General features: G+C 66.4%; 54 protein-coding genes and 3 pseudogenes (1 of these 57 running past the window's edge). 31 read left to right on the forward strand and 26 right to left on the reverse strand.

Annotation, left to right across the window (positions count from 1 at the left end; translation table 11 throughout):
• Positions 1-152: 152 nt before the first annotated feature.
• From Rhe02_RS32885 to Rhe02_RS32905, 5 genes are read right to left on the reverse strand one after another with little or no spacing between them, the layout of a single operon-like run.
• Complete coding sequence (locus Rhe02_RS32885) at positions 153-2,387, reverse strand: Tex family protein (RefSeq protein WP_203912332.1); 2,235 nt, start codon at positions 2,385-2,387, stop codon at positions 153-155.
• Positions 2,384-3,592 (reverse strand): glycosyltransferase 87 family protein, encoded by a 1,209-nt coding sequence (locus tag Rhe02_RS32890; RefSeq protein ID WP_203912333.1) that lies wholly within the window; start codon positions 3,590-3,592, stop codon positions 2,384-2,386. Before Rhe02_RS32890 ends, Rhe02_RS32885 begins: the two co-directional genes overlap by 4 nt.
• Positions 3,580-5,058 carry a polyprenol phosphomannose-dependent alpha 1,6 mannosyltransferase MptB gene (gene mptB, locus Rhe02_RS32895; RefSeq protein ID WP_203912334.1) on the reverse strand — a complete coding sequence of 493 codons (1,479 nt, stop codon included), beginning with the start codon at positions 5,056-5,058 and terminating at the stop codon, positions 3,580-3,582. The genes Rhe02_RS32890 and mptB overlap by 13 nt, the downstream gene beginning before the upstream one ends.
• Entirely contained in the window at positions 5,042-6,121 is a 1,080-nt protein-coding gene (locus tag Rhe02_RS32900; RefSeq protein ID WP_203912335.1) for a glycosyltransferase, read from the reverse strand. Before Rhe02_RS32900 ends, mptB begins: the two co-directional genes overlap by 17 nt.
• A complete protein-coding gene (locus Rhe02_RS32905; protein ID WP_203912336.1) occupies positions 6,118-7,224 on the reverse strand; it encodes a glycosyltransferase family 4 protein in 1,107 nt (368 codons plus the stop codon). Before Rhe02_RS32905 ends, Rhe02_RS32900 begins: the two co-directional genes overlap by 4 nt.
• A gap of 117 nt (positions 7,225-7,341) precedes the next feature.
• On the opposite strand from Rhe02_RS32905, the gene Rhe02_RS32910 reads away from it, so the two are divergent.
• The 8 genes from Rhe02_RS32910 (at position 7,342) to Rhe02_RS32945 (ending at position 14,854) form a co-directional block, all read left to right on the forward strand.
• The gene (locus tag Rhe02_RS32910) at positions 7,342-7,503 is read left to right on the forward strand and encodes a hypothetical protein (RefSeq protein ID WP_203912396.1); all 162 of its coding nucleotides are present in this window, start codon (positions 7,342-7,344) and stop codon (positions 7,501-7,503) included.
• Positions 7,500-7,880, forward strand: coding sequence for a hypothetical protein (locus Rhe02_RS32915; RefSeq protein WP_203912337.1), 381 nt, complete (start codon positions 7,500-7,502; stop codon positions 7,878-7,880). Before Rhe02_RS32910 ends, Rhe02_RS32915 begins: the two co-directional genes overlap by 4 nt.
• Positions 7,881-8,185: 305 nt before the next feature.
• Entirely contained in the window at positions 8,186-8,959 is a 774-nt protein-coding gene (locus tag Rhe02_RS32920; RefSeq protein ID WP_275412662.1) for an ABC transporter ATP-binding protein, read from the forward strand.
• Entirely contained in the window at positions 8,956-9,723 is a 768-nt protein-coding gene (locus Rhe02_RS32925; protein ID WP_239124213.1) for an ABC transporter ATP-binding protein, read from the forward strand. Before Rhe02_RS32920 ends, Rhe02_RS32925 begins: the two co-directional genes overlap by 4 nt.
• A complete protein-coding gene (locus tag Rhe02_RS32930; RefSeq protein ID WP_203912339.1) occupies positions 9,723-11,585 on the forward strand; it encodes an AMP-dependent synthetase/ligase in 1,863 nt (620 codons plus the stop codon). Before Rhe02_RS32925 ends, Rhe02_RS32930 begins: the two co-directional genes overlap by 1 nt.
• Positions 11,578-12,468, forward strand: a complete 891-nt coding sequence (locus Rhe02_RS32935) for a branched-chain amino acid ABC transporter permease (protein WP_203912340.1) — start codon at positions 11,578-11,580, stop codon at positions 12,466-12,468. The genes Rhe02_RS32930 and Rhe02_RS32935 overlap by 8 nt, the downstream gene beginning before the upstream one ends.
• Positions 12,465-13,565 carry a branched-chain amino acid ABC transporter permease gene (locus Rhe02_RS32940; RefSeq protein ID WP_203912341.1) on the forward strand — a complete coding sequence of 367 codons (1,101 nt, stop codon included), beginning with the start codon at positions 12,465-12,467 and terminating at the stop codon, positions 13,563-13,565. The genes Rhe02_RS32935 and Rhe02_RS32940 overlap by 4 nt, the downstream gene beginning before the upstream one ends.
• 11 nt (positions 13,566-13,576) lie before the next feature.
• Positions 13,577-14,854, forward strand: coding sequence for an ABC transporter substrate-binding protein (locus Rhe02_RS32945; protein ID WP_203912342.1), 1,278 nt, complete (start codon positions 13,577-13,579; stop codon positions 14,852-14,854).
• A gap of 144 nt (positions 14,855-14,998) precedes the next feature.
• Here Rhe02_RS32945 and Rhe02_RS32950 read toward each other — a convergent pair whose 3' ends face one another.
• The gene (locus Rhe02_RS32950; protein WP_203912343.1) at positions 14,999-16,207 is read right to left on the reverse strand and encodes a DUF349 domain-containing protein; all 1,209 of its coding nucleotides are present in this window, start codon (positions 16,205-16,207) and stop codon (positions 14,999-15,001) included.
• A 186-nt stretch (positions 16,208-16,393) separates the two neighbouring features.
• Between Rhe02_RS32950 and miaA the strand changes: the two genes are divergently transcribed.
• Both miaA and dapF read left to right on the forward strand, forming a co-directional pair.
• Positions 16,394-17,305 carry a tRNA (adenosine(37)-N6)-dimethylallyltransferase MiaA gene (miaA, locus tag Rhe02_RS32955; protein WP_203912344.1) on the forward strand — a complete coding sequence of 304 codons (912 nt, stop codon included), beginning with the start codon at positions 16,394-16,396 and terminating at the stop codon, positions 17,303-17,305.
• Positions 17,302-18,108, forward strand: a complete 807-nt coding sequence (gene dapF / locus Rhe02_RS32960; RefSeq protein ID WP_203912345.1) for a diaminopimelate epimerase — start codon at positions 17,302-17,304, stop codon at positions 18,106-18,108. The genes miaA and dapF overlap by 4 nt, the downstream gene beginning before the upstream one ends.
• On the opposite strand, the gene Rhe02_RS32965 is transcribed toward dapF, so the two are convergent.
• Positions 18,035-19,468 (reverse strand): NAD-dependent malic enzyme, encoded by a 1,434-nt coding sequence (locus tag Rhe02_RS32965; protein ID WP_203912346.1) that lies wholly within the window; start codon positions 19,466-19,468, stop codon positions 18,035-18,037. The genes dapF and Rhe02_RS32965 overlap by 74 nt on opposite strands.
• Before the next feature lie 158 nt (positions 19,469-19,626).
• Here Rhe02_RS32965 and hflX point away from each other — a divergent pair, with 158 nt between their 5' ends.
• Positions 19,627-20,991: a GTPase HflX gene (gene hflX / locus Rhe02_RS32970; RefSeq protein WP_203912391.1), complete on the forward strand. Its 1,365-nt coding sequence runs from the start codon at positions 19,627-19,629 to the stop codon at positions 20,989-20,991.
• A 34-nt stretch (positions 20,992-21,025) separates the two neighbouring features.
• Entirely contained in the window at positions 21,026-22,582 is a 1,557-nt protein-coding gene (locus tag Rhe02_RS32975; protein WP_203912347.1) for a YncE family protein, read from the forward strand.
• Positions 22,583-22,589: 7 nt separating this feature from the next.
• Here the strand turns inward: Rhe02_RS32975 and lexA are convergent, their stop codons facing one another.
• Entirely contained in the window at positions 22,590-23,357 is a 768-nt protein-coding gene (gene lexA / locus Rhe02_RS32980) for a transcriptional repressor LexA (RefSeq protein WP_373320742.1), read from the reverse strand.
• 235 nt (positions 23,358-23,592) lie between these two features.
• Here lexA and nrdR point away from each other — a divergent pair, with 235 nt between their 5' ends.
• The 8 genes and pseudogenes from nrdR to Rhe02_RS33020 all read left to right on the forward strand — a co-directional run bounded on the left by nrdR (position 23,593) and on the right by Rhe02_RS33020 (position 31,104).
• Positions 23,593-24,066, forward strand: a complete 474-nt coding sequence (nrdR, locus tag Rhe02_RS32985) for a transcriptional regulator NrdR (RefSeq protein ID WP_203912349.1) — start codon at positions 23,593-23,595, stop codon at positions 24,064-24,066.
• Positions 24,063-25,712, forward strand: a pseudogene (locus Rhe02_RS50800) (vitamin B12-dependent ribonucleotide reductase); the annotation flags it as partial. The gene nrdR and the pseudogene Rhe02_RS50800, both read left to right, overlap by 4 nt.
• 429 nt (positions 25,713-26,141) lie before the next feature.
• Positions 26,142-26,642, forward strand: a pseudogene (locus tag Rhe02_RS51035) (LAGLIDADG family homing endonuclease); the annotation flags it as partial.
• Positions 26,643-26,666: 24 nt separating this feature from the next.
• Positions 26,667-28,151, forward strand: a pseudogene (locus Rhe02_RS50810) (ribonucleotide reductase barrel domain-containing protein); the annotation flags it as partial.
• Positions 28,152-28,254: 103 nt separating this feature from the next.
• Positions 28,255-28,890, forward strand: a complete 636-nt coding sequence (locus Rhe02_RS33005; protein ID WP_203912350.1) for a PadR family transcriptional regulator — start codon at positions 28,255-28,257, stop codon at positions 28,888-28,890.
• A gap of 81 nt (positions 28,891-28,971) precedes the next feature.
• Positions 28,972-29,694, forward strand: a complete 723-nt coding sequence (locus tag Rhe02_RS33010) for an ABC transporter ATP-binding protein (RefSeq protein ID WP_203912351.1) — start codon at positions 28,972-28,974, stop codon at positions 29,692-29,694.
• Positions 29,691-30,431 carry an ABC transporter permease gene (locus Rhe02_RS33015; RefSeq protein WP_203912352.1) on the forward strand — a complete coding sequence of 247 codons (741 nt, stop codon included), beginning with the start codon at positions 29,691-29,693 and terminating at the stop codon, positions 30,429-30,431. The genes Rhe02_RS33010 and Rhe02_RS33015 overlap by 4 nt, the downstream gene beginning before the upstream one ends.
• Positions 30,432-30,435: 4 nt before the next feature.
• Positions 30,436-31,104 (forward strand): class I SAM-dependent methyltransferase, encoded by a 669-nt coding sequence (locus Rhe02_RS33020; protein WP_203912353.1) that lies wholly within the window; start codon positions 30,436-30,438, stop codon positions 31,102-31,104.
• Positions 31,105-31,167: 63 nt separating this feature from the next.
• Here Rhe02_RS33020 and Rhe02_RS33025 read toward each other — a convergent pair whose 3' ends face one another.
• Together Rhe02_RS33025 and Rhe02_RS33030 are read right to left on the reverse strand one after the other, a co-directional pair.
• On the reverse strand, positions 31,168-31,857 hold the full coding sequence (locus tag Rhe02_RS33025) for an iron-dependent transcriptional repressor DtxR (RefSeq protein WP_203912354.1): 690 nt from the start codon (positions 31,855-31,857) through the stop codon (positions 31,168-31,170).
• A gap of 77 nt (positions 31,858-31,934) precedes the next feature.
• Positions 31,935-32,507, reverse strand: a complete 573-nt coding sequence (locus tag Rhe02_RS33030) for a TetR/AcrR family transcriptional regulator (RefSeq protein WP_203912355.1) — start codon at positions 32,505-32,507, stop codon at positions 31,935-31,937.
• Positions 32,508-32,585: 78 nt separating this feature from the next.
• Here Rhe02_RS33030 and Rhe02_RS33035 point away from each other — a divergent pair, with 78 nt between their 5' ends.
• Together Rhe02_RS33035 and Rhe02_RS33040 are read left to right on the forward strand one after the other, a co-directional pair.
• The gene (locus Rhe02_RS33035; protein WP_203912356.1) at positions 32,586-33,008 is read left to right on the forward strand and encodes an organic hydroperoxide resistance protein; all 423 of its coding nucleotides are present in this window, start codon (positions 32,586-32,588) and stop codon (positions 33,006-33,008) included.
• A 75-nt stretch (positions 33,009-33,083) separates the two neighbouring features.
• Positions 33,084-33,647, forward strand: coding sequence for a YceI family protein (locus Rhe02_RS33040; RefSeq protein ID WP_203912357.1), 564 nt, complete (start codon positions 33,084-33,086; stop codon positions 33,645-33,647).
• 27 nt (positions 33,648-33,674) lie between these two features.
• On the opposite strand, the gene Rhe02_RS33045 is transcribed toward Rhe02_RS33040, so the two are convergent.
• Positions 33,675-33,905, reverse strand: coding sequence for a transcriptional regulator (locus Rhe02_RS33045; protein WP_203912358.1), 231 nt, complete (start codon positions 33,903-33,905; stop codon positions 33,675-33,677).
• A 33-nt stretch (positions 33,906-33,938) separates the two neighbouring features.
• On the opposite strand from Rhe02_RS33045, the gene Rhe02_RS33050 reads away from it, so the two are divergent.
• A complete protein-coding gene (locus Rhe02_RS33050; protein WP_203912359.1) occupies positions 33,939-34,565 on the forward strand; it encodes a hypothetical protein in 627 nt (208 codons plus the stop codon).
• A 2-nt stretch (positions 34,566-34,567) separates the two neighbouring features.
• Here Rhe02_RS33050 and Rhe02_RS33055 read toward each other — a convergent pair whose 3' ends face one another.
• The 8 genes from Rhe02_RS33055 to Rhe02_RS33090 all read right to left on the reverse strand — a co-directional run bounded on the left by Rhe02_RS33055 (position 34,568) and on the right by Rhe02_RS33090 (position 41,190).
• The gene (locus tag Rhe02_RS33055; RefSeq protein WP_203912360.1) at positions 34,568-35,329 is read right to left on the reverse strand and encodes a hypothetical protein; all 762 of its coding nucleotides are present in this window, start codon (positions 35,327-35,329) and stop codon (positions 34,568-34,570) included.
• Between the two features lie 28 nt (positions 35,330-35,357).
• The gene (locus Rhe02_RS33060; protein ID WP_203912361.1) at positions 35,358-35,681 is read right to left on the reverse strand and encodes a hypothetical protein; all 324 of its coding nucleotides are present in this window, start codon (positions 35,679-35,681) and stop codon (positions 35,358-35,360) included.
• A 4-nt stretch (positions 35,682-35,685) separates the two neighbouring features.
• Positions 35,686-36,345: a hypothetical protein gene (locus tag Rhe02_RS33065; RefSeq protein WP_203912362.1), complete on the reverse strand. Its 660-nt coding sequence runs from the start codon at positions 36,343-36,345 to the stop codon at positions 35,686-35,688.
• Between the two features lie 93 nt (positions 36,346-36,438).
• Positions 36,439-36,855, reverse strand: a complete 417-nt coding sequence (locus Rhe02_RS33070) for an ATP-binding protein (RefSeq protein ID WP_203912363.1) — start codon at positions 36,853-36,855, stop codon at positions 36,439-36,441.
• Between the two features lie 62 nt (positions 36,856-36,917).
• On the reverse strand, positions 36,918-38,084 hold the full coding sequence (locus Rhe02_RS33075) for an ROK family transcriptional regulator (protein WP_203912392.1): 1,167 nt from the start codon (positions 38,082-38,084) through the stop codon (positions 36,918-36,920).
• Between the two features lie 20 nt (positions 38,085-38,104).
• Positions 38,105-39,289, reverse strand: coding sequence for a sugar ABC transporter permease (locus Rhe02_RS33080; RefSeq protein WP_203912364.1), 1,185 nt, complete (start codon positions 39,287-39,289; stop codon positions 38,105-38,107).
• Positions 39,286-40,035 carry an ATP-binding cassette domain-containing protein gene (locus Rhe02_RS33085; RefSeq protein ID WP_373320744.1) on the reverse strand — a complete coding sequence of 250 codons (750 nt, stop codon included), beginning with the start codon at positions 40,033-40,035 and terminating at the stop codon, positions 39,286-39,288. The genes Rhe02_RS33080 and Rhe02_RS33085 overlap by 4 nt, the downstream gene beginning before the upstream one ends.
• Before the next feature lie 66 nt (positions 40,036-40,101).
• Positions 40,102-41,190, reverse strand: a complete 1,089-nt coding sequence (locus tag Rhe02_RS33090; RefSeq protein WP_203912366.1) for a sugar ABC transporter substrate-binding protein — start codon at positions 41,188-41,190, stop codon at positions 40,102-40,104.
• Positions 41,191-41,383: 193 nt separating this feature from the next.
• On the opposite strand from Rhe02_RS33090, the gene Rhe02_RS33095 reads away from it, so the two are divergent.
• A complete protein-coding gene (locus Rhe02_RS33095; protein WP_203912367.1) occupies positions 41,384-41,806 on the forward strand; it encodes a DUF5709 domain-containing protein in 423 nt (140 codons plus the stop codon).
• 25 nt (positions 41,807-41,831) lie between these two features.
• On the opposite strand, the gene Rhe02_RS33100 is transcribed toward Rhe02_RS33095, so the two are convergent.
• Together Rhe02_RS33100 and Rhe02_RS33105 are read right to left on the reverse strand one after the other, a co-directional pair.
• Entirely contained in the window at positions 41,832-42,488 is a 657-nt protein-coding gene (locus Rhe02_RS33100; protein WP_203912368.1) for a hypothetical protein, read from the reverse strand.
• A gap of 43 nt (positions 42,489-42,531) precedes the next feature.
• The gene (locus Rhe02_RS33105; protein ID WP_203912369.1) at positions 42,532-43,497 is read right to left on the reverse strand and encodes a glycoside hydrolase family protein; all 966 of its coding nucleotides are present in this window, start codon (positions 43,495-43,497) and stop codon (positions 42,532-42,534) included.
• Between the two features lie 199 nt (positions 43,498-43,696).
• On the opposite strand from Rhe02_RS33105, the gene Rhe02_RS33110 reads away from it, so the two are divergent.
• Genes Rhe02_RS33110 through Rhe02_RS33135 form a run of 6 tightly spaced genes read left to right on the forward strand, consistent with a single transcriptional unit; the run spans position 43,697 to position 50,232 of the window.
• Positions 43,697-44,725 carry a LacI family DNA-binding transcriptional regulator gene (locus tag Rhe02_RS33110; protein WP_239124215.1) on the forward strand — a complete coding sequence of 343 codons (1,029 nt, stop codon included), beginning with the start codon at positions 43,697-43,699 and terminating at the stop codon, positions 44,723-44,725.
• A gap of 2 nt (positions 44,726-44,727) precedes the next feature.
• Positions 44,728-46,302: an FAD-dependent oxidoreductase gene (locus Rhe02_RS33115; protein WP_203912370.1), complete on the forward strand. Its 1,575-nt coding sequence runs from the start codon at positions 44,728-44,730 to the stop codon at positions 46,300-46,302.
• A gap of 12 nt (positions 46,303-46,314) precedes the next feature.
• Positions 46,315-47,568 carry an ABC transporter substrate-binding protein gene (locus Rhe02_RS33120; RefSeq protein WP_203912371.1) on the forward strand — a complete coding sequence of 418 codons (1,254 nt, stop codon included), beginning with the start codon at positions 46,315-46,317 and terminating at the stop codon, positions 47,566-47,568.
• Complete coding sequence (locus tag Rhe02_RS33125; RefSeq protein ID WP_203912372.1) at positions 47,565-48,461, forward strand: carbohydrate ABC transporter permease; 897 nt, start codon at positions 47,565-47,567, stop codon at positions 48,459-48,461. The genes Rhe02_RS33120 and Rhe02_RS33125 overlap by 4 nt, the downstream gene beginning before the upstream one ends.
• On the forward strand, positions 48,451-49,281 hold the full coding sequence (locus Rhe02_RS33130) for a carbohydrate ABC transporter permease (RefSeq protein ID WP_203912373.1): 831 nt from the start codon (positions 48,451-48,453) through the stop codon (positions 49,279-49,281). Before Rhe02_RS33125 ends, Rhe02_RS33130 begins: the two co-directional genes overlap by 11 nt.
• Positions 49,282-49,284: 3 nt before the next feature.
• A complete protein-coding gene (locus tag Rhe02_RS33135) occupies positions 49,285-50,232 on the forward strand; it encodes an acetylxylan esterase (protein ID WP_203912374.1) in 948 nt (315 codons plus the stop codon).
• Here Rhe02_RS33135 and Rhe02_RS33140 read toward each other — a convergent pair.
• The 5 genes from Rhe02_RS33140 to Rhe02_RS33160 are packed head-to-tail and all read right to left on the reverse strand — an operon-like array spanning position 50,222 to position 53,212.
• Positions 50,222-50,788 carry a hypothetical protein gene (locus Rhe02_RS33140; RefSeq protein ID WP_203912375.1) on the reverse strand — a complete coding sequence of 189 codons (567 nt, stop codon included), beginning with the start codon at positions 50,786-50,788 and terminating at the stop codon, positions 50,222-50,224. The two genes, Rhe02_RS33135 and Rhe02_RS33140, sit on opposite strands and share 11 nt — an antisense overlap.
• 48 nt (positions 50,789-50,836) lie before the next feature.
• A complete protein-coding gene (locus tag Rhe02_RS33145) occupies positions 50,837-51,541 on the reverse strand; it encodes a GNAT family N-acetyltransferase (protein ID WP_203912376.1) in 705 nt (234 codons plus the stop codon).
• 5 nt (positions 51,542-51,546) lie between these two features.
• Positions 51,547-52,002 (reverse strand): Rieske (2Fe-2S) protein, encoded by a 456-nt coding sequence (locus tag Rhe02_RS33150; RefSeq protein WP_203912377.1) that lies wholly within the window; start codon positions 52,000-52,002, stop codon positions 51,547-51,549.
• 47 nt (positions 52,003-52,049) lie between these two features.
• A complete protein-coding gene (locus tag Rhe02_RS33155) occupies positions 52,050-52,583 on the reverse strand; it encodes a DUF6529 family protein (protein ID WP_203912378.1) in 534 nt (177 codons plus the stop codon).
• Positions 52,580-53,212, reverse strand: a complete 633-nt coding sequence (locus tag Rhe02_RS33160; RefSeq protein WP_203912379.1) for a hypothetical protein — start codon at positions 53,210-53,212, stop codon at positions 52,580-52,582. Before Rhe02_RS33160 ends, Rhe02_RS33155 begins: the two co-directional genes overlap by 4 nt.
• A 111-nt stretch (positions 53,213-53,323) precedes the next feature.
• On the opposite strand from Rhe02_RS33160, the gene Rhe02_RS33165 reads away from it, so the two are divergent.
• Positions 53,324-54,431: the 5' portion of an adenylate/guanylate cyclase domain-containing protein gene (locus Rhe02_RS33165; protein ID WP_203912394.1), read on the forward strand. 488 nt of this gene lie beyond the right edge of the window; 1,108 of the gene's 1,596 nt are visible here — the first part of the coding sequence; it begins with the start codon at positions 53,324-53,326; its stop codon lies beyond the right edge, outside the window.

Below are 54,431 nucleotides of genomic sequence, written 5' to 3' on the forward strand. Positions count from 1 at the left end.
GACAGCGGCGCGGCGCTGCAACATGGGTGTGCAAGCAACGCGCTGCCGCGCCGCTAGGAAAGCGGCGCTGCGATTCTGGTGTGCTTGCTCTGCACCCATAGGCGCAATTTTGGGTCGGTGTGCGGCTATGGGTGCAGAGCAAGGGTGTTGGACTACTTGCTGAGGCCGGCTCGGCGGAGGGCGTCGGCCATGGCGCTGTTGGCGGGGGCGGGGGTGGATTCGCGTCGTTGGCCGCCGCGGTTTTGCTGAGGGCGGCCACCGGGCTCGCGTTTGCCGGAGGTGGGTTTGTCGGCGGACGCGGTGGTGTGGTCGTCCTCGAGGCGGAGCGTCAACGAGATCCGCTTGCGGGGGATGTCGACCTCGAGCACCTTGACCCGCACCACATCGCCGGGCTTGACGACCTCGCGGGGGTCCTTGATGAAGGTGCGCGACATCGCCGACACGTGCACCAGGCCGTCCTGGTGCACGCCGATGTCGACGAAGGCGCCGAAGGCGGCCACGTTGGTGACGACGCCCTCCAGGATGAGTCCGGGCACGAGGTCCTTGAGTTCCTCGACGCCGTCGGCGAAGGTCGCGGTCTGGAAGGCCGGACGCGGGTCGCGTCCCGGCTTCTCCAGCTCCTTGAAGATGTCGGTGACGGTCGGGATGCCGAAGGTGTCGTCGGCGAAGTCGGCCGGTTTGAGCTTGCGCAACGCGGTCGAGTTGCCGATGACCTCCGTCCCGGCGGCCTGCATGATGCGGCGCACCACCGGGTAGGCCTCGGGGTGAACGCCGGACGCGTCGAGCGGGTTGTCGCCGTCGGGGATACGCAGGAAGCCCGCGCACTGCTCGAAAGCCTTGGGCCCCAAGCGCGGGACCTCTTTGATCGCGGTCCGGGTGCGGAACGGCCCGTTGGCGTCGCGGTGCGCCACGATGTTCATGGCGAGGCTCTCGCCGATGCCGGAGACGCGGGTCAGCAGGGGAACAGAGGCGGTGTTGACGTCGACGCCGACCGCGTTGACGCAGTCTTCCACCACCGCGTCAAGCGAACGCGACAGCTTGCTCTCGGCGAGATCATGCTGATATTGGCCGACCCCGATGGATTTGGGATCGATCTTCACCAGCTCGGCGAGCGGGTCCTGCAGCCGGCGTGCGATCGAAACGGCTCCGCGAAGCGACACGTTGAGGTCGGGCAGCTCTGCTGAGGCGTAGGCGGAAGCGGAGTAGACCGAAGCGCCGGCCTCCGAGACCACGATCTTCGTCAGGCTCAGCATCGGGTACTTCTTGATCAGGTCACCGGCCAGCTTGTCGGTCTCCCGTGAGGCGGTGCCGTTGCCGATCGCGACCAGCTCCACCTTGTGCTTCTGGCACAGCACCGCGAGCACGGCCAGCGACTCGTCCCACTTGTGCGCGGGCACGTGCGGGTAGATCGTCTCGGTGGCCACCACCTTGCCGGTCGCGTCGACCACCGCCACCTTGACCCCGGTACGGAAACCCGGGTCGAGACCGAGCGTGGGCCTCGTACCCGCCGGAGCGGCCAGCAACAGGTCACGAAGGTTCGCCGCGAAGACCCGCACCGCTTCGTCTTCGGCGGTGGCGAACAGGCGACCGCGAAGGTCGGCGCCGATCCGGAACAGCACCCGGGTCTTCCAGGTCAGCCGCACGGTGTCGAGCAGCCATGAACCGCCGCAGCCAAAGTGGACGGCGATGCGCTCCTCGTAGTTCTCCTCGCCCGGCTCGAGCACCAGGTCGAGGATCTCCTCCTTCTCGCCGCGGAACAGGGCGAGGATCCGGTGCGAGGGCAGCTTGGTGAACGGCTCGGCGAAGTCGAAATAATCCGAGAACTTCGCGCCTTCGGTCTCCTTGCCCTCGCGCACCTTCGAGGTGACGTGCCCGCGGTTCCACATCAGCTCACGCAGAGCGCCGATCAGGTCGGCGTCCTCGGAGAAGCGCTCGATGAGGATGGCACGGGCGCCGTCGAGCTCCTCGGCGGTGTGGGCGGTGACGTCATAGCCGGGGTCGGCGAGAATCGCGTCAGCGAGCGGCTCAAGCCCTGCCTCGCGCGCTATTTGTGCCTTGGTACGCCGCTTGGGCTTGTAAGGCAGGTAGATGTCCTCAAGGCGGGCCTTGGAATCGGCCTCCATGATCTGCGCTTCCAGCGCCTCGTCCAGCTTGCCCTGGGAGCGGATCGATTCGAGGATGACACCTCGCCGTTCCTCCAGCTCACGCAGGTAACGAAGCCGCTCCTCGAGCGTGCGCAGCTGCGCGTCGTCGAGTTCCTCGGTGGCTTCCTTGCGGTAACGCGCGATGAACGGCACCGTCGCCCCGCCGTCGAGAAGCTCTACCGCTGCTTGCACCTGGCGCTCGCGCACCCCGAGCTCATTGGCTATCCGCTGAAGAACAGTCACAACTGGCCATTATGGTGCCCCGCCCCCAGTAGGGCTGGCTGCGGGGCCAGGTTGGGACGTTCTGGTACTTCCAGCTCGGCCGGTTGTGGAACGGGCACCAGGAACAACAGGGCCAGTCCGACCCACACGTAGGCGTTGCTGCCCAGGAAGCCGTCGATGCCGGAGAAGTGGACCGCCCAGAGCCAAACCAGGCTGCTGCACAGCACGGCATACATCGCGGCCGCGGCGAGGCGATGCCGGCGGGTTCCGGTGTCGGCCAGCACGATCAGGGCGGGGATGAACCAGACGAGATGATGCACCCAGGTGATCGGACTGATCAGGCAGGCCACGATGCCGGTGACGGCAAATCCGGCGCGATCGTCGGCGGCGAGCGCGGCTCGGCGGGCCTGACGGGCCCACACCACGAGCAATGCCAGCACGGCGCCCGCCCAGAAGACGCCGCCGGGCGAGGGTGGGTGCAGACGGGCCAGGATGCCCTGCACCGACTGGTTGGAGACGTAATAGAGCACGCCTATCCGGTTGGTGTCCCACAACGCGTCTGTCCAGTAGACCAGCGACTCGGTGGGCGCCACGTTGGCCGCGAACAGGGTGGCCGTGACCGCAACCGCCGTTGCCACCAGGGCGGGCCGCCTGCGCGCGGTCACCAGCAGGTAGACGATGAAGATGGCCGGGGTCAGCTTGATCGCCGCGGCCAGCCCTATCCCTATCCCGGCCCAGCGCTGCCGGCCCGTGGACAGCAGCCAGAGATCCAGGTAGACCAGCGCCACCAGAAGCAGGTTGACCTGGCCGAAGCTGACGGTGTCGCGGACCGGCTCGAGCATGGCGAACAGGCAGGCGGCCAGCACGAAAGTGAACCAGCGATTCCAGCCTTGGCGCTTGGCGATCGGATCGACGAGCCAATAGAGCAGCGCCGCCGAAGCGGCAACGGTCAGCGCGACACTGACCGCGACCGCCTGATGCCAGGTGAACAGCAGCATCGGCAGCATGCACAGGGCGGCGAAGGGTGGATAGGTGAAGCCGTAATGGGTACCCGGACGAACATAGTCGTAGATAAGGCCGCCATCGTGGATCCAGTGGTGGATCGTTCCGTAGTAGACGCCGACGTCGAACCATCCGCGCTTGCCGGGGACCATCGTGATGAAGATGGTCACGGCCAATGCCAGCAGGGCGACCTGAATCCAGTGTCGTCGCGTTATGCCGGCCATCGCACCCCGGCCCGCCACAGCGTGACCGCAGCCAGCGCACTGCCGGCGGCGGCCAGTCCAAGCTGTGCCACGGTCGGGGGATACCCATCCGGGAGCACGACAATCGCCAAGATGGCGCAAAGCGCGGCGCAGTAACGCCGGGCCGCGCCGGGCGGTGCCGCCGCGGCGATCGGGATCAGTCCCCACAACAGGTACCAGGGCCGCGTCGCCGGACCCAGTAGCGCGAAACCGGCCAGGCTGAGGCCGAGCGCGTAGACGGGACTGTGCCGATGCCACGCCACGAGCGCGGTCGCCGCAGCCGCCGCAATGCCGATCCAGCGCCAGGTCGGCACGGCCAGCGCGGCCAGGTCGGAGCCGAGCGAGCGCAACACCTCCCCGGTGAGCCTGCCTATGGCGCTGCTCAACGACCAGTTGCTGGCCGAGACCGGGGTGTCCAGAGCCGACATCCAGCCATATCCCGTCCCCGCCGCGAAGGTCGCCGCGACCCCGGTGGCCAGCGCGACCGAGGCCGTGCCCAGCACCGCCTTGACGCGCCTGCCCGCCGATCCGGCCCATAGCCGTGTGAACGCTGTGCCCGCCACCGCCTTGACACGGCTGCCCGCCGACCCCGGCCACAGCCGGGCAACAGCTTTGCCTTGGTGGCTTGCCTGATCTGATGCAGCTTTGACCCGGATGCCGGCCGGGTCCGCCCAGCACCAGGCCACCGCGAGCAGGCCAAGCGCGGCAGGCGCTTTGACCAATCCGGCGAGCGCCACCAAGACAGCGCCCGGGATCGGATAGCGGGCCGCCACGGCTAGTCCGGCCACGAGAAGCCCCATCATCACCGCGTCGTTGTGCGCTCCGGCCACAAAGTGCAACAGCACCAACGGGTTCAGCGCGCCCAGCCAGAGCGCGGCGGCCGGGTCGACCTGGCAGATCCGGGCCAGCCGGGGCAGGAAGAACACGAGCAGGCCAAGGCCGGCCAGGGCGACCACTCGCAACCCGGCCACCCCGGCGATCACGTCTGACTGCGCCACCTGCGCCACCGCCGCCGCGATCCGCAGGAACACCGGCCCATAGGGCGCTGGGGTGTCCCGCCAGATCATCGGCACCTGATCGGCCAGCGGGCCGCCCAGATGCGATGGCCCGAAGCGATAGACGTCGATCCCGGCAACGACCATCGCGCCCTGCGCGAGGTAGCTGTACACGTCGCGGCTGAACAGCGGCGGCCCCAATGCCAAGGGCAGCAACCACAGCAGCAGGGTGCGCCGCAGCCAGCTTTCGCTGCTCGGCAGGGCCTTGCCCAGCGCCCACCAGGCCGAGATGAGCACGATCAGTCCAAAGTAGACAACGATCAGCCCGGCGTCGGCGTGCGGGCGCAGCGTCAGCACCGGCAGCGCGCCGGAGGCCAGGCCGCCGCCGGCCAACGCCACCGAGCCGGCCACGCCAAGCCACCGGCAGGAGCGCGGGTCAGGATAAGGACTCATGGACCGCAAGGAAACCGCTCACCGCAGCATCCCAGCCAAAGGTCTCCGCCCGAGCTCGCGCCGCAGCGCGCCGCTGCGGCTCGGGCCGCGCCAGCAACTCGTAGACGCCGCCGGACAGATCCTCTCCGGCGACCGCCGCCCCGGCTTGGCCGATCACCGCTGGGAGTGCGCTTGACGAGCTGACCACTGTCGGGGTACCGCAAGCAAGCGCCTCAAGCGCGGCAAGCCCGAAGGTCTCGATCGGGCCCGGGGCGAGGGTGAGATCGGCGGTGGCCAGCAGACTCGCCACGGCCGACCGGTCGCTGAGAAATCCGGTGAAGGTGACCGGCAATCCGGCCGCCTCCGCCTCCAGCCGGCCGCGCAGGGGCCCGTCACCGGCCATCACGAGCGTGGCCGCCACCCCATCGGCGAGAAGGGTTTCGAGGGTGCGCAAGGCCCGCGCGGGGCGCTTTTCCGCCGACAATCTGGTGCAGCACACCATAAGCAGCTCATCGGGTTTGGCGAAGCTCGCCCGCAGCAAGCTGTCGTGTTTGGACGGATGGAACAGGTCGAGGTCGACCCCGAGCGGAACCTGCGTGACGTTGCCGGCTCCGATCCGCGCGAACTCCCTTGCCGCCCAAGCGGTGGTGCAGATGACGCGGTCGTAGTGCCGGGCCGTGGCCCGGTTCAGCCTGGCCGACAGGGCCGGCAAGGGCAGCAGGCCGTCAAGACTCTCGTGCGAGACCATGACCGAGGGCACGCCTTCCCGCTTGGCCCAGCGGCCCGTCCAGCGCAGGGTGGTCCGATCGGAAACCTCTATCCGGTCGGGCTTGAGCTCGCCCAGCACCTGCGACACCGCCCGATTGTTGAGCAGCAACCGATATCCGCCCATCATGGGAACCAGGGGGGCCGGCAGCTCGACGACGCGGCCGTGTTCGGTCAGCTCATCGGCGTGATCGGGGCCGGGGATCACCAGGACGGGTTCGTGACCCGCGGCCGCGTAACCCTTGCCCAGCTCGCGCAGGGCTGTCCGCAGCCCGCCGGAGCGGGGCATGACAAAGTTGGCCAGCCGCACAATCCTCATGCCGCGCCGACCGCGGCCCGGTAGTGACCGATCAGCTCGTCGCCGAGCGCGCTCCACGTTCTTGAGGCCACCGCGTCGAAGGCGGCCACGCCGTACTCCTTGCGCATCCGCTCATCGGCGGCCAGCTCCGCGATCGCGCGGGCGAAGGCGGCGGCGTCGCCCGGTGGCACCAGGATGCCGGTCTGGCCGGGCTTGACCAGGTCCACCGGCCCGCCGACCGCGGGCGCCACCACCGGAACGCCGCTGGCCATGGCCTCCTGAACGGTCTGGCAGAAGGTCTCGTAGGGTCCGGTGTGGACGAACACGTCCAGGCTCGCGTAAAGCCTGGCCAACTCGGCGCCCCGGCGCGGCCCGAGAAAGCGTGCGTTGCCCAGCCTTCGCTGCACCGCCCCCCGCATCGGGCCGTCCCCCACCACCACCAGCTGGACGCCGGGCAGCTTCGCCGCGTCTTCGAGCAGCTCCACCTGCTTCTCCCGGGCGAGCCTGCCCACATATCCGACGAGCACCTCGTCGTTGGGCGCCAACGATCTTCGGAGCTCGTCATCGCGGCGGCCCGGGTGAAACAGGGCCGTGTCCACGCCCCGGCCCCACATCCCGACCCTGGGCACGCCGTGCTCGACCAGCTGGGCGGCGGTCGAGGTGGACGGCGCCAACGTCATCGTGGCGCGCGCGTGCAGGCGCTGGATTACCTTCCAGGACACCACCTCGGTCAGACCCAGGCGGTAGGCGCGGGCGTAGCCCGGCACATCGGTCTGATAGATCGCCACGATCGGCAACCCGAGCTCGGCCGCGGCCTTGGCCCCCCAGGCCCCGAGCACGAACGGGCTAGCCAGGTGCACCACATCGGGCCGGAAAGCGGCCAGGATCCGCCCGAGCCGCCGGGTCGGCAACGCCAGCCGCACCGTGGAGTACCCCGGCATCGGGATGGATCTGAGCCTCACCACGGGATGCGGATCAGCACTGTCCACAAGCGACACCGGACGCGGCGCGATGACCAGCACCGCATGCCCACGCGCGGTCAGGTGACCCGCGATCCGCGCCACCGAGTTGGCGACACCGTTCACCTCGGGCAGGTAGGACTCCGTGATGATCACGACCCGCATGCTCGAAACCGTATGAAGATCACCAGTCCGCGGGGAGTCGCCCGTGCGACCTCTTGGCAAAGACGGGTCGAACAACCGGAACCGCTTTTGTCTTAGTACTGGCGTACTATTCACGTCATGGGCGATGAGGTCAAAGCCGGCTCCATGGACGAGCTCCTTGCGCACATCCCGGTCACCGAGGAGGGCAAGGCCCGGTGGCGCGCGCGTCTAGCCGAACTAGACGCCAAATGGACCCCCGAGCGGCGCGAGGAGCTACGAAAGCAGCTCGGTCTGTCATGACTATTCGGCTAATCCTCGACACCTCTGCGGTCGCAGAGTATGTCAAGGGTTCGATCCACGTTGGGGAGCTGCTCGCCGAGCTCCACGACGAAGCAGCGGAAGTTCGTTTCGCGGTGCCGGTGACCTGTCTCGCCGAGGCTGGCCTGGCTGCCGTGAGCCCGGAATCCTTGCTGTTACTCGCGAGTCACCAACGTGCGGCCGTCATTCCGGTCTCTGCGGAGCGATGGCGCGACCTGGTAAACCTCACCAAGCTGATGGGCAGTGTGCTGCATGCCGCGCCCTTCCTCGTCGCGATCAATCGGGACGACTGCTACCTCCTGACGGCGACGCCCCAGCGTTATCCCGACACAGATCTTGTTATCGACATAGGTCAATAGTCACTCGCGGTCGACATTGGTCAATGGTCTTGCGGTCGCTGGACGCCGGTGGCGATGCCGGCGCCTGGCGATCGCTCTGTTGCCGTGCCGGTGGCTGTGTGGCCGGTATGTGCTGTATTGCCGGTGTTTTGGGCTCCGGTGCAGGTCAAGATGATCACTGCGGCGGGCCTTCCAATGTTTTTGCACTGCCCGTAACCGAACTGTGATGCTTCCGGCGTGTGCTCTGACTGTCACGGCTATTGACCTGGCGGTGACACCTTGTTTAATCATCGGTAACTTGTGACGCGCGACACACAGGAGTGGGCTTGCTGCAGGTAACCAACCTAGAGGTCGTATATGACGACGTCGCCCTGGTGCTTCGCGGCATCAGCATCCGGGTGGCGCCCGGTCAGATCGTCGCTCTGCTCGGCGCCAACGGTGCGGGCAAGACCACTTTGCTGCGCGCGGTGACCGGGCTACTTGATGTGCACGAAGGGGAAATCACCAAGGGATCGGTGTCCCTGGACGGCACCCCCATCCACAAGCTCCGGCCAGCCGCAGTGGTACGTATGGGAATCGGGCAAGTGATGGAGGGCCGGCGCATCTTCGCCGAGCTTTCGGTCGAGGAGAACCTTCGCCTCGGCGGTCATACCAGCTCAGGGTCGCACAAGGAGCGGCTTGAGCGTTGTTACAGCCTTTTCCCGGTACTGGCCACGAGAAAACGAAGCACGGCAGGTTATCTGTCCGGGGGAGAGCAGCAGATGCTCGCGATGGGACGAGCGCTGATGGCCTCACCGAAGTACCTGCTGCTCGACGAACCCAGCCTGGGCCTCGCGCCGAAGCTGGTCGAGCAGATCCGCGACCTCATCGTGCAGATCAACGCGAGCGGGACAGGGGTGCTGCTGGTCGAGCAGAACGCGACCATGGCGCTGTCGATCGCCTCGCACGGCTATGTCATGGAGAACGGGAAGATCGTGCTCGACAAGCCGTCGGGCGAGCTGCTGGCCGATGAGGACATCCGGGAGTTCTACCTCGGGTCCCACACCAAGTCCTTCAGGGATGTCAAGCACTACCAGCGCCGGAAGCGGTGGTTGTCGTGAGCAATGTGCTGGAGTTCCACGACGTCCGCCTCGCCTTCGCGGGCGTGAAGGCGATCGACGGCGTCTCCTTCGAGGTCGGCGAGAAGGAGCTTTTCGCGATCATCGGCCCGAACGGGGCGGGCAAGACCTCCATCTTCAATGTGCTCTCGGGCGTCTACCGGCCGCAGACGGGGCGGGTCACCTTCAACGGCGTCGACCTGATCGGCAAGCGTCCACATAGGATCGCCGAGCTGGGCCTGGCCCGCACCTTCCAGAACGTGGAGTTGTTCAGCAACCTCACCGTGCTGGAAAACCTGATGCTGGGCCGGCATCACCACCTGCACTACGGGTCGCTGGCCGCCATCGCGTGGTGGGGCCGGGCCAAGCGGCAGGAGATTGAGAACAGGCAACGCGTCGAGGAGATCGTCGACTTCCTCGAGCTGGAGCAGTGGCGCAAGGTCCCGGTCGGGTTGCTGCCCTATGGGGTGCAGAAGCGCGTGGAGCTGGGCCGCGCTCTGGCCATGGAACCCAAGCTGCTCCTGCTCGACGAGCCGGTGGCGGGCATGAACCTCGAGGAGACCGAGGACATGGCGCGCTACATCCTCGACATTCGCGACGAGCTGCATCTGCCAATGATTCTCGTCGAGCACGACATGGGCTTGGTGATGGACCTTGCCGACCGGGTGATGGTGGTCGACTTCGGACAGCCGGTGGCCACCGGTATCCCCGCGGACATCCAGCACCATCCCGAGGTCATCCGCGCCTATCTGGGGGTGAGCAACTAATGACTGCTACTGCTACTTCCACGCCGATCAACACCACCACGACGACGACCATCGCGACCCGGGTCCGAGACAGGGCGCTGGCCACGCCGAAGGCGGTGGCCATGCGGGAGAAGGACTTCGGCATCTGGCGCGAGGTGACCTGGGCCCAGTACTGGCAGCGGATCCAGGAGGTCGGTCACGCTCTGCTGGCCCTGGGCATCGAGCACGGCGACCGGGTGGCCGTGCATTCGGAGAACCGGCGCGAGTGGCTCTACTCCGATCTGGGGGCGGTTTCGGTCCGGGCGATCACGGTCGGCCTCTATCCCACGAACCCGCCTGCCGAGGTGGGCTACCTGCTGTCGCACTCCGGTGCCCGGGTGCTCATCGCCGAGGATCAGGAGCAGGTCGACAAGGCGCTCGAGGTGCTCGACAGCTGTCCCGAGCTGGAGTGGATCGTCTACATCGAGCCCCGCGGCATCCGGCACCGCTACGAGAATTCGAAGCTCATGGCCTGGGAGGAGTTCCTCGCGCTCGGGCGCAAGCACATGGCGGAACATCCCGACGCCGTGGCCCAGCGGATGGCGGCCGCCGGCTCCGACGACATCCTGACTCTGGTCTACACCTCCGGCACCACGGGTCCGCCCAAGGGCGCGATGCTCAGTGTGTCCAATGTGGAATTTGCGATCTCCGCGCTGGTCGACGGCGGCGGCTTCACCTCGCCCCCGCCCGGGCCCAACGACATCCTGCTTTCCTACCTGCCGCTTTGCCATGTGGCCGAACGCATCTTCACCACCTGGTACAACGCCGGGGCCGGGGTGCAGGTGAACTTCGCCGAGTCGGTCGCCACGGTGCAGCCCAACCTGCGCGAGATCCAGCCGACGATCCTGTTCGGCGTCCCGCGGATCTGGGAGCGGATCCTGGCCGGGGTCCAGATCAGGCTGGCCTCCGCGTCATGGTTCAAGCGGCTCAACGCGAAGCTTTGGACGGGCGTGGCCAACGGGATCGCCGACACCCTGGTGCGCACGGGCGGCAACCACACCTTCGGCTCGCGTCTTCGCTACGCATTGGGCTGGTTGTTCTACTACCGCTCGCTTCGGGAACGGCTCGGCATGAGCAACGTGCGTTTCGCCGCTTCGGGCGCCGCCCCGATCGCGCCGGAGGTTCTCAAATTCTTCATGGGCATCGGGGTACCGATGCACGAGGTCTACGGCATGACCGAGAACACGGCGGTGGCCACGGGTAACCGGCCCGGCCGCGTGAAGCTGGGCACCGTGGGCGAGCCGCAGAACAACACCGAGCTTCGGATAGATCCCGATACCGGCGAGATTCAGACCCGGCACGGCGGCACCTTCGTCGGCTACTACCGCGATCCGGCGGCCACGGCCGCGGCGATGACGCCCGACGGCTGGCTGAAGACGGGCGACGTGGGTGAGTGGATCGACGGAACCCATGTGCGCATCACCGACCGGGCCAAGGACATCATCATCACCTCGGGCGGGAAGAACATCTCGCCGTCGGAGATCGAGAACGGGCTGAAGGCGTCTCCTTTCATCAAGGAGGCGATCGTCATCGGCGACCAGCGCAAGTTCCTCTCCGCGTTGATTGGCATCGAGCTCGAGACGGTGGGCGAGTGGGCGCAGCGGCGCAACATCGCCTACACGACCTACCGCGATCTGGGCGAAAAACCCGAGGTGCTCAAGCTGGTGCAGTCCATTGTGGACGAGGTCAACTCCAAGCACGCCCCGGTTGAGCAGATCCGGCAATTCCGCATGCTGCCCAAGGAGCTCGATCACGAGGACGGCGAGCTCACCGCGACCATGAAGGTCAAGCGATCAGCCGTCGGCAAGCTCTTCGCTGAACTGGTGGAAGATATCTATGGTTGATCTTTTGGAAGCGGTGATCCGCGGCCTGGGCCGGGGCAGTATCTATGCCCTGCTGGCGCTGGGATTCGTCATCATCTTCAAGGCGACACGGGTGATCAGCTTCGCGCAGCCCGCCTTCATGCTGGCCGGGGCGGTGCTCGTCACCTTCCTGGTGGGGCCGCTCGGGTTTTGGGGCGCTCTGATCGCGGCGACGCTGCTGACGGCCCTGCTCGCGCTGGGGGTGGAGCGCTCCGCGGTGCGGCCGATGGTGGGCAGGCCCGCCTTCGTGGTGGCCATCATCACCCTCGGCGTCGACATCGCGGTCCGGGTGGTGGTCAACGCCTTCCTCGGCATCAATGTGCGGCAGGTCGACGACCCGTGGGGGCTCAAGACCGTCGAGCTGGCCGGGCTGCGCGTGGAGCAGCGCCACATCGCCGTGCTGCTCACCACGACCGTGCTCGTCGCGGGCCTGTTCGCCTATTTCCGGTTCACCCGGATGGGTCTGGCCATGCGGGCGGCCTCCTACGACCAGGAAGCCGCGCTGGCGCAAGGGGTTTCGGTCGGCTCGGTGTTCGCCGTCTCGTGGGCGATGGCGGGCGGGCTCGCCGCGGTCGCGGGGACCTTTGTCGCCGCGGGGGAGAACGTAGACGGCCTGATGTGGCGCATCGCCCTGGTCGCGCTGCCAGTCATCATTCTGGGCGGGCTCGACTCGCTGCCCGGGGCGGTGGTGGGTGGGCTCCTCGTCGGCGTGCTGCAGGAGCTGGCGGCCAACTACCAAGCCGAATACGCCCCGGTCTGGCTGGGGGAGAACGTCTCGATCATCACCCCCTATGTGGTGATGCTGCTGGTTCTGCTTGTCAAGCCTTACGGGCTGTTCGGAACGCGTGAGGTGGAGCGGGTATGAAGAATCGGCCGCTGCTTTACACGAGCTACGCCGGCGAGATGGGTTTGCTCAACACCCGCGCCAAGCAGCTCTCGGTGGGGCTGATGATCCTGGTGGCGCTGGTCCTGCCGTTCGTGCTCGACGACCAATGGCTCAGCCTGCTGGCGATCTGTGCCGCCACCGCGATCGGGGCGATCGGGCTCGGCCTGGTCACCGGCTACGCGGGGCAGGTCTCGCTCGGGCACGCCTTCTTCATCGGCATCGGAACATTCACCGCGGCTGTCCTAAGTGGAGATCCCAACGGGCGCACACTTGGCTTCGGCATCACCAACATGCTGATCTGGCTGCCCGCGGCGGGGCTGGTGGCGCTGGTCGCCGGCATCATCGTCGCGCCGCTGGCCACCCGGCTGCGCGGTCTGTATCTCGCCATCGTCACGCTGGGCCTGGTCGTCATCGGCGAGCACATCTTCGCCGAGTGGTCGGACGTGACCGGCGGGCTCGGGGTGGGGCGTCCCCCCGCCACCCTCGACGTCGCCGGCTATCACGTCGGGGTGACCGATTCAGTGGGGACAAAGGACCAGAAGGCCTACTGGCTCATGCTGATCCTGCTCGTCGTCTTCGCGCTGGCGGCCCGAAACCTGGCGCGTTCCAAGGTGGGCCGGGCCTTCACCGCGATCCGGGACCGCGACATCGCCGCCGGCGTCATCGGCGTGAACCTGCCGCGCTACAAGACGATCGCGTTCGCCATCTCCTCGTTCTACGCCGGCTGCGCCGGTGCGCTGCTCTACCCGCTCATCGGCTTCATCGAGCCCGGTTCCTTCAACCTGGGCATGTCGGTGCTGTACGTGGCGATGGTGCTGATCGGTGGTGCCGGAACCATCTCCGGCGCGATCGCCGGCGCGTTCTTCATCACGCTGCTGCCGACGCTGACTCGGCAGCTGATGCCGTTGCTCCCCTTCATAAGCGAGTCGTCGGACCGGATCCCCAACCTGCTGCAGCTGCAGACGATCCTCTACGGCGTTCTCATCATCGGCTTCCTGATCTTCGAGCCGCGTGGCCTATTCGGGATCTGGATCCGGATCCGCTCGTACTGGAAGAGCTGGCCATTTTCCTACTAGAAAGGAACATCGTGAAGCGAATAGCGGCATTGATATTAGTTGCTGCGGTCTCGCTCACCGCATGCCGTGGTGGCGACACCACCACGGATGCGGGCGGCATCAAGACCGACATCGGCGTCACCAAGGAACCGTGCAAGGACGCCATCGACAAGGCCAAGGGCTGCATCTATCTCGGCATCATCTCCGACCTGACCGAGGGCCCGTTCAAGGCGCTGGCCGTGCCGATCACCGACGCGCAGAAGGCGTTCTGGAAGCGGGTCAACACCGCGGGCGGCATCGGCGGCTACGAGGTCGACGTCACCACCTACATCCGGGACAACAAGTACAACCCGCAGGTGCACAAGGAGGTCTACGACCAGATCAAGGGCAACATCCTTGCGCTGGCGCAGACCTTGGGCTCGCCCACGACAGCCGCGATCCTGGCCGACATGAAGGCCAGCAACATCGTGGCCGCCCCGGCCGCGTGGACGTCGGCCTACGCGTTCGAGGACGTCATCATCGAATCCGGTGCGAATTACTGCATCGAGTCGATGAACGCCATGGACTACGCCGCGGACAAGTACAAGCCCAAGAGCGTTCTGTCGATCCACTACGCCGGTGACTATGGCGACGACGCGGCCGCAGGTGCGAAGATCGCCGCCGAGAAGCTGGGCATGACCTTCTCTCACCTGAAGACCGACTCGGGTGCCGACAAGCAGGCTGGCGCGATCGCCGAGATCATCGCCAAGAAGCCTGATCTCGTCCTGGTCACCACCGGCCCGACCGAGCTGGCCACCATCGTCGGCCAGGCTGCCGCTCGCGGCTTCACCGGCCGCTTTATCGGCACCAGCCCGACGTGGAACCCGGCCCTGAACGCCAGCGCCGCGGCGCCCGCCCTGGCCGCCCTCTACGAGCAGAGCGCGCCGTGGAACAACTGGGCCACCAACACCCCGGGCCACGAGGCGATGCGCAAGGCTCTGCCCGGTGTGACGCCCAGCGATGGCTACACCTCGGGTTGGGTCTGGTCCTACCCGCTGAAGGCTGCACTGGCGAAGGCCGCCGCCAACAAGGACCTGACCCGGGCGGGCCTGCTCGCCGCGGTGAAGTCCCTGGAGTCGGTGGACTACGAGGGCATGCTGCCCGCGACCGCCGGCAACTACAAGGCCGGCGCGGCCGGTCAGCTCAAGATGACCGCCTTCTACAAGCCGGACAAGACGGCCCCGACCGGTGGCGTGATGGTCCAGGACCTCAAGGTCGGCAAGACCGCCGAGGCCTACAAGCTAGAAGGTCCCTGCTTCGCCAAGCTGTAACGGCTTTTAGCGCTGGAAGCACGGACAGGTCGTTCGCCGCACGGGAGTTGCGGCGAACGACCACCACGGACCGGCGCAAAAATATATAGATAGGCAAAGAAAAGCGCCGCAGCCCAAGAAAGGCTGCGGCGCTTCGCTTTCGGTCTAGTTAGAACTCTCGGCGAGCTCGAGGAACTTCTTCTTGGTGTTGAGGGCCTGCTCGGCTTCCTTGATGCGCTTGGCGTCGCCGGCTGCCTGGGCGCGCTCGAGGCGGGCCTGGGCCTCAGCAACCTGGTCGCGCATCTGGGTGAGCAGTGGGTTGGCCGACGGCTCGGTGCGCCGCCAGGCAGCGTCCATGGCCTCGCGCACCCGCTCCTCGACTGCCCGCAGGCGACGGTCGAGACTGGCCATTGACTCGCGCGGCACCCGGCCGGTGTCGTGCCACTGGCCGAGGATCTCGCGCATCGCGGCCTGGGCGCCCTTGGGGTCGGACTCGATGTCGAGCGACTCGGCCTTGGTGAGCAGCTCCTGGCGGCGGGTCAGCGCCTGCTTCTGCTCGGCGTCACGCTCGGAGAAGATCTGCTTGCGGCGGTTGAAGAAGACGTCCTGGGCGGCGCGGAACCTTTCCCACAGCTTCTGCTCGGCTTCCTTGGAGGCGCGCGGGGCGGCCTTCCACAGGTCCATCAGCTCGCGCAGGCGATCGGTGGTGGCCTTCCAGTCGGTCGACTCCGACAGCGCCTCTGCCTCGGCTACCAGCTCGTCCTTTGCCGACTGGGCCTGCTTGCGCTGCGAGTCGAGGGTGGCGAAGTGGCCGCCGCGACGGCGGGTGAAGCTGTCGCGGGCGACGGAGAAGCGCTTCCACAGCTCGCCGTCGGCCTTCTTGTCGACGCCGCGGATGGTCTTCCACTCGTCGAGGATCTCCTTGAAGCGGTCGCCGGTGGCCTTCCAGCTGGTGGACTCGGCCGCGAGCTTCTCGGCCTCCTCGACCAGCGAGGTCTTGCGGGCAACCGCCTCGGCGCGGGCCGTGTCGCGGGCCGCTTTGGCCTCGGCGGCCTTCTCCTGGGCGACGCTGATCAGAAGGTCGAGGCGCTGGCCGAGACCGTCGAGGTCGCCTACCACGTGGGCTTCGTCGAGCCCGCCGCGCAGACGCTTGGCGGTGGTGAGGGTGTGCGCCGCGTCAGCAGCGCCCGAGCCCAGACGTGTCTCCAGCAGGACGACCTCGGTGAGCAGGTCCTCGTAGCGCCGGACAAAGTGAGCGAGACCCTCTTCGGGCGTGCCCGCCTGCCATGATCCGACGGTACGCTCGCCTGCGGAGGTCTTGACCCAGACTGTTCCGTCGGCGTCCACCCGGCCGTAGCTCGCCCAGTCGCTCATCTTCGATCCCTCGTTCTTCCCGGCGTCTGCTTTGTAACAGCTCGCCGCCATAGCACAGTGGTCCCGCAGCCCATTCTGCCCTGACCCATGTTTGAGCAGTGACCGCATGCGACCTTACGGCGTATATGGTCGGCACGCATCAGGTCAGGAGTCCAGTCAAGGGCACGATCCGGTTACGTTTACGTAATGAGTGTGATCGCGGTCGCCGGGCCAACAGCCGCGGGAAAGTCCTCGCTGTCGCTGGCGCTCGCCCACGCCTTGGGTGGTGAAGTTGTCAATGTCGACTCTATGCAGCTCTACCGCGGGATGGACATCGGCACAGCCAAATTAAGTGTGGCGGAAAGAGATGGTGTTCCGCATCACCTGCTGGACATATGGCCCGTGACCCAACCGGCCAGCGTCGCCGAGTACCAGGTGCTGGCCCGTCGCGCCATCGATGACATTCTGGCCCGGGGCCGGGTGCCGTTGCTGGTCGGCGGCTCAGGACTCTATCTGCGCGCCGTTCTCGAAGATTTCATTTTTCCGGGTACCTCTTCCGAGTTGCGCGCCGCCCTCGAAGCGGAGCTGGCCACGACCGGGCCGGCCGTCCTTCACCAGCGGCTGGCCGGGCTCGACCCGCCGGCCGCCGCCCGGATCCTGCCCACCAACGGCCGCCGGATCGTGCGGGCGCTCGAGGTCATCGAGCTGACCGGGCAGCCGTTCACGGCCTCGCTGCCCGCGCCGACACCGGTATATAAGGTGCTGACGCTGGCAGTCGATCGCGCTGACCTTGATGAACGCATTGCGCGTCGGGTGGATCTGATGTGGGAGCAGGGCTTGGTTGATGAGGTTCGGGCGCTTGAGGCCCAGGGTCTGCGCGACGGGCTGACCGCCAGCCGCGCCCTCGGCTACCAGCAGGTCCTGGCCTACCTGGCAGGCGAGTGCACCGAGCAGGAGGCGCACGCGGCGACGGTTCAGGGCACGAAACGCTTCGTGCGCCGGCAACGGTCGTGGCTGCGTCGCGACAGTTCGATAGTCTGGCTTGACGGGATGGCGGCCGGCCTGGCCGACCAGGCTCTCGCACTAGCGCAGAAGTCGGCGGCAGGAAATTCGCAATGAAATTTACCAAAGGGCACGGAACAGGAAACGACTTCGTCATCGTGGACGAATCGGTTGAGCTGAGCCCAGATCTCGTGGTGGCGCTCTGCGATCGGCGCTTCGGCATCGGCGGCGACGGCGTGCTGCGCGTGGCGCGCGAAGGCGCCCGCTACTTCATGGACTACTGGAACTCAGACGGCTCCCTGTCGGAGATGTGCGGCAACGGCGTTCGGGTTTTCGCCCGGTACCTGTGGGAGACCGGTCTTGCGTCGGGTTCGCAGATCGAGGTGGCGACCCGGGCCGGGGTGCGCACGGCCTACCTGGAGTGGGACGGCATCCGCGTCGACATGGGCGCGCCAAGGATTCTGGGCATCTCCCGGGACGGGCTCGCGATCTCCATGGGCAACCCGCATCTGGTGTACGAAGTGGACAGTGTCGACAAGATAGACCTGTCCCGCCAGCCCGCGTACGACGATACCTTCTTCCCCGAAGGGGTGAACGTTTCCTATTTCGAGCGGGTGGGCGAGGGACACGTGCGGATGCGGGTCTACGAGCGCGGCTCGGGCGAGACCTTCTCCTGCGGCACCGGCGCCACCGCGGTCGGGGTGGCCGCGCTGCACCATTTGGGCGACGCCACGGGTGCGGTAACCGTCGATGTCCCCGGCGGCCGGTTGCGGGTCACCGTCGATGAGCAAACCTCCTGGCTGGCCGGGCCGGCGGTGCTGGTGGCCACCGGTGAGGCCGACCCGGCTAGCTTGACGGGTCGACCTGTGAGTCCAGCGGAGCACCCGTGGCCGCAAGGGAGACAGCGCGCACAGCGCTAGCCACCGCCGGAGCCACCTTGGGGTCGAAGACGCTCGGCACGATCACGCTCGGGTTCACCTTGTCCTCGCCGACGGCGTCGGCGATCGCCTGCGCCGCGGCCAGCGCCATGTCGATGGTGAACTCGCGGGCTTGCGCGTCGAGCATGCCCCGGAACACACCGGGGAAAGCCAGCACATTGTTGATCTGATTGGGCTGGTCCGACCTTCCCGTCGCGACCACCGCGGCATGCTCGCGTGCCGCGCGCGGATCGACTTCTGGATCCGGGTTCGCTAGCGCGAAAACGATGGAGCGCGGGGCCATCCGGGCAATGTCGTCGCCGGTGAGGATGTTGGGCGCGCTCACTCCGATGAAGACATCCGCGCCCACGAGCGCGCCGGCCAGATCGCCCGAATAGTTCTCGCGATTGGTGTGCTCGACCAGCCACGCCCAGTTCGGCGTGAGATCGGGCATCCCGCGGTGCAGGACGCCGCGCCGGTCGTTCGCGATGATGTTGCCAACCCCTTGGCGCAGAAGGAGTTTCATGATGGCGGTGCCGGCGGCCCCGGCGCCCGAAACGACGACGGTGACGTCGCCGAGTTTCTTGCCCACCACGCGAAGCGCATTGGTCAACGCGGCGAGCACACAGATCGCCGTCCCGTGCTGGTCGTCGTGAAAGACCGGAATATCAAGCAATTCGCGAAGGCGCGCCTCAATCTCGAAGCATCGCGGGGCGGCGATGTCCTCGAGGTTGATACCGCCGTACACGGGCGCGATGGCCCTGACGATATTGACGATCTCGTCGGTGTCCTGGGTGTCCAGACAGACCGGCCAGGCGTCCACCCCGCCGAACCGCTTGAACAGCGCGGCTTTGCCCTCCATCACCGGCATCGCGGCGAGCGGGCCGAGGTTGCCCAGCCCCAGCACGGCCGACCCATCGGTGACCACGGCCACGGTGTTGCGCTTGATGGTCAGCCGCCGCGCGTCCTGCGGGTTCTCGGCGATGGCCTGGCATACCCTGGCCACGCCCGGGGTATAAGCCCGGGAGAGTTCATCCCGGTTCCGCAATGCGATCTTCGGGGTGACTTCGATCTTGCCGCCTAGATGCAGGAGGAACGTGCGGTCCGAGACCTTGCGCACCTCCACCCCGGCGAGGGCCTTGAGCGCCTCGACGACCTGGTCGGCGTGCTTGCTGTCCGCGGTGTCACAGGTCAGGTCGGCGACCACCCGAACATGATCGGAGTCGACGACGTCGAGCGCGGTGACGATCGCCCCCGCCTCGCCCACGGCGGTGGTGACCCGGCCGATCGCGGAGGCGTCAGCCGTCACCGCGACGCGGATGGTGATCGAAAATCCAGCGCTCGGGAGCCGGATGGAGGCCACGGTGCCACCCCTCTTGAAAGAAAGTGTCTGCAGAATGCGGTCGCGCTCCACACCTACCACATGCCAGCATCGAGGGTGAGGAGGCAAACTTGCGTACTAATCATCAAATAGAGGAACAAGCGGATGAGGTCTCGCTCGAGCTGGAGGAAAGGCACGCGATGCGTCGTGTGGCCGGTCTGTCCACCGAGCTGGCCGATGTCACCGAAGTCGAATACCGGCAGCTTCGCCTCGAGCGCGTAGTTCTGGTCGGGGTTTGGACCACCGGGACCATCGTCGACGCTGAGAATTCCCTCACCGAGCTTGCCGCCTTGGCCGAGACCGCCGGCTCCCAGGTTCTGGAGGGCTTGATTCAGCGGCGTCAGCAGCCGGACGCGGCGACTTTCATCGGTCGTGGCAAGGTCGATGAGCTTCGGGCGGCGGTGGAGTCCAGCGGCGCCGACACGGTCATCTGTGACGGTGAGCTTTCACCGAGCCAGCTGCGAAACCTGGAACAGCGCACGAAGGTCAAAGTGATCGACCGGACGGCGCTGATTCTGGACATCTTCGCCCAGCACGCGAAGAGCAAGGAGGGCAAGGCGCAGGTCGAGCTGGCGCAGCTGCAGTATCTGGTACCAAGGCTGCGGGGTTGGGGTGAAGCCCTTTCCCGGCAGGCCGGTGGTTCGGCCAGCGGCTCCGGTGGAGGCGTGGGTCTGCGCGGGCCGGGTGAGACGAAGCTCGAAACGGACAGGCGGCGCATTCACACCCGTATCTCCAAGCTCAAGCGTGAGATCGCTGAGATGAAGACGGTACGGGAAACCAAGCGCGCCGATCGCAGGCGTAAGTCTGTTCCGGCTGTAGCCATCGCCGGCTACACCAACGCCGGAAAGTCGAGCCTGCTCAACCAGCTCACCGGGGCCGGAGTGCTGGTGCAGGACGCGCTTTTCGCCACTCTTGACACCACCACCAGGCGCGACACCACCCGCGACGGCCGCGAGTTCACGCTCTCGGACACCGTGGGATTCGTTCGGCATCTGCCGCACCAGCTCGTCGAGGCGTTCCGCTCGACGCTGGAGGAGGTGGCGCAGGCCGATCTGGTGCTGCACGTGGTGGACGGCGCTCACCCCGATCCGGAGGAGCAGGTGCGCGCGGTGCGCGAGGTGCTCGCCGAGGTTGGCGCTGAACGCATCCCCGAGCTGTTGGTCGTGAACAAGGTCGACGCCGCGGCGCAGGAAACGCTTTTGCGTCTGAAACACGACTGGCCAGAAGCGATCTTCGTTTCCGCCCGCTCCGGGGTGGGGCTCGACGAGCTGCGTTTGGCGATCGAGGAAAGGCTGCCACGCCCCGCGATCGAGCTGCTTCTCCTGGTTCCCTACGACCGGGGTGAGCTGGTCGACCGCATCCACCGCAAGGGTGAGGTACTTGAATCCGTTCATGCCGAAGGTGGCACCCGACTGCGGGCGCGGGTCGACGCTGAGCTGGCCGCTGAGCTGGCTCCGTTCGCTTTGACCGGCGAGGAGTGGATCAAGGTGGGCACGCTGGGGTAGGCAACTGGCCACAACGGTGTGTCAGACTGTCCCGATGCAGTTCACGGGAGCTCGGGTCGTTCTTGTTGCGCTGACAGGCGCGCTGCTCGCTGCGGTGCCTGTCAGCGCCGCTGCGGCTGCGCCCACGCCAGCGCCCACCCCCACCGCCGTGGCTGGGGCCAACGACGCCAAACGCGGCAGCACTGTCTGCACGATCGCTGACAAGAACGCCATTGAGCTGTCCGGTCTGGTGGTGGCCAACGGTTTCCTCTACGCGGTCAACGACAGCTCCGACACCGCGGCGCGCAAACGCGTCTTCAAGTTCGACAGCGCCGACTGCAAGCTCGTGGGAACCCCGTTGGCGTTCCCCACGCCCGGCCCGGCCGACCCCGAGGACCTGGCGATAGGGCCGGACGGCACGATCTGGATCGGTGACATTGGTGACAACACCGGGGTGCGGGCGACCGTCGCGGTGTGGAAGATCGTCGACGACAAGATCGACGGGCCGTACCGTATGTCCTATCCGGACGGTGCCAAGCCCAACGCGGAAGCGCTCCTGATCGGCAGCGACGGTCTGCCCATCATCATCACCAAGCCGACCAGCGGCCCGGCCAAGATCTACGTTGCCACCAAGCCACTGGAGAAAGGCACCCCCGCCGGCGTCCCCCTCAAACTGGCCGGCGAGGTGACCCTGCCCAAGACCGAGACGGAAAACGTGTTCGGGGCGGCGGGACGGGTGGCCGTCACCGGTGCGGCCATGTCGACGGACAAGACCAAGGTCGCGCTGCGCACCTACGCCGACGCCTTCGAATGGACCGTGACCAACGGCGACATCATCGGCGCGCTGACCCAAGGCAAGCCCCGGATCACGCCGCTGCCGATGGAGCCGCTGGGCGAGTCGATCGCTTACTCCGCCGACGGCACCAAGTTCCTCACCGTCTCGGAGACCGATCGGCTTGCCGAGGACAAGCGCAAGCCCGATGTGCTGAGCTACGTCCCCAACACCGCGACCCAGACCTCGCCCGCGGCCGCGGCGCCGCAAGCTCCCGCCGCGGAGAAGGCTTGGTGGTCTTCGCTGGTCTCCAGCACCGATCGGCTCTACCTGCTCATCGGCTCGGTGGGCGTGGTCGGCCTGCTGCTGGTGCTGCTGGGAGTCTTCGGCATCCTGCGCTCCCGCAAGCGGGGCAGCGACGATGACGAGGACGAGGAGCTGGCCGAGGAGACGCGCCTGATCCGCAACGTTCACCCGAATCAGGGCTATCCGCCGCAGGGCGGCGAATTCTACGACCAGGGCTATGGGCAACAGCCCGGCTACGGCTACCAGCAGCCGGGCTATGGCTACCCCAACCAGCAGCCGGGATACCCGCAGCCGAACCAGCAGGGGTATCCGGGTCAACAGGGCTATCCGGATCAGGGCGGCTATCCGCAGCCAGACCCGGGTTACCCACCGCAGCCCGGTTACGGACAGCAGCCGAACTACGGTGGCCAGCCGGGCTACGGCCAGCAACCCAACTACGGCTACGGGCAGCAGCCACCGCCGCCGTATCAGGAGCCCCAGCAGTACCAGTACCCCGACCAGGGCTACGGGCAGCCCCCGCAGCAGTATCGGTGAGCTTGAGCTACGGCAGCCGCCGCATCACCGCGACGACCTTGCCCAGGATCGTGGCCTGGTCGCCCGGGATCGGCTGATAGGCCGTGTTGCGCGGCACCAGCTGAACGTGCCCGTTGCGGATGCGGTAGACCTTCACGGTGGCTTCGCCATCGATCATCGCGGCGACGATGTCGCCGTTTTCCGCGGTGGGCTGCTGGCGCACAACCACAAAGTCGCCGTCGCAGATTGCCGCCTCGATCATCGAGTCGCCCTTGACGTGAAGCGAAAAGAGGGTGCCCTGCCCGACCAGCTCGCGAGGCAGCGGCAGCACATCCTCCACCTGCTCCTCGGCCAGGATCGGGCCACCGGCGGCGATGCGGCCGAGCAGCGGCACATAGGCCGGCGTGGGCCGGGCGATGCGGGCGCCATCGTCGTCATCGGACGGTCCGCGCACGTCGACAGCGCGCGGGCGGGACGGGTCGCGGCGCAGGAAGCCTTTGCGCTCAAGCTCTTTGAGCTGATAAGCCACCGACGACGGGGAGACCAGGCCCACCGCGTCACCAATTTCGCGCACGGTCGGGGGATAGCCGTATTGCTCCACCCATTCCCGGATAACCACCAGGATCCGTCGCTGCCGGCTGCTCAGATCTGACTCGGCCAGGTCGCTCACGGTGGCGGCCGTGGGCGCCACGGAACGCATCGGCCCTGCGCCTACAGGGGCGGAGGGCGGCCGTCCAGGGCGCGCTCGATCAACTGGGGACATCGCAGACTCCCATTCGCATCTTCGTGACGGCATGACTCTAACCGGACATGACTCAACTTTCAAACATCTGTACGACACCTAGTGCAATCGTACTAGCGTCCTAAAGTGCGGCGCGCGACACACCGTGTCGCGACTTGAATCGGATGCGATCCGAGCCTAGGGTCAAGCCACAACATCTTGTGGTGACATCCGGCTAATCCTCTATAGATTGGGGTTAGCGTCGTGGGATGGTCACTATCTGTGATCACAAGCGAAGGGTGGGTGTGACGTGCGGTGCCCATACTGCCGCCATCCGGATTCCCGGGTCGTCGACTCGCGCGAAGCCGATGATGGCGCGCTGATCCGGCGCAGGCGGCACTGCCCCGAGTGCGGAAAACGGTTCACCACGGTTGAGGAAGCGGTGCTCGCGGTCGTCAAGCGCAGCGGTGTCACCGAGCCCTTCAGTCGATTGAAGATAATGAATGGGGTGCGCAAGGCCTGCCAGGGTAGGCCGGTGGCCGAAGACGCCATCGCCCTGCTGGCGCAGCGGGTGGAAGACGTGGTGCGGGCCCGCGGCGCCGCCGAAGTCCCCAGTCAAGAGGTGGGCCTGGCCATCCTGGGCCCACTGCGCGAGCTCGACGAGGTCGCGTACCTGCGATTCGCGAGCGTGTATCAGGACTTCCAATCAGCGGACGACTTCATCCGCGAAATAGACAATCTCCGAGCATCCAAAAAAGACGACGGTCAGCAAGGGGGCGAATGATGGGGGAAAGCAACACTGCAAGTGCCAAGCGCAACCGGGCAAGTGGTGGCCTGCGCATCGAGCGGGTATGGACGACTGAGGGCGCCCATCCCTTCGATGAGGTTTCCTGGGAGCGCCGCGATGTCGTGATGACCAACTGGCGCGACGGATCGATCAATTTCGAACAGCACGGTGTGGAATTTCCGGACTTCTGGAGCGTCAACGCTACAAACATCGTCACCACCAAATACTTCCGGGGCGCGGTGGGCACCCCCGAACGCGAGTGGAGCCTCAAGCAGCTGATCGGCCGGGTCGTCAAGACCTATCGCAACGCCGGTGAGAAGCACGGCTACTTCGCTACCGCCGATGACGCCGAAGTCTTCGAGCACGAGCTCGCCTGGATGCTGTTGCACCAGGTGTTCAGCTTCAACTCCCCGGTGTGGTTCAACGTGGGCACCGCCTCGCCTCAGCAGGTCTCAGCGTGTTTCATTTTGTCCGTTGACGACTCTGTCGACTCGATTATGGACTGGTACAAAGAAGAAGGCCTGATTTTCAAGGGGGGCTCGGGTTCGGGCATCAACCTCTCCCGGATCAGGTCGAGCAAGGAGCTGCTTTCCTCCGGCGGCACGGCTTCCGGGCCGGTGAGCTTCATGCGCGGCGCCGACGCTTCGGCGGGCACCATCAAGTCCGGCGGCGCGACCCGGCGGGCGGCGAAGATGGTCATCCTCGACGTGGACCATCCCGACGTGGAGGACTTCATCGTCACCAAGGCCCGTGAGGAAGACAAAATCCGGGCCCTGCGCGACGCCGGCTTCGACATGGACCTCGGTGGTCAGGACATCGTCAGTGTCCAATACCAGAACGCCAACAACTCCGTGCGGGTCTCCGACGAGTTCATGAAGGCGGTCGAGGCGGGCAAGCCCTTCGATCTGGTCGCGCGCCTCGACGGCAGCGTCATCAAGACCGTCGACGCGAAGACCCTGTTCCGCAGCATGGCCCAGGCGGCGTGGGAATGCGCCGACCCGGGCATCCAATACGACGACACCATCAACCACTGGCACACCTGCTCCGAAACGGGGCGCATCACCGCAAGCAATCCCTGCTCCGAGTACCTTCATCTGGACGACACGTCATGCAACTTGGCGTCGTTGAATCTGATGAAGTTCCTCAAGGCCGACGGCACGTTCGACATTGGACAGTTCACCAAGTCGGTGGAGCTGGTCATTACGGCGATGGACATCTCCATCTGTTTCGCCGACTTCCCGACGGTGAAAATCACCGAAAACACCAGAGCCTATCGCCAGCTGGGTATCGGATACGCCAACCTCGGCGCGCTGCTGATGGCCTCCGGGCTGCCCTACGACTCCGACGGCGGTCGATCGCTGGCCGCCGGCATCACGGCGCTGATGACGGGTACGGCCTATCGCCGCTCGGCAGAGCTGGCCGCGGTGGTCGGCGCCTACGACGGCTACGCCCGCAATGCGTTGCCGCACAAGAAGGTCATGACCCTGCACGCCGAGGCCGCCCAGGCGCTCAAGCCCCACGGCCCGGTCGCGGCGGCAGTGGCCAAGGCGGCGCAACGCGAATGGCAGGCCGGCAACAAACTCGGTGAGAAGCAGGGCTGGCGCAACGCGCAGGCGAGCGTGCTCGCGCCGACCGGCTGCCTGACCGGCGACACCCTGGTGACCACCGACCGTGGCCTGATGCGGCTCAGCGAGATCGGCGATGTCTACGGCGACCGTTGGCAGAGCTTGGACATGCAGGTCTCGACCGACGAAGGCCCGCGCCAGGCGACGAAGTTCTTCGTCAACGGCGAGGAGCCGACGCGGCGCATCGTCACGCAGGCCGGTTACCGGATCCAGGGCACGCTCGCCCACCGGATCAAGGTGGTCGACCGTGACTCGGGAAGCTGGGTGTGGAAGCGCCTTGCCGACATCGCCGCCGGTGACATCGTGCCGATGCAGATGAAGACCCTGGTCGGCGGGCCGCGGCGGGTGCCGTTGCCAGTTCTCGATCAGGCCTACTACACCGGCGATCGTGGCATCCGGGTGCCGGACGCGATGGACTGCGAGCTGGCCGAGCTCGTCGGCTACTTCATGGGCGACGGAAGCTTGCACGCCAAGGGAATCAGGCTGTCCGTTGCCGACGCCGACCTCGATGTGGTGGAGCGGCTGCGGATTCTGAGCAAGAGCCTGTTCGGGCTCGAGCCGGTCGTCACCCAGGCTGAGGGCTACCAGGAGGTCGTGCTGCAGTCGGTGCGCCTTGCCCGTTGGTGGCAGGCCGCCGGTTTCGCCAAGGACCTGCCGGGCCTTGACCACTCGGGCAAGGGCTGGACGCCACGGGTCCCGTCGGCGGTGCTGGAGAGCAACGACGCCGAGGTCTACGCGGCGTTCCTGCGCGGCCTGTTCGAGGCGGACGGTTCGGTGACCGGTCACGTTCCGGCGCTGTCCACGGCAAGCGACCGGTTCGCGGCGGAGCTGTCCACCATGCTGCTGGCGCTGGGCATCGCGACCACTACTCGTAGGACCGAAAGCGGCTGGGGCGGCGACATCCATCAGGTAAGGGTGCGCAACCTGGATCACGCCCTGAACTTCGACGAGACGGTAGGGTTCCTCGGCGACCGCAAGAACTCGCTGCTGGCCGGGCTTGAGCCGGATCCGTCCGGCTACAAGAGGGACAGGGTCTACCTCCCGTCCGCGGCGTGGGAGGAGCTGATCCCGGCTGGGCATCGCCTGCGCAACTCCGCGCAGCTGTCCTTGAAGAAGTCCGGTGGGGTCAGCCGTTTCGTGGCCCGCCGGGTCTTTGAGGAGACCTTCGACCCGCGCCTGGGTCACGCTCTGGGCTACCTGTTCGAGACCGTGGAGGCCAACGAGGACGGCGGAATCCAGCCGACCTACGACCTCTCGGTTCCGGAGAACGTGACCTACGTGGCCGGCGGCTTCGTCAGCCACAACACCATCGGCTTCATGATGGACTGCGACACGACGGGTGTGGAGCCCGATTTGGCGCTGGTGAAGTTCAAGAAGCTGGTCGGTGGCGGATCGATGCAGATCGTCAACCAGACCGTGCCGCGGGCGCTGCGCAACCTGGGGTACCAGGAGGAGCAGATCGAGGCGGTCACCGAGTTCATCGCGGCGCACGGGCATGTGGTGGACGCACCCGGGTTGAGGAGCGAGCACTATCCGGTCTTCGACTGCGCGATGGGTGAGCGGTCGATCGAGCCGATGGGGCACGTGCTGATGATGGCCGCGGTGCAGCCGTTCATCAGTGGCGCGATCAGCAAGACGGTGAACATGCCCGAGACGGCGACGGTGGAAGACGTCGAGAAGATGTACTTCGACGGCTGGCGGCTGGGGCTCAAGGCGCTGGCGATCTACCGGGACAACTGCAAGGTGGGGCAGCCGCTCAGCGTGGGTGGCAAGAAGAAGGAAGCCGCGCCCGCAGAGCCGGAGAAGGCGGTCGAGAAGGTCATCGAGTACAGGCCGGTGCGCAAGCGCCTGCCCAAGAAGCGCCCGTCGCAGACGGTGTCCTTCGCGGTCGGTGACGCGGAAGGTTACCTGACCGCATCGTCCTACCCGGACGATGGTCTGGGTGAGGTGTTCCTGAAGCTGGGCAAGCAGGGCTCGACGCTGGCCGGGGTGATGGACGCGTTCTCGATCGCGGTGTCGGTGGCGTTGCAATACGGCGTCCCGCTGCGCACCTATGTCGAGAAGTTCATGAACATGAAGTTCGAGCCGGCCGGGATGACCGACGACCCGGACATCCGGTTGGCGAACTCGGTCATGGACTACATCTTCCGGCGGCTCGCGCTCGACTTCCTTCCCTACGAGCAGCGCGCGGAGCTCGGCGTCTTCACGGCGTCGGAGCGCCGGGCCCGCCTTGAGGCGGAAGAGGCCGGGGTCGAGTATCAGCCGTCTGCCGTCGCGCAGGATGAGGAGCGACCGGCGTTGCCGTCGGGCCGGGTGGGCTCGTCCACCGAGGCCTTGGAAGCCTTGATAGGTAAGGCTTCCGACGCGCCGCTGTGCTACACCTGCGGCACCAAGATGCGCCCGGCGGGCAGCTGCTACGTGTGCGAGGGGTGCGGCTCCACCAGCGGCTGCAGCTGAGATAGCTAAGCCGAACGGCCGCCCGGTAGCCAAGAACCGGGCGGCCGTTTTTTCGTCCTTGCTGTATGCTCGTAGACGAGTATACGGGCGCGAGGAGTGTGTCATGGCGAAGCGGCGGAAGGTGGGCAACCTGCTCGCTCTGGCGCTGCTTGCCCTTCTTGCGCCGGGGCGGCCGATGCATCCGTACCAAATGGCAGGGATTCTTCGCCGCACGGGCAAAGAGCAAGACATGAAGATCAAGTGGGGCTCGCTCTACACGGTCGTCCAGAACCTGGAGAAGCACGGCCTCATCGAAGAGACGGGCAGTCAGCGGGAAGGCCGACGACCCGAGCGCACCGTTTATGCGATCACCGACGCGGGGCGGGCCGAGGTGCGCGACTGGCTGCGTGAGCTGGTCGCCGAGCCGGAGCCGGAGCTGCACAGGTTCGAAGCCGCGCTATCGGTGCTGGGCGTGCTGCCACCCGACGAGGTCATCGAGCTGCTGGCGGCGCGGCTGCGCGCGCTTGACGAAAACATTGCGCGACAGCGCAAAGCGCTCAAACAGAGCGAGCAGGTTCCGCGCCTGTTCCTCGTCGAGGCCGAGTACGCGCTGGCGATGACCCAAGCCGAAGCCGCGTGGGTGAGCGGGCTGCGCAAGGAGCTGATGGATGGCTCGCTTGCCGGGATTCAGCAGTGGCGCGACTACCACGAGACCGGCGAGCCGATCAGCGACTGGGAGCGGCTGCTGGAAGAGGAATGACGAAGAAGCCCGGCCGCGGTGTTGCAGCACCACGGCCGGGACCAGAGCACGAACACATCACCCGTGAAGAGGAGATTTGTCATGCAAGTCGAGGCTACCAACCTCGTCAAAACGTATCCATCGGGCGTGCGTGCGCTCGACGGACTGAGCCTGGCTCTGCGAGCCGGCGAAGTTTTCGGGCTGCTGGGCCCGAATGGGGCCGGAAAGTCCACGGCCATCAAAATCCTGACCACCCTCGCCCGGCCCGACAGCGGCAGCGCTTCTGTGGCCGGGCATGACGTGACGCGCCATCCGGAGCGGGTGCGCCGCGCGATCGGCGTGGTGGCGCAGCGTTCCGGAGCCGACCCGATGGCCTCCGGCCGCGACAACCTCACCCTGCAGGGCCGTCTCCATCGGCTGCGGGGCGTGGCGCTCAAGCGGCGTGTCGACGAGTTGCTGGACCGCTTCGGCCTGGCCGAGGCGGCGGGACGTGCGGTGCGCACCTACTCCGGCGGCATGCAGCGCCGCCTCGATGTGGCCATGGGCCTGGTCCACCGGCCGGTCGTGCTGTTCCTCGACGAGCCGACCACGGGTCTGGATCCCGAGGCGCGAACGGCCCTGTGGCAAGAGATCGGGCAGCTGGCCGGGGCGGAGGGCCTGACCATCCTGCTGACCACCCACTATCTCGAGGAGGCCGATCGGCTGGCGGATCGTCTGGCCATTGTGGACAGTGGCCGGGTCGTTGTCAGCGGCACTCCCGCGCAGCTCAAGGGCGAGCGGTCGCTCGACGACGTGTACCTGCAGTACGCGGGAGGGATCAGATGATCGCCGACACCTGGTGGATGACCCATCGCCAGCTCAAGGCGCTGGTGCGCCAGCCCGCTGTGCTGGTCATCACGCTCGTGCAGCCGATGGTCTGGTTGTTCCTGTTCGGCAACCTGTTCCGGCGCGTGGTCGAGCTGCCCGGCTTCGGTACTGCGTCCTATTTGGACTATCTGGTGCCGGGCGTGGTGGTGATGAACGCCGTGTCGGCGAGCATGTGGGCGGGAATGGGCACCATCGAGGAGATCGAGCGCGGCACCATGAATCGCTTCCTCACCACCCCGGTCAACCGGGCGGCGATTATGAACGCCAACGTGATCGTGCAGGCCGTCAGCACCGGTATCCAGTCCACGCTGATAGTGCTCATCGGCTCGGCGGCCGGCGCGCACTACACAGGCGGCGTCTCCGGCTCGATCACGCTCGTGCTGGCCTCGATGCTGCTGGGCATCGTCTTCAGCGCGCTGTCCAATGTGCTCGGTATGACGTTGCGGCAGCGGGAAAGCATCATCGGCCTGAGCATCTTCCTCCTGCTGCCGCTCACCTTCCTGTCCACCGCGTTCATGGCCAAAAGCCTTATGCCGGGCTGGATGCAGGCCATCGCCACGGCGAATCCGGTGAACTGGGCCCTGGAAATGGCCCGCGGCACCCTCCCGCTGGCCGGCGGCTGGCTGCTCGTGCTCGCGGCGCTCATGGTCTGGCTATCGACCTTCACCTTCCGGTCCTATCAGAAAACGGTGTAGGCCAATGGAAAAGAAGCGATTCAAGCTGATGCCCGAGATGGAGGGCACGATGGCGCGCTGGTATGCGCGGCAGCGAGGCACGCGCAGTCAGCTCGACGCCTACCGGATCCAGGCGGAGCGTCTGGCCGGAACATTGCCTGCCGGGGCAAAGGTTTTGGAGATCGCGCCGGGGCCGGGCTATTTCGCCGTCGAGCTGGCCAGGCACGACCATATCGAGGTGACCGGGCTGGATGTCAGCCGCACCTTCGTGCAGATCGCCGCGGAGAACGCTCAGCGGGCAGGGGTAAAGGTGGACTTCAGGCAGGGCGATGTCGCCGGAATGCCGTTTGCGGCAGAATCATTCGACCTCGTCATCTGCCAGGCCGCGTTCAAGAATTTCGCCGAGCCAGGCCGGGCTCTTTCTCAGATTTATCGGGTACTGCGCCCAGCCGGCCTTGCCATCATCGAGGACATGAGCCGGGAGGCGTCACGCGCGGACATCGCCGCAGAGGTGGGCGGGATGCGCCTGAGCGGGTTCAACGCCTTCATGACCAGGCTGGCCCTGGCCGGGCTGAGGCGGCGGGCCTACTCGCCCGAGCGGTTCCGCGAGCTGGTGGCCGCGAGCCCCTTTCGCACCTGTGAGATCCACACGGAGGGCATCGGCCTGGAGGTGCGCCTGACAAGGCATCCCTGACATGCCAAGACGCCGGCCGGTCTCACCCGAATGGGGAGGCCGGCCGGCGTCCGGTATGGACTGTCAGCGGGCGGTGACAAAGACCCGCGACGCGACCTCACGGGGCAGCCTGATCTGATCGCTGCCCTGGTCGATGCGGACGCCGTCTCGCTCCTGAGCCACCGTGACCGTCGTGCCCGGATCGATGCCTGCCGCGTGCAGCTGGCGCAGCACCTCGGCATCGGTCTGCACGCTTTCGCAGATGCGGCGCACCACGACCGGGCCGGTCAGGCCGGGGAAGGCGAGGTTTCGCTCGGTGGGGCCAAGGGCCGGCGCGTCTTTGGCGGCGGTGTCGAGGGCGTCGAGACCGGGAATCGGATTGCCATAAGGGGAACGGGTCGGGCGGTTGAGCATCTCGTAGACCCGCTTTTCCACCGCGTCGCTCATCACATGCTCCCAGCGGCAGGCCTCATCGTGCGCCTCCTCATAGGGCATGCCGATCACGTTGACCAGCAAGAGCTCGGCGAGCCGGTGCTTGCGCATCACCGCCACGGCGTGGGCACGGCCGTTTTCGGTGAGGGCGAGATGCCGGTCGGTCTCGACCACCTGTACCAGGCCATCACGCTCCATGCGGGCCACGGTTTGGCTGACGGTCGGACCACTCTGGTGCAGCCGCTCCGCGATGCGCGCCCGCAGCGGTGGCACGCCTTCCTCCTCGAGCTCAAGGATGGTGCGCAGGTACATCTCGGTGGTGTCGATGAGATCGTGTGACATGTGCGGCGGTCCCTCCAAGCGGCTTGCGCAATTCTATTGGGTCCGTGTGACAGGGGTGGTTATCGAGGCCAGCGATGTCAGTGGGGTGAATATTCCTCCAGCAGCGTGGAGACTGCCTGCTTGAGCGCGGCCCGGGTAGCTGCTGGATCATCGAGGGCGCCGCCGACCATGGCGCCGTCGCGAAGCAGCATCAGGGTGGTGGCGGCCTGCTGGGGGTGGGGGTGCCCGGCGTCGGCGAAGAGCTGGCGGAGCCCTTGGTGCACCGAGCGCCGATGCTCGGCGATGAGCACGCGCACCGGATGGTCAGGGTCAGGGTACTCGGCGGCGGCGTTGATGAACGCGCAGCCACGTGTGCCCGGGGTGCAGGCGAGCTCGACCAGCCAGCCGACCAGTGCGCTGATCAGATCGCGCGGGGTTTTTGCTTGCTTCGCAAGCTCTTCCACCTTGGTGCGGACCGCCTGGTGAGTCCGTTCGAGGTAGGCGCGAACCAGCTCGTCCTTGGCGGGGAACTGGCGGTAGAAGGTGGCTCGTGTGATCTTCGCTTCGCTCACCAGCCGGTCAACCCCGACAGCCTGAATGCCTTCGGTGTAGAAGAGGCGGGCTGCCGTGTCGAGCAGGCGGCTGCGGGCTGGGCTGGCCGTGATGCTCACGGCTTTGACAGTAACAGAACGTTCGGTCTACTGTCGGGCGAGCAGTGGAACGATCGTTCTACCCCCGGAGGAGATCACATGAAACCGCTTTACACGGAGTCCGCGACCGCGATCGGTGGCCGCCAGGGCCGCACCACGTCCAGCGACGGCAAACTCGACCTGCAGATGTCCCCTCCCGTTGAGGCCGGCGGCGACGGCGTGGGCACCAACCCGGAGCAGCTTTTCGCGGCGGGATACGCGGCCTGCTTCAGCAACGCGCTGCACACCGTCGCGCGCCGGATGAAGCTCGACGCGACCGGCGCCACCGTGACCGCGGAGGTGAGCCTGGGCGCGATCGGGGAGGGAAGGTACGGATTGTCCGTCGCGTTGCGGGCCGCCCTGCCGGCCACGATCGAGGACGAAGCGGCCCAGAAACTGGTGGACACCACGCACCTGGTCTGCCCTTATTCGAACGCCACCCGCGGCAACATAGAGGTTGAGGTGACCCGTGTCACGCTATGAGTGTTGGTTGTTGACGGTTCAACAATCGGCGCTAAGCTAGCGGTAGTTGAAAACGCAACTATCCAAGGAGTTCACATGACCACCACTGTCGCCCCCACGCTTTCCGAGCTGACCGGCCAGTACAGCCTTGACCCCGCGCACTCGCGGATCGGCTTCGTCGCCCGTCACGCCATGGTGACCAAGGTGCGCGGTGCGTTCAACGACTTCGAGGGAACGGCCCACCTCGACGGCGACGACCCGAGCCGGTCCACGGTCTCGGTCACCATCAAGGCCACGAGCATCGACACCCGTAACGAGCAGCGCGACGGTCACCTGCGCAGCAACGACTTCCTTGCCATGGAGGAGTTCCCGGAGATCACCTTCGTCTCCACCGCCGCCAAGCAGCTCGACGACACCACCTTCCAGCTGACCGGCGACCTCACCGTGCGCGGCGTCACCCAGCCGATCACCATCGACTTCGCCTTCGAAGGCGCGGCTGTTGACCCGTTCGGCAACCAGCGGGTCGGTTTCGAGGGCTCGGTCGCGATCAGCCGCAAGGACTATGGCATCACCTGGAACGCGGCTCTGGAGACCGGCGGCGTCCTGGTCAGCGACAAGATTGTGCTCGAGTTCGAGATTTCTGCCATCAAGCAGGCCTGATTCTCAAACTCCATGTGCCGGCGGGTATCACCGCCGGCACATTATTGCGTAAATCTGGTTACCGCTGAACTCGCTGATGTTGACCAGGTCAAACCCTTGATGGCTCAACACCTCCGCTGCCGCGAGCACCTGCCGCACTCCGTCGCCACGGAACTTGTTGTAGGTGTAGACCGACAGGTAGCGGTAGGGATAGGCGCGCAGGTCGACCTTGTTTTCCAGAACCGCGGCGGCCGTTATCACGGCATCGGGTGCAGACATGCCAGCCACCCTACAAAAGGGTAGGTTCACCGTGTGGCTCGTCTATCTCTGCTTGCGGTCGTAGTGGCGCTGACCCTGGTGTCCACCGGATGCACCAAACCGCTGCCGGATCCCGTTCCCCCTGTTCCGCCGAGGCCGACCGGGTCCGCGACACCGGGCGCAGAGGTCACGGTGCCGTACCGGCTCAACGTGCTCGACCTGTGCAAGCGGACAGATCTCGCGCCGCTGCAAGACTTCTCGCTGAAGGTGCGCTCGACCGACCCGCGTTCACCCTTCCTCGGCTCGGGTGAGTCCTGCCTTTTCGAGTTTGATCAGGCGAACGGTTTGCCTGCCACGCTTCAGGTTCAGGCGCTGGCCCCGCCCACCGTGGAGGAAGCCAAGCGGATGTACGCCGCCCAGCGCGGCACGCGAATGACCCGCGACACAGCGGTAAGCGGAGTGGGTGAAGAGGCGGAGGGTTTCGCCATCGAGACAGAGCCGAAACCTGGCTTCAAATATGGCGAGTACCGGATCCAAGCGCGAAACGCCAACCTGGTGCTCGACGTCTGGCTGGCCATCGGCGCCGCCGCGTTCATTCCTAAAGAGACGCTCGCCGCGAAGGTGCTCGCCATTCTCAAGAACACCCTCGCGACGGTCGACGACTCCTGGCGCGTCAAATAGCGTTATCCGACAACGGCCTCGGGCCACTTGCCGCCCAGGAGCTTGGAATGGTTGCCCACCTCGCTCCAGAGGTCGCGCACATCGCCAAGCGTGTTGAGGAGCTTCTTGCCGATCTCGGAAAGCAGCGTGAAGCCGTCCTTGACCACCTGCCCGGCGAGGTCGCCCAGCTCGCCCGCGGCCTCGGCGATGCCGACCACGGTCGCCGCCTTGACCACCAGTGCCACCAGGCTTTCCACGAACTTGACGACGATCTCGGCCATCTTGATCGCATAGTCCACATTGGACTTGGCGATGGTGAACAGCCACTTGCTGATGAACTGCGCCTTGGCCACTGCGTCGTCCACGGCGCCCTTCTGCTCGGGCAGCTTGTAGATGCGGTAGGAGGTCGAGGCGTCGCCTGTCCACTTGGCCAGGTTTTCGTTCTCGGGCCGGCTGACCAGGGTCGACATCTCCGAGACCGGCGTCTCGACCTGGCTGATCCAGCGGTAGCTGGCGATGATCAGCGACAGCACCGGAGTCTGATGCTCAATTGCGTAGTTAACTTTCTCGATTAGCTGCTCCAGGGCATCGCGGCATTGGTCCAGCCCGTGCTTGATGTACAGCGCGGCCGCGGCGCCCGCAGCGCCGGCCAGGCTGAACATCCACCACTTGTCCTTGACCTTGCCGACAAGCTCGTTGAACTTCTCGACAGCCTGCTTGATGCCCTCTTTGATCCTGTCGAAGGCCTGGTTGAAGGGATCAACCAGCTCCGCTTCCGACGCCATGCTGTGGTCCTTCCGAAGCAGGTGAGAGTTACGGCCGCCAGATCTGGTTGAGGTCGAGCGAAACGATTTGATCGGCCTGATCGTAGGCAGCCGCGATCTTGTCGAGCGCCCCGCCGATCTGCTCGAACTCGGTTACGGCGCCGCCCAGAGCGGTGACCATCAAGTTCTGGAAGTCGTTGTAGGAGTTGGAATAGATGAGGAAGTTCAGGCCGTCGCCGATGTAGAAAGCCGATCCGGCAAGGTCGAGGCCATCGGCCGACGACTTGATCGGCTCCATCTGACCGGCGAGGCGACGCCACTTGGCTGCCTCGTCGACCACTGCCTCGGTGATGACGACCACCTCTTCGGCCATGGGTTCACTTCCCCTCGTGATTGGCGGCGCGGAAAATGGCTAGAGCCTCGGTGCGCAGCCGACTCGGGTCGGCCGAGGCTATGCGCTCGGCGTCGCCGGTGATGCCGGTGATGGTGGTGCCCTGATGCCGCAGCACGAGATGCCCGTAGGGACTGGGCACCTTGCTTTCCGGCTCGGCGGCTTCCTTGCGCCCGAGGTGGTGCAGCTTCTCATCGAGGTCGTAAAGCTTGTCCCAGGTGGCGCGCAGCCAGGCCCTGTCCTCCTCGGGGGGCGAATAGCTCAGGTCGTCCTGGATCTGCACGGAACGCCGGTGCTCATCGCGCTCGCGCTCATGCTGGCTCTTGCCCTGGTCTTTCACCAGCGCCGCCAGCCCTTCGGCCTCGACAGCGCGGGTTATCGCGGCTTGGTAGGCGGCGAAGAGCGCGGCGGGAAACTCGGCCGGCTTGACCCGGTCTCTCCACTCACGACTGACCTGGATGTCGATGACTGTTGCCTGCCGGTCAACGGTGACCCGGACCGAGCCGGTGCTGTCGGCGCCCTCTTGCCGATCTGGCGGGCTGAAACCGGTGCCGGCGGCCAGCACCGCGGCCCGTGCCTTGCTCTCAAGCTCCGCTGTGCTGCCCATGAAATCCAGGCTGGCGAGTTTGAACTCATCGCCATACATGGCAGGACGCCTCCCCAAGCAATAACAAATCCGTCAACGCGGACACGGTACCTTATCGATGCTTGGATAGGGAGATCGGCAGATCTGAAGGCGTCAGCCGTGCAGGGGAACGCAGATGGTGATGGTGGTGCCCGCCGGACCGCTGTAGATCTGGACGGTGTCGGCCAGCGAGCGGACCACCCACAGCCCGCGTCCACCGGGCTCCCCGGCGCGGGGCGCGGCCATGCCCACCTCGTCGGGGTGGGGGATGCCGTGGCCGACATCGCTTACCTCGCAATAGAGATGGTGCCCGAGCCGCCAAAGCTGCACCCGGCCGCGGCCCCCGCCGTGCGAGACGGCGTTGACGACCAGCTCGCTGGCCATGAGCACGAGTTTGTCGACCTGGCCGCCGGAAGCGCCGTGCCGCATGGCGAACGACGTTGTCGCAGTGCGAATCCTATGCAGGTCACCGCGACGAAACTCGAGATCCACCAGCACTATCCGATCGGAACGCTGTGCAGCATCAGCCATGATCAAACAACCCTCACGTATCGCGCTCTACCCTGCGCGCGGTCGTTTGAAACATTGCCCGGCTACGCCAGCGGATCGTTAAGGAGCTGCTGAAAAGCCAGCTCCGCGGCGCCGATCAGGGCACCGTCGCTGCCCAGGGCGGGTGTGCGCAGGCGGACGTGCTCGCGGGTGGCGGCAAGCGCGATGCTGTTGAGCTTGCTGCGGACCTGGGCCGCCGAGGCGAGGTAGACGTCACGCAGCGTGCCACCGAAGATGACGAGCTCCGGGTTGAATATGTTGACCAGGTTGGCGACTCCGAAGCCCAGCCAGTCACCAACCTGGCGGACAGCGGCTTGCGCGATATGGTCGCCGCGGGAGGCGCGATCCACCACAGCCAGCACCGCTTGCGCGCCGATGTCGGTGCTCTGAGCCAGCTTCAGCAGGGTGTGCTCGCCGATTTCGGTCTCCCAGCAGCCTTTCGAGCCGCATCCGCAGGGGCGGCCGACCGGGTTGACCACCATGTGGCCGACCTCGCCGCCGTAGCCGCCGTGACCGGTGACCCGGTGCCCACCGGCGACTATGCCCGCTCCGACACCGACGTCGCCGTACATGTAGATGAAGTTGTCGCAGCCCGCCGCCACGCCCCGGGTGTGTTCGGCCAGCGCGCACAGGTCGGCCACGTTGGCCACGGCCACCTGGGGAAGCAGCTCCGGCAACCGTTCCCGCAGCGAGTCGGCGATCGGTTCATCGACCGCGCCGCCCAGGTAGGGGCTCAGGTGCACCATGCCGTCCTCACGGCGCACCATGCCGCAGACCGCTATCCCCGCGCCCACACAGCGGCCCTCGCCGGCCATCTGTTTGATGAACGTCGTGATTGGATCGATGGTCCCGGCGATCGAGCCGCGCGGGCGGGGGATGCTGCGCTGGTCGAGCAGGACGCCGCCGAGCCCTATCCGTGCCACGCGGATCTGGTCGACCTCGACGCTGACCGCGTAGGCGTAGATGGACTCGGACATGGCCCGTACCACCAGCGACGGCCGGCCCGCCCGGCCGGTTTCGCGCGGCGCCTCCTCGGTGACCAGGCCGGCTTCGGTCAGATCAGCGGTGAGCGCCCCGATGGTGGAGCGGTTGAGCCCGAGTTCGGAGGTGAGCTCGGCCCGCGAAATCTGGCCACGTTCATGCACAAATCGCAGTAACGCGCCGAGATTCTGACGGCGGATCTCCTCCTGGCTCGGTGCTCCAGCCCGCATGTTTCTGTTGGTGCTCACGGTCACGTGCTTACGGACGCCCGTTTGCGGGACAGTGCATCCACGCTGGCCGCCAGCAGCAGCACCGTTCCGGTGACCACGTACTTGACGCCTGCGGTGTAGCCCATGAGCCCCATGCCGTTATCGATCACGGCCACCACGAGCCCGCCGAGGACCGCGTCCAGGACACGTCCCTTGCCACCGAAGAGGCTGGTGCCGCCGATGACCGCGGCGCCGACCGCATAGAGCAGCACGTTGGAGCCACCCGTGTTGGGGTCGACCGACGCGTTGCGGCTCGCGGCCACGATGCCGCCCACGGCCGCCATCGTGGAACAGATGACGAAGGCCGACATGCGGATCCAGTCCACGTTGATGCCGGCGCGCCGCGACGCCTCGCTGTTACCGCCCACCGCGTAGAGGTGGCGGCCGTAAGCGGTGCGCCCCAACAGGAACGTACCGAGCACCAGGAAGAAGGCGATGACCGGAACGACGATGGGCACGCCTTTGAGCGAGACGATGAGGGCGTTGCGGCTGCGCTCCTGATTCAGCACGGCCACCATGATGCCGAGCAGCACGGCTACCGCGCCGACGCGGAGCAGCACGGTGTTCCACGAGTCGGCCGTCACGCCCTGCTTGCGGCGGGAGATGGTGCTGCGCACCTGAACGGCCGCGTAGCCGACCACGGCGATACCGAAGAAGACCCAGCCCAGCAGCGGGGTGAGGTTCTTCGTGGCCACCGCGATGATGATGGGATCGCGGATCGGGACGATGTTGCCCGCCTTGACCACCAGCAGCACCACGCCCTGGAAGGCCAGGAACGCGGCCAGCGTGACCACAAAGGACGGAATGCCGGCCTTCGCGACCAGGAAGCCGAGCACCAGACCGATGACAGAACCAGTCACGATGGCCAGGCCCATGCTCACGTACCACGGAAAGCCTTGTTGGTCCATCGTCACAGCGAGCACCGCGGCGCAGACGCCGGAGGTGAAGCCGGCACTGAGGTCGATCTCGCCCAGCAGCAGGACGAAGACCAGGCCCATGGCGATGAGGGAGACCTGCGCGGCCTGGGTGAACAGGTTGGCGAAGTTACCTGCGGTGAAGAAGACGGGGCGCATCACGGAGAAGACGACGCAGAGCACGATCAGCCCGGCGACGGCCGGCAGGGCGCCGAGATTGCCCTTACGGATCGAGGCAAGCCACTCGTTCATGCCTGCTGTCCTTCGCTCTTGCCAGACGTGATGAGCTCGACGACCTGGGCGTGGGTGACATCTGTGGTCTTGACCTGAGCGACCATCTGTCCTAAGTAGAGCGCGGCGATGCGGTCCGAGACGGCGAAGACGTCGTTCATGTTGTGGGAGATGAGGACAACCGCCAGACCGTTGTCGGCCAGCGCCCGGACCAGCTCCAGCACCTGGGCGGTCTGGGCCACGCCCAGCGCGGCGGTCGGCTCATCGAGGATGACGAGCTTGCTGTTCCACAGCACGGCTTTCGCGATGGCAACGGTCTGCCGCTGACCGCCGGAAAGGCTCGAAACGGGCTGGCGCACCGTGCTCACCGTGCGCACCGCGAGGCTGTCCAGGGTCTTGCGGGCCAGCTGCTCCATCTCCGGCTCGTTGAGCACCCATCCGCTCGTGCGCTCCCGGCCGAGGAACATGTTCTGGACGATGTCGAGGTTGTCGCACAGCGCCAGGTCCTGGTAGACGATTTCTATACCCAGCTGCGCGGCCTCGCGCGGGCTGTGCACGTGGACCTCGCTGCCGTTGATGAACATCTCCCCACTGTCCATCGGGTGAATGCCGCCGACGCACTTGACCAGTGTGGATTTACCAGCGCCGTTATCGCCGACGAGAGCCGTGACCTCGCCCGCGCGAACACTCATCGCCACATCGCGGAGCACTTGCACGGCGCCAAAGCTTTTGTTGATTCCCCGCAATTCGAGGAAGGGAGCTTGCATGAGGGGGTCCTTCCAGCTCATACCGGCCCCTCCGGGATGGAGGGGCCGGTATGAAGGGCAGCGTACTTACTTGATTCCGGCTTCGGTGCACTTGGCCGCGAAGGCCGCGGTGCACAGCTCCTCCTTGGTGACATAGCCGTCAGCGACGACGTCCTTCACGTTGGCGAAGGTGATGGCCTGCGGCGTCAGCAGCACCGACGGCACCTCACGCTTGGACTCCGGGTCGGTGACCTTGTCCGAGACCGGCAGCTTGGTGCCCTTGGCCAGAGCGATGGCCAGCTCGGCGGCCTTGTCGGCCTCCTGCTTCACAGCCTTGTAGACCGTCATGCACTGGTCGCCGGCGAGGATGTTCTGCAGACCCTGCACGGTCGCGTCCTGGCCGGTCACCGGCACCTTGCCGTTGAGGCCGTTCTTCTTCAGCACGGTGATGGCCGCGTTGCCGAGACCGTCGTTGGCGGCGAGCACGCCGTCAATCTTGCCGCCGGCCTTCGTCAGCATCTGCTCGAAGATGGTGCCACCGGTGTTGTTGTCCCAGCCGGGAACGGACTCGTCCCCGCCCTTGGTGTATTCCTTGCTCTCGAACTTCGGCTTGATGACACCGTCGTAGCCCTGCTTGAACAGAGTGGCGTTGTTGTCGGTCGGGGAGCCGTTGAGGTAGGCCACCACCGGGTTGGCAACCTTCTTGTCGGCCAGGCACTTGACCAGGCCCTCACCCTGAAGCTTGCCCACGCCGACGTTGTTGAAGCTCACGTAGTACTCGGCGGAGCCGTTGAGCGTCAAGCGGTCGTAGTCGATGGTCGCGACGCCCTGGGCCTTCGCCTTGTCGAGAACCGCTTTGCCAGAACCGGAGTCAAGGTTAACGATCATCAAAACGTTGACGCCGCCGGTGATCATCTGGTCGGCGATGGTCTGGAAAGCGTTCTTGTCGTCCTGGGCGTTCTGGATGTCGTAATCCACGCCGGCCGCCTTGAATGCGGCTTCAAGGTATTTGCGGTCAGCGGTCTCCCAGCGGACGGAAGACTTGCTGTCGGGGAGAATCACCCCGATCTTCGGCTTCTTAGGCGTGCTGCCCGGGGTTTCTGTCTCTTTGCCGCAGCCGGCCAGACCGCCGATGGCCAGCAAGGCCGCGGTCATAGCCAGGATCGTCTTGCGCATGTTTGCTCGATCCTTTCGAGGGGGACTTGCAAGGCAGGTATGTGTGCTTTGTGACGGGTCACACAGGGTTTTGTTGTGAGCGACAACGTATGTGCGTGGCGCATATTTCCGCAAGCCTTGGGTTTGTTGTCGGCGATAACAATTCAGCAACGCGGCCGTTACCTGACCGCCACCCCTGGGTAATTGACCTGCTATGACGTATCCACGCGACGAGGAGCGGCTCGACCCGGACGCGGAAGGGCTGCCCTCGGTCGCCGACGACACCTCCACCGCCTTCGACGAGCCGGAGGGGCGGATGCGTGACGATACAGCGCCCGCGCTGCCCTCCGACGAGCCGCTCGGCCTGGACCATTACGGCGTGACCGCGGCAGAGGCGGCGCACCGGGAGCCGCTCAAGGCGCGGCTGCTGCGCGAGGAGCCGGAAGTGGACGCGCGGGACATAGACGACACGATCGACTCAATCGACCTGAACGAGCCACCATCGCGACGGATCGGCCGTCTGGAGGACACGGACTCCCAATCGGTCGCCTACGAGACGGGCGAGACCCTGGGGCTGTCGGCGGAAGAGGCCGCCATGCACGAGGTACCAGAAGAAGGGGAAGAGGACGACCAATAGCCGTCCCCTTCCACGGGTTTCGGAGTTACTTGTCCAGATCGCTGGTCTTTGTCAGCTTCCAGGTGACACCCTTGTTGTCCTCGGGCGTCAGCGTCAAGGTATTCGTGCCGCAGTCATACTTTGCCTTGCCCAGCAACGGGTCCACGTCGACCACACCGCCGGTCTGACTGTTGGTGGCGTTGTCCACCACGCTGGCGATCGGAAGGTTGTCGAACGGCTTGGCCTTCAGCGGCTCGGTCAATTCGAGCGTCACCTTGACATCGCCCCAGTTAGCCTTGCCGACCGGCTCCCACGCCCCGTTGAACGAGGTGGCGTCGCCGGTGCGGATCTGGCCGGTGGCCTTGCCCGTGTGCACGAACTGACCCTTGACGGTGGTGCCCATTGCCGTTCCGCTGAACATGATTGGCTGCATGCCGGTGAAGTCGACCTCGGTCTGGCCGGTGGCGGCCACCTTCACCTTGACCCCGCTGCCGCCGCTGGCGCTCCCGCTGCCCAGCGGGCCACCGGCGACAACGCTCGCCTCGGTGGTCTGCCAGTTGCCAACAACGCAAGCGGCCACGGGACCACCGGCGACCGCGGTGGGGGCGGCCGTCGACGGCGAACTGCTCGGTGTTGTGGTTCCTGTCCCGGCCGCGCAGCCTGCCACGACCAAAGAGGACAGCAAAGTTACTACTACTCGCATGCTTCTGCGGTACCCGATAGGCCCCGCCAGAAACATGCGCCGCTCACCCCGCCCGAGCCACCGCGATGGTGCTTGAACTACGCTGGCCCGCTTCGTAGAACATGTACTCCACGCCGCCGTCCGTGCCAAAGGAGGGCGCGGCGGCGCGGCCGTTGTCGGGAGCGCCGCTCAGCGAATGGTGGAACACGCCGAGGTAGACCTTGCGGTCGAAGCTGTTGCCCACCTCGCTCAGGTGCATGTCGCCGCCGTCGCCGTGGTAGGCGACATAGCAGGTGTTGTTGCGCTTCAACAGATATGGCGCGCTGATCTGGGTCTGGCCCGCGTCGGAGGGCCACAGCAGCGGGGTGGTGGCGAACTGGAAGGTCTTGCCGGTGCTCGACCATCCCCAGAAGATCCGCCGGGTGCCGCCCTGATTGCCCATGAACAGCATGACGTATTTGTTGCCCAGCCCCGGAATCTGGTGCTCGAAGACCCGCGCATAGGAGACCTCGCTGGTACCCGGGACGACGCCGGTGTGCAGGACGACGCCGTGGTAGGTGAAGTCGATGCCGTTGGTGGACCACGCCATCCGGGTGGTCGTGTTCTCGCCGTGAAAGTAGAGGTAGAACTGGCGATTGTCGGCGTTCCAGATGACGTGCGGGGAGGAGACGTGGCTGACCGAGTAGTGCGGCGACCAGTTGTTGGAGATGATCGGGTTGCTCGGGTACTCGGTGAACTGCCCGCCAAGGGAGTTGCCGTAGGCCAGGCAGATGCCACCGGGCGCGTCATGCGGGGCGTAGTAGAGGTAGTAGCGGGCTCGCGGAGCGGTGATCTTGTCGTAGACCCCGCGGATGCACGGGAAGATGAGCTCGTTGGTCGGGTTGTAACGCAGGTTCGCCTTGGTGAAAGCGGTCCCGATGTATTGGTAGGTGGGGAATCCGGCCGGGCCGGCCAGGGCGGGGGAGCCGGGAAGCAGCGCGCCCGCGGTGAGGCCGGCGGCCCCGGCGAGCACAGCGCGTCGATCGATCATGGTAATCCTCCCTACGGTGGGTAACGGTGAGTTTCGATCCGCCGGGCCGTCATCGTCAAGGGGCTAATACGAATTAGTAAACACTTTGGGTCTTGACAGCGGATCTGCCCTGCCCGCACGATGGCATCTCACTGAAAACTAATGCGCATTAGTTCGCGATGATTGGACACAGACCGTGACCGGTGCAGGGCGCAGGCGGGTGACGCAGCAGGACATCGCCCGGATGACAGGCGTCAGCCAGGCGACCGTCTCGATCGTCCTCAATGGACGGTCCGAGGGCGAGGTGCGGATAGCGCCGGAGACGCGTGACCGGGTGCTGCGGGCGATAGCCGAAACCGGATACGTGGCCGATCCCGTGGCCCGCCGCCTCGCCGCCGGGCACAACCGCATCATCGGCGTCTTCACCTACGAGTCCGTCTTCCCGACCAGCAACAGCGACTTCTACCACCCGTTCCTGGTCGGCATCGAGCAGCGCGCCGAATCGCTGGGCAGCGACCTGCTCCTGCTGACCAGCGCGCCGGTCGTCGACGGGCGCCGGCGCATCTTCCACGAGGGCAACCGGCTGCGCCTAGCCGACGGCTGTGTCCTGCTTGGACGGTCGCTCGACCGGGAAGAGCTGGCCCGGCTGCTCGCCGACGGCCTGCACTTCGTCTCGATCGGCCGCCGCGACGACGCGGGCGGCCCGGTCCCCTACGTCGGTGCCGACTACGCGGCCGCCGTCTCCGCCCTCGTCCACCGGGCAGTGCGGTTGGGCCACACCAATCTGGCCTACCTCGGCCACGGCGGCCCGGCCGAGTCGTGGGCCGACCGCATGCGTGGCTTCACCGACACCGTCTCTTCACTTGGCGTGCAAGGAATCCACCTACCCCCCGCCACCCCTGCCCCCGCCGCCGTGGGAGGCGTGGGCGGTGGGGTGGCGGAGGTTTGGGAGAGGGTGCGGGCGGCGGGGGTTACCGCGGTGTTCGCGGAGGATCACGCCGACGGGGTGGCGCTGTATCAGCATGCGAAGCAGCTGGGAGTGCCGCTTTCCATTGCCACGCTTGGCGAGCCGATGCGGCCCGGCAACGAGTCCAATGTGGAGTTCAGCGGGTTCCGCATTCCGCGGCAGCGGATGGGCGCGGAAGCGATGGACGTGCTCACGGCGCTGATCGAGGGAAATCCGACGCAGACCCAACGCCTGCTGGAGTGCGAGCTCGTGGTGGGCGAAACGCTGGTGGAGAGGAAGTGACAATGCGAGCCGAAATCCTCGTGATCGGGGGAGGCCTCGGCGGTGTGGCCGCAGCGCTGGGCGCGTTGCGGGCGGGCCGGCGGGTGGTGCTCACCGAGGAGTTCGACTGGCTCGGTGGACAGCTCACGAGCCAGGCCGTTCCGCCCGACGAACACAGCTGGGTGGAACAGTTCGGGGTCACGGCGAGCTATCGCGCGTTGCGGGAGGGGATCCGCGACTACTACCGGCAGCACTATCCGCTGGTCCCGGCGGCCCGGGCGTGGCGGGAGCTGAATCCGGGCGGCGGGCACGTGAGCCGGCTGTGTCACGAGCCGCGGGTGGCGGTGGCGGTCATCGAGGCCATGCTCGCGCCCTACCGAGGCTCGGGCAGGCTTACCGTCCTGCAGCCGTACCGGCCGGTCGCGGCCACCACCGAGGGCGATCGCGTCACGTCGGTGACCGTCGAGCATCGCGACACCGGGCGGCGGCTGACGCTCGAAGCGCCCTACATCCTCGATGCCACCGAGACCGGGGAGTTGCTGCCGCTCACCGAAACCGAGTACGTCACCGGATTCGAGTCGCAGCATGACACCGGTGAGCCGAGCGCGCCCGACACCGCCCAGCCGATGAACATGCAAGCGGTATCGGTCTGTTTCGCCATCGACCACGTCGACGGCGATCACACCATCGATCGGCCTGCCTCCTACCGTTTCTGGCGCGACTACCAGCCGCCGTTCTGGGGCGACAAACTGCTCTCGTTCCGGTCGCCGAACCCGCGCACGCTCGGGATCAGCGAGCGCAGCTTCACCCCGAACCCCGATGACGACCCGCTTGCCGTGGTCGCTGATCAGCGAGTCAACCCCGGCGACGGGAACCTGTGGACGTTCCGGCGGATCGCCGCCCGCAAGCTGTTCACCGAAGGCGCCTACGAAAGCGACATCTGCCTCGTCAACTGGCCGATGATCGACTATTTCGAAGGACCGGTTATCGACGTGCCTGATGCGGCCATCCATCTGGCACGGGCACGTGAGCTGAGCATGTCGGTTCTCTACTGGCTGCAGACCGAGGCCGGCTTCAAGGGGCTGCGCCTGCGCGGTGACGTGACCGGCGGCGCCGACGGGCTGGCCCAAGCGCCCTACATCCGCGAGTCGCGGCGCATCAAGGCCGAGTACACCGTGGTCGAGCAGGACCTGTCGCTGGCCGTACGCGGCGACAAGGGCGCGGTCTGCTACCCCGACTCGGTCGGCGTGGGCATGTACCGCATCGACCTGCACCCCTCCACCGGCGGCGACAACTACATCGACGTCGGGTCCTGCCCCTTCGAGATCCCGCTGGGCGCGCTGATTCCGCAACGCGTGGAGAACCTTCTCCCGGCCGGGAAGAACATCGGCACCACCCACATCACCAACGGCTCCTATCGGCTGCACCCGGTCGAGTGGAACGTCGGTGAGGTCGCGGGCGCGCTCGCGGCCTACTGCCTGGCCAACACCACCAGCCCGCGAGCGGTCCGCAACGATCCGCAGCAGCTCGCGGCCTTCCAAACACATCTGATCCGGGATGGCGTGCAGCTGCGCTGGCCCGATATTTCCGGCTACTGAGTTGGAGACCCGATGAAAATCCGCGCCACCGCCCTTGCCCTCGCCGGGCTCTTAGCGCTGACGGCGTGCGGCGGCAAGACCGAGGAGCCGGCCGCCGCCGGCCCGGTATCGCTGCGCATGACCGTGTGGACCTCAAACGAAGCGCACCTCAAGCTCTTCAACGAAATCGCGGCCGCCTACCGGGCCGAGCACCCGAACGTGACCGAGATCAAGTTCGATCCGATCCCATTCGAGAGCTACACGACCACGCTCACCACGCAGATCGCCGGGGGCAACGGGCCGGATCTGGCTTGGGTGCTCGAAAACGCGGCCCCGGACTTCGTCTCCAGCGGCGCGCTGGTTCCGCTCGACGGCTATGACACGAGCGATCTGGTGCCCGCCGCGACGAAGCTTTGGCAGAAGGACGGCAAGCTCGTCGCCTACCCGTTCTCCACGTCGCCGTTTGGCGTCTTCGTCAACAACGATCTGCTCAAAGCGGCCGGGCAGCCGACCGCCGCGGAGCTTATCGCCCAAGGCAAGTGGACTTGGGACAACGTGATCGCTGCTGCGACGGCCGTGAACACGAAGAGCGGCAAAGCCGGTCTGGTGGTACGCGACTTCGACTACAAGGGATGGGACAACCTCTCCACGGTCTGGGCCGGCTGGGGCGCCGAGGCGTGGAGCGCCGACGGTAAGACTTGCGGGTTCAACAAGCCGGCCATGGTCGAGGCGATGACCTTTCTGCACCGGGCCATCTTCACCGGCAAGGCGCTGCCTGGACCTGGTACCACGGCAGACTTCTTCGCCGGAGACGCGGGCATGACGATTACCCAGATCTCCCGCGCCTCGCTGCTCAAGGATGGCAAGTTCGGCTGGGACCTGGTGCCCCTGCCGAGCGGGCCGAAGGGCAACTATGCGGTCATCGGGCAGGCCGGGCTCGGCGCGCTGAAGAAGGGCCGCAATGCCAAGGCGGCAGCCGAATTCCTCACCTACTTCACCAACGCGGCCAACTCCGCCAAGCTCGCGGCCTACTTCCCGCCGCCGCGCAAGTCTCAGCTCAACGCCGAGACGCTGGCCAAGACCAACCCGCTGCTCAAGCCGGATCAGCTGCAGAAGGTCGTGGTCGACGGGATATCCACCGGCGTGGTCAAGCCGAGCCACAGCGGTCAGGCCGAGATAGCTCAAGCTGTTCGGGCCGCGCTCGACCCGCTGTGGAAGGCCGACGCGAACGTGACCGCGGTGCTGGACGGGGTCTGCTCGAGCATCAACCCGCTCTTGGCCAAATGACGAAGAAGCCGTTCTGGACGGGACGCCGGCGGGACCATCTCGCCGGCTACCTGTTCGTCGCTCCGCAGCTGCTCGGCTCGATAGTTTTCGTCTTCGTGCCGCTGGGGCTGGTCTTCTGGTACAGCCTGCACGAGTGGAACGTGCTGGCGGACACGTTCGACTTCGTTGGCGCGCAAAACTATCAGGCGCTGGCCGACGACCCGAAGCTGCCGGGTGTGCTTGCCGCGACCGGCCTGTTCTCGGTCGGGCTGGTCGCGCTCAACCTCAGTCTGGCCCTGCTCCTGGCGGTGCTCCTCAATCAGCGCTTGCGTGGCACCATTTTCTTCCGCACCGTGTTCTTCTCGCCGGTCGTCGTCAGCCTGGTCGCGTGGACGATTGTGTGGGGATTCCTGTTGCAGGACAACGGCGGCATCAACGGGATGCTCGGCGCGATCGGCGTTGACGGGCCGAACTGGCTGCGCGGGGAGACCACGGCGATGGTTTCCGTGGTGGTTGTCCAGGTCGTGAAGAACGTCGGCCTGAACATGGTGTTGTTTCTGGCCGCGCTGCAAGGGGTACCCGCCAATCTCTATGAGGCGGCAAAGGTCGACGGCGCCGGTCGATGGCGGCAGTTCCGCACCATCACCGTGCCTCTGATCAGCCCGACAATCCTGCTCACGATGATTATCACCGTGGTGGGGTCGCTTCAGATCTTCGCGCAGATCGCGGTGCTGACCCAGGGCGGGCCGGGCACCTCCACCACCGTGCTGGTCTACTACCTTTACCAGCAGGCCTTCCAGTTCCACCATTTTGGTTACGGGGCAACACTTTCCGTGCTGCTCTTCGCGATCGTGCTCGTGCTGACGGTGGTGCAGTGGCAGCTGCGCAAGAAGTGGGTGTTCCATGAGTCTTAGAGCCAAGACCGCGGTCTATGGATTGCTCTGCGTGCTGGCGCTGCCTTTCCTCTTCCCGACCTGGTGGATGGTCACCTCGTCGGTGAAGCCGCTGAGCGAGGTCTTCGCCTTCCCGCCCACGCTGTTTCCGAGCTCGGTCAGCTTCCAGGCCTACCGCGACGTGTTCACCTTGCAACCCTTCGCGCAGCAGTACTTCAACAGCATGTACATCGCGCTGGCGGTGACCGTGGGCACGCTCGCGGTGTCTTCCCTGGCCGGTTACGCCTTCGCCCGGATCAGGTTTCCCGGTGCGAACGTGTTGTTTCTGGTCATCCTGACCGGATTGCTCATCCCGAGCGAGGTGACGATCGTGCCGCTGTTCCAGATGTTCCACTCGTGGGGCATGATTGACACCCATTGGCCCCTTATCTTGGTACCAATCCTAGGCGCGCCAAGCGTTCTGGCCACCTTCATCATGCGCCAGTTCTTCCTCGCCCTGCCGGGCGAGCTGGAGGAGGCGGCCCGCATGGACGGCCTGGGCCGTTTCGCCATCTTCAGCCGGATAGCGCTCCCGCTGGCCCGGCCCGCCCTGGGCGCGGTAGCCATCTTCACGTTCCTGCACAGCTGGAACCTTTATCTGGAGCCGATCGTCTTCCTGTCGACCGCCGAGAAGTTCACGCTGCCGCAGGCCCTGACCCAGTTCGTCGACGCGTATGGTGGCCCGATGTGGAATGTTCAGCTGTCGGCGGCCTCGCTGACCGCCATCCCGGTGCTCGTCATTTTCGTCATAGCGCAACGCCAGTTCATCGAGGGCCTCGCACACACCGGGCTGAAGGGCTGAGCCGTGCCGATTAGCGAAACCGATCCGGCTTCCTACGTCACGGCCGCGCGGGCGCCGGAGGACTTCGACAGCTTCTGGGCCTCGACCCTGAGTTTTGACGAGCCCCTCGATGCGCGCTTTGAGCCGGTGTGGGCGAGGGCCATCACCGTCCACGACGTCACCTTCAACGGGTTCGGCGGGCAGCCGGTCAAGGCGTGGCTTGCGGTGCCGACCGGCACCACGACCCGGTTGCCGTGCGTGGTGGAGTTCCCGGGATACGGCGGTGGTAGGGGGTTGCCGCATCAGTGTTTGCTCTATGCGGCCGCGGGTTATGCCCACCTGTTCATGGATGTGCGCGGGCAGGGCAGCGGCTGGCGGGCCGGGGACACGCCAGATGCCAACGCCGGCGACCCGCAACATCCCGGGTTCATGACGCGCGGCGTGCTCGACCCGTCGACCTACTACTACCGGCGGGTCATCGCCGACGCGGTGCGAGCCGTACAGGCGGCCCGGGTCCATCCGCTGGTCGACCCGACCCGGGTGGCGGTGACCGGCATCAGCCAGGGCGGCGGGCTCACCCTGGCGGTGGCCGGGTTGGTGCCCGATCTGGTCGCCGCCGCGCCCGATGTGCCGTTCCTGTGCGACTTCCGGCGCGGCTGCGACGTCGCACCGGCGGGCCCGTACCCGGAACTGGTCCGCTATCTGGCGATCCACCGCGATCGCGCGGAGCGGGTTTTCGACACGCTCGCCTATTTCGACGGCGTCCACTTCGCGGCGCGGGCCACCAGCCCGGCCCTGTTCAGCATCGCCCTGATGGACGAGAGCTGCCCGCCCTCCACCGGCTACGCCGCCTACCACGCCTACGCCGGGCCTCGTGAACTGAGTGTGTATCCGTTCAACGGGCACGAAGGAGGCGAAGCCACCCATGACGCGGTCAGGCTTCGCTTCCTCGACGACGCCTTCAGCCGGTGACACCGACCTCATTCGCCGGGACCGCGGTCAGGTAGATCGCGGTCACGCTCGGCGGGAGAATCCCGAGGTTGCCGCGCTTGGCGAGGTTGAAGTATCCGCGAACGACGATGCTGCCCGCGCCGAACTCGCCGTTGTCGATCTGAGCGTCCGCGACCCTGTCGGCGAAGAAGTACAGGATTACCGAGCCGTCGCACGCGGATTCGCGGTCGGGCTCGCAGCTGGGATCGTCGTTGAGGTCCAGCACCGTCACCGCCTGCTCCAGCGGATCGGCCTGCTGCACACAGGCCATCGGCTGGTCATCGTGGTAGACGCACTTCAGATCGAGCTTGACGAGCTGGCCGTCGTGCTCGTCTGCGAAGTCCAGGAAGCCGCGCATGCCGGCGGCCGTGTCCACGGCGCCGGTGAAAACGGCCGGGCCCTTGTCGCGGTTGACAAATTCGTATATCGCTATCGCACCGGAGATCACGCCGACGATGGTCGCGATCGCGGTGACCAGCTTTGTCCATCGCCTCGGGGTGGAGGCGTTACCCGGCGCGACTACCTGATCAGGATGCACCAGGCCATCTTTGGCCCTGAGCCCGCTGCGCACATCGCCACGGCGGGCTCAACGGTCAAACCGGATAGCTGTCCGAAGCAGCCGATCGCGGTAACCCATATGACGGAAAGCTGCTTTCGCCCGCGCGTTGTGGTCCATCACCCCGAGCAGGCAGATGTCGAACTCCCGCAGCAGAAGGCGGGTGATCGCCGTGGTCACCGCCGCCCCGAAACCACGGCCCTGGTATCCGGGAGCGACCGCGATCGCCGCCAGATAGCCCACGTCATGGCGGCTTCGCTCGGCCCCGACGGCGACCAGCCGGTCGCTGGCGAAGATCCCGTACCAGTTCCGGATGCGGCTGTCACCTGGCCGATTCCCGGTGTACGGCAGCGCCTCGTCGAGGAGTTCGTTGATGGCGCTGTGATGCGGTGCCCCCAGCGGGACGATCTCGCTTTCCAGATCCCGGGCCGGTGCCGGCTCGGTGGTCCACCGGATTTCCCAATCGTCGCGCCTTGCCGACGGGAAGAGCCTCGCCGCCTCATCCGCGCTCTGGCGGGGCAGGTCGAGAAAGGTCAACCCGGTCAGCCCGGCACCGATGGCGGCGGCGAGCAGCGGGTCGCCGAGGCTGTTCGCGATGGTCCCGGTTGTCCACACCACGGTGCCGTTGTCCTGGTAGCCCACCACGTCGTGGCCGGGACCCGGGCTGAACCTGGCCAGAAAATGATGACCGGTCGCGGCAAGCAGTGCCTCGCGACCGGTCCAGGAAGGGTTCATACGGATCAGGCTAGTTTGATGGCTCCATCCACGACGGTGACCGCGACCGCGGGCAGCGCCCGCTTGGCCGGCCCGGCCGCCACAGAACCATCGGCAACTTTGAATGCACTGCCGTGGCAGGGGCAGTTGATCGTTCCGCCGGACACGCCCTCGACCGTGCAGCCCTGATGGGTGCAGACCGCCGAAAACGCTTTGATCACGCCCGCGCTGGGCTGGGTCAGCACCACCTTGCGATCCGCGAAGACCTTGCCACCGCCGACCGGGATATCGGCGACCTTGGCCAAGGCGGGCGCCCCGGCCGGTGGGGCGGCGGCGGGCCCGGACGATCCCGGCGCATTGGCCTGCGCCGGAGGCTGCTGCTGGGCGGGCTCGGCCACCTGCTCGTCGCCGTAAGCCTGGCAGCCCGCGAGCAGCGCGGCCGCCGCACAGCCGCCGGTCAGGATCACCCGTCGAGACGTCATGCCGTGGCCTCCAGACGTTCCGCAAGATCGATCATCGGTTGTGCCTCCTAGAACTTGACGCCGAAAGTGGTGAAGAACCAGTAGGAAGAGGTCAGCCAGAGGCCGATCAGGGCGGTGAACACCAACCCGCCCAACACCGGCAGCACCCATCCGGCCAGGCCCTGCTTGGGCAGCGCGAGCATCTTCAGCGTGAACGCGCCGAAGAAGAAACAGCCCAGCAGCGAGTGGATGAGAGTTCGCGAGTCGAAGCTGGAAAAGCCAAGCGCGTAAAGGCAGTGCACCGCCACCGGTACCGCGAAGAGGAACGCGATGCGTCCTGACCAGCGGTGTAGAGTACCGGCCCAGGCGGGCGGGTTAGGCCCGAGCTTGCCATACATGGCCAGGGCCGAGGCCAGCTGCACCAGGGCGAACAGGGCTGCGCCGCTGGCCAGCCACACCTTGACGGTTTGCGGCGAGGAGAACCCGGCCACGTTGACGGCGACCCCTGTCCCGGTGTGCAGGTTGGCGTAGACCCCGAGGGCCACCGTTACAGCCGCCCCGGCGAGCAGCGGAATCGAGAGAAGTTTGAGGTTGCTCGTCATGTCGGGTCCTGGGGGTTGATGGGCCGCGCCGCGGTCACGTCCAGGCGCGGGGCGGGTTCGGGTTCCTTGCCGTCGGGCGTGCACACGCCCACCTGGGTGCCGTCGGCCAGGACGATCCATCCACAAACGACATTGGCGGAGTTGACGAACTGGGCTGCGCGGTAAAGCCCACCGGGCGGTTGTGCGGTCGGGGCGGTGAAGGTCCAGGACTTGCCCGAGGCGACGATCTTCCCGGTGGCTTTGCCGCCGCCGAAGGTTCCGGTCAGCGTGGCGCCGTTCTTGCCGGTCAGCGAGAGCTTTCCCGCCGCGGCGGTGCCCTGCAGCCAGGCCTCGATCTTCTTGCCGTCGCACAGATAGGCGACGGCCACGCCATCTTTGACGGCGATCGCGATGGTCGCCGCGCCGCCATCGACCACCCCGGCCCAGGTGGCGTTGACCTTGGCGGGTGCCTGCGTGGGAGGTGGCGTCGGGGACAGGGTGGGGGCCGGTGCTGCGGTGCTCGCGGGCAGCTCATTTGCGGCCGTTACCTTGTCGTCGGCCGGTTTGTTGGCCGCGATCGCGCTCATCACCAGCAGCACCGCTGCTACGGCCAATCCGGCCAGCAGCGTTAGGACAGGGGTGCGCTTCATGTCTGTAATGGAAGGTCTGATCTCTTACGAAGTCTGCGTAGAAATCCACAGAGCGCGTATGGTTTCGGCGTGCCGCGTGTCGTCATTTGGACCTTTCACCTCGCACTGCCCATGGCGGGGCTGTGGTTGCTGCTCGCCCAACCGGCCGCCGACCTGACCTGGCACGACTCGGAGAGCCACTTCTGGCTGGTCCTGGTGGTGGCAGTGATCAACGTCGCGCTCGGGGTGCGGATGAGCTCCGCCGCGAGCGCGCGTTCGGACGCCCGCCTCTTCCTGGTCTCGCTGGCGTTCCTGTCCAGCGCGGGCTTCTTCGCGCTGCATGCCCTGGCCACGCCGGGTGTGCTGCTGCATCACGCCAATGCCGGCTTCGATGTCTCCCAGCCGATAGGCCTTGCCGTGGCCGCGATCTTTGCGGTCGCGTCGTCGCTTCAGCTCGACGACCGGCGGGCGGCGGCGGTGCTGCGTGCGCAGCCGCTGCTGCAGATCGGGCTGGCCACCCTGATCGTTTTCTGGGCGGTGATTTCCCTTCTCGACCTGCCGCCGCTCAACGCCACCCCGGGCACCCGCGAGGTGGAGGGGCCGTTGATCGTGATCGCCTTCCTCACGGTGGCGCTCTACATCTTCGCGGCATTCCGTTACTACCTGTTGCACAGGCGCACACCGGCGGCAATGTTGATCAGTGTGGTCACCGCGTTCGTGCTGCTGGCCGAGGCCATGGTCACGGTGACCCTCGCGCACAAATGGCAGCTGTCGTGGTGGGGATGGCATGTCCTGCTCGCCTTCGCCTTCGGCTTCGTGGCCTACAGCGCGTATGTCCAATACGGACGGGAGGGAACGAGCGCCGGTCTGTTCGACGCGATCACCCTCGACCGCACGGCAAAGGCCATCCGAGCCGAATACGGTGCGGCCCTTGAGGAATTGGTCACCGAGCTGGAGGAGCGGGAGCGATCGGGCGGCCCTGCCCCGCACGTGGCGGGTCGGCTGGCGGAACGGTTCGGGCTCAGCGAGGGGCAGACCGCGGTGCTCGACCGGGCCGCCGCCGCGCTTTCCGCTGAGCGAGAGGTCAGCCGCAAGCTCAACACCCTGTTCCGGCACTATCTTTCGCCCGACGTGGCGGCCGCGCTGATCGCCGACCCGGATCAGGCTGCGCTCGGCGGGTCGGTGGTGGAGGTGACCGCACTCTTCGCCGATCTGCGTGGCTTCACGACCTTCTCCGAAG

This window comes from Rhizocola hellebori, assembly GCF_016862955.1.
Classification (GTDB): Bacteria; Actinomycetota; Actinomycetes; order Mycobacteriales; family Micromonosporaceae; genus Rhizocola; species Rhizocola hellebori.

Excerpts from the sequence above, each read along its gene's own strand:
- Rhe02_RS32890 (WP_203912333.1), bottom strand. The coding sequence starts at position 3,592 with ATGGCCGGCATAACGCGACGACACTGGATTCAGGTCGCCCTGCTGGCA.
- mptB (WP_203912334.1), bottom strand. The coding sequence starts at position 5,058 with ATGAGTCCTTATCCTGACCCGCGCTCCTGCCGGTGGCTTGGCGTGGCC.
- Rhe02_RS32900 (WP_203912335.1), bottom strand. The coding sequence starts at position 6,121 with ATGAGGATTGTGCGGCTGGCCAACTTTGTCATGCCCCGCTCCGGCGGG.
- Rhe02_RS32905 (WP_203912336.1), bottom strand. The coding sequence starts at position 7,224 with ATGCGGGTCGTGATCATCACGGAGTCCTACCTGCCCGAGGTGAACGGT.
- Rhe02_RS32910 (WP_203912396.1), top strand. The coding sequence starts at position 7,342 with ATGGGCGATGAGGTCAAAGCCGGCTCCATGGACGAGCTCCTTGCGCAC.
- Rhe02_RS32915 (WP_203912337.1), top strand. The coding sequence starts at position 7,500 with ATGACTATTCGGCTAATCCTCGACACCTCTGCGGTCGCAGAGTATGTC.
- Rhe02_RS32930 (WP_203912339.1), top strand. The coding sequence starts at position 9,723 with ATGACTGCTACTGCTACTTCCACGCCGATCAACACCACCACGACGACG.
- Rhe02_RS32935 (WP_203912340.1), top strand. The coding sequence starts at position 11,578 with ATGGTTGATCTTTTGGAAGCGGTGATCCGCGGCCTGGGCCGGGGCAGT.
- Rhe02_RS32940 (WP_203912341.1), top strand. The coding sequence starts at position 12,465 with ATGAAGAATCGGCCGCTGCTTTACACGAGCTACGCCGGCGAGATGGGT.
- Rhe02_RS32950 (WP_203912343.1), bottom strand. The coding sequence starts at position 16,207 with ATGAGCGACTGGGCGAGCTACGGCCGGGTGGACGCCGACGGAACAGTC.
- miaA (WP_203912344.1), top strand. The coding sequence starts at position 16,394 with ATGAGTGTGATCGCGGTCGCCGGGCCAACAGCCGCGGGAAAGTCCTCG.
- dapF (WP_203912345.1), top strand. The coding sequence starts at position 17,302 with ATGAAATTTACCAAAGGGCACGGAACAGGAAACGACTTCGTCATCGTG.
- hflX (WP_203912391.1), top strand. The coding sequence starts at position 19,627 with ATGCGTCGTGTGGCCGGTCTGTCCACCGAGCTGGCCGATGTCACCGAA.
- Rhe02_RS32975 (WP_203912347.1), top strand. The coding sequence starts at position 21,026 with ATGCAGTTCACGGGAGCTCGGGTCGTTCTTGTTGCGCTGACAGGCGCG.
- lexA (WP_373320742.1), bottom strand. The coding sequence starts at position 23,357 with ATGCCGTCACGAAGATGCGAATGGGAGTCTGCGATGTCCCCAGTTGAT.
- Rhe02_RS33005 (WP_203912350.1), top strand. The coding sequence starts at position 28,255 with ATGGCGAAGCGGCGGAAGGTGGGCAACCTGCTCGCTCTGGCGCTGCTT.
- Rhe02_RS33010 (WP_203912351.1), top strand. The coding sequence starts at position 28,972 with ATGCAAGTCGAGGCTACCAACCTCGTCAAAACGTATCCATCGGGCGTG.
- Rhe02_RS33015 (WP_203912352.1), top strand. The coding sequence starts at position 29,691 with ATGATCGCCGACACCTGGTGGATGACCCATCGCCAGCTCAAGGCGCTG.
- Rhe02_RS33020 (WP_203912353.1), top strand. The coding sequence starts at position 30,436 with ATGGAAAAGAAGCGATTCAAGCTGATGCCCGAGATGGAGGGCACGATG.
- Rhe02_RS33025 (WP_203912354.1), bottom strand. The coding sequence starts at position 31,857 with ATGTCACACGATCTCATCGACACCACCGAGATGTACCTGCGCACCATC.
- Rhe02_RS33035 (WP_203912356.1), top strand. The coding sequence starts at position 32,586 with ATGAAACCGCTTTACACGGAGTCCGCGACCGCGATCGGTGGCCGCCAG.
- Rhe02_RS33040 (WP_203912357.1), top strand. The coding sequence starts at position 33,084 with ATGACCACCACTGTCGCCCCCACGCTTTCCGAGCTGACCGGCCAGTAC.
- Rhe02_RS33045 (WP_203912358.1), bottom strand. The coding sequence starts at position 33,905 with ATGTCTGCACCCGATGCCGTGATAACGGCCGCCGCGGTTCTGGAAAAC.
- Rhe02_RS33055 (WP_203912360.1), bottom strand. The coding sequence starts at position 35,329 with ATGGCGTCGGAAGCGGAGCTGGTTGATCCCTTCAACCAGGCCTTCGAC.
- Rhe02_RS33060 (WP_203912361.1), bottom strand. The coding sequence starts at position 35,681 with ATGGCCGAAGAGGTGGTCGTCATCACCGAGGCAGTGGTCGACGAGGCA.
- Rhe02_RS33065 (WP_203912362.1), bottom strand. The coding sequence starts at position 36,345 with ATGTATGGCGATGAGTTCAAACTCGCCAGCCTGGATTTCATGGGCAGC.
- Rhe02_RS33070 (WP_203912363.1), bottom strand. The coding sequence starts at position 36,855 with ATGGCTGATGCTGCACAGCGTTCCGATCGGATAGTGCTGGTGGATCTC.
- Rhe02_RS33075 (WP_203912392.1), bottom strand. The coding sequence starts at position 38,084 with ATGCGGGCTGGAGCACCGAGCCAGGAGGAGATCCGCCGTCAGAATCTC.
- Rhe02_RS33080 (WP_203912364.1), bottom strand. The coding sequence starts at position 39,289 with ATGAACGAGTGGCTTGCCTCGATCCGTAAGGGCAATCTCGGCGCCCTG.
- Rhe02_RS33085 (WP_373320744.1), bottom strand. The coding sequence starts at position 40,035 with ATGCAAGCTCCCTTCCTCGAATTGCGGGGAATCAACAAAAGCTTTGGC.
- Rhe02_RS33090 (WP_203912366.1), bottom strand. The coding sequence starts at position 41,190 with ATGCGCAAGACGATCCTGGCTATGACCGCGGCCTTGCTGGCCATCGGC.
- Rhe02_RS33095 (WP_203912367.1), top strand. The coding sequence starts at position 41,384 with ATGACGTATCCACGCGACGAGGAGCGGCTCGACCCGGACGCGGAAGGG.
- Rhe02_RS33100 (WP_203912368.1), bottom strand. The coding sequence starts at position 42,488 with ATGCGAGTAGTAGTAACTTTGCTGTCCTCTTTGGTCGTGGCAGGCTGC.
- Rhe02_RS33105 (WP_203912369.1), bottom strand. The coding sequence starts at position 43,497 with ATGATCGATCGACGCGCTGTGCTCGCCGGGGCCGCCGGCCTCACCGCG.
- Rhe02_RS33115 (WP_203912370.1), top strand. The coding sequence starts at position 44,728 with ATGCGAGCCGAAATCCTCGTGATCGGGGGAGGCCTCGGCGGTGTGGCC.
- Rhe02_RS33120 (WP_203912371.1), top strand. The coding sequence starts at position 46,315 with ATGAAAATCCGCGCCACCGCCCTTGCCCTCGCCGGGCTCTTAGCGCTG.
- Rhe02_RS33125 (WP_203912372.1), top strand. The coding sequence starts at position 47,565 with ATGACGAAGAAGCCGTTCTGGACGGGACGCCGGCGGGACCATCTCGCC.
- Rhe02_RS33130 (WP_203912373.1), top strand. The coding sequence starts at position 48,451 with ATGAGTCTTAGAGCCAAGACCGCGGTCTATGGATTGCTCTGCGTGCTG.
- Rhe02_RS33145 (WP_203912376.1), bottom strand. The coding sequence starts at position 51,541 with ATGAACCCTTCCTGGACCGGTCGCGAGGCACTGCTTGCCGCGACCGGT.
- Rhe02_RS33150 (WP_203912377.1), bottom strand. The coding sequence starts at position 52,002 with ATGACGTCTCGACGGGTGATCCTGACCGGCGGCTGTGCGGCGGCCGCG.
- Rhe02_RS33155 (WP_203912378.1), bottom strand. The coding sequence starts at position 52,583 with ATGACGAGCAACCTCAAACTTCTCTCGATTCCGCTGCTCGCCGGGGCG.
- Rhe02_RS33160 (WP_203912379.1), bottom strand. The coding sequence starts at position 53,212 with ATGAAGCGCACCCCTGTCCTAACGCTGCTGGCCGGATTGGCCGTAGCA.